This window comes from Sphingomonas citri, from assembly GCF_019429485.1.
In the GTDB taxonomy this organism is placed as follows: Bacteria; Pseudomonadota; Alphaproteobacteria; order Sphingomonadales; family Sphingomonadaceae; genus Sphingomonas; species Sphingomonas citri.
Window position 1 is genome coordinate 1 of sequence record NZ_JAHXZN010000002.1, and the last position, 56,954, is coordinate 56,954.

Here is a 56,954-nt window from a genome sequence, read left to right on the forward strand (position 1 = left end):
GCCCGACCGACAGCGCGATCGCGGGGATGTTGACCGTCGCGGCCGCCATCAGCGCGGCCGGCGTGGTCTTGTCGCAGCCGATCGTCAGCACCACGCCGTCGAGCGGGTAGCCGTACAGCACCTCGACCAGCCCCAGATAGGCCAGGTTGCGGTCGAGCCCCGCGGTCGGGCGCTTGCCCGTCTCCTGGATCGGATGCACCGGGAACTCCAGCACGATCCCGCCCGCCTCGCGCACGCCCTCGCGCACCCGCTCCGCCAGCACCAGATGGTGGCGGTTGCACGGAGACAGGTCGCTGCCGGTCTGCGCGATGCCGATGATCGGCTTGCCCGAGCGCAGCTCGTCGAGGCTGAGGCCGAAGTTGAGGTAGCGCTCCAGATACAGCGCCGTCATGTCGATGTTCGCAGGATTGTCGAACCACGCCCGGCTGCGCAGCGCCGGCGGTGTAGTGCTCTCAGTCATCGCTCGCTCCGGGTCAGCGTTCATTAAGTCAGACAAATATCATCATCGATCGCGTCGTCAACGCCGTAGCGACGCGAGCGGGATCGACTGGCCGATCAGTCGATAGCCGGCAGCGTTGGGGTGCAGCCCATCGCCGCTGTCGTAGCGTGTCGCGAGATAGGTCGGCCGCGCTGGGTCGCGGAGCAGCTTGTCGAGGTCGATCACGCCGTCGACATGGCCGGGCACGCGCAGCCACGCGTTGATCGCCTGGCGGTCCGCCTCCGACTCGGCGCCGGGATGGTAATAAGCGCTCCCAGCGAACGGCAGGATCGTGGCGGCATGCACCATGATGCCGTGCGCGTGCGCGCGCGCGACGATCTGCGCGAAGGCGCCGGTGACTCCCTCCACTAGCGCGCGATGCTGGTCCGGGCTGGCCGGGGCATCACGGGTGAGCACGCCAATGTCGTTGACGCCCTCGAACAGGATGAGATGGCGCACCCCCGCCTGCCCGAACACGTCACGATCGAGCCGCGCCAGCGCGCTCGGGCCAACACCGTCGAGCAGCACGCGATTGCCACCGATCCCGGCGTTGAGCACCGCGGCCCGTCCGCCGAGCCGGCGCGCGAGCACGTCGGTCCAGCGGGTGTAGCTGTTGGACTTGACGCCATAGCCGTCGGTGATCGAGTCACCGAGGGCGACCACGCCGCCCGGCGCGGCGCAGCGCTCCACCTCAACGCCGGCGAGCAGGTACCAGCGGTCGACGGCACGCGCGCCGGGCAGCTCGACCGCCGCTGCTCGGTCGCCGTGCGTGAGATAAGAGGTCGCACGACTGCCGGGGTGCGCGGTCTGGCCATCGGGCTCGACCGGCAGGTGGAGCGAGACGGCGAGATCATCGAACGCTTGCAGCGGCATGTCGACCGCGTCGCTGACCCATTCCGCACCGGCGGGGACGGTCACCGCGGCGCGACCGGCGAAGCGAAGCGGACGCACGCTCGCCGGGCGCAGCGCTCCTCCCACGGGCGCGGCAGCGAGCGCCACCGTCGCGGCGTCGATAGCCAGTGGCGCACGGCCGAAGGCATTGGAGAAGCGCACGCGAACGCGCTGCCCGGCGAGGCTCGGGCGGACGATCTGACGCAGCGTGGCGTCGCGCAGCGCACCCGGCTCGAGCTGGGCGTCCGTCGCGGGCGACAGCTGCGACGACGACCAGGCCGCCTGCCAGGTGCACGCGCGTGGCGCCGCGACGGCGGGCGCGGCCGCCAGCAGTGCGACGGTCAGCGCGAGCGCGGCGGCACGCTGCGGCGGGCACAGGTGGCGACGATCGGCGACCGGCAATGGCCCTCTCCCCTCCATGTTGTTGGCTTCCAGCACGATGAAAGCACCTGAGATCGCCATATTGTTAGCGCTATCACCGTAGGTTGCGATAGCGGAGCCGTCAAGTAAGTTGCCGCTCGCTGACGTGAAGGTCGAGGAGTCGCCGGGTGCCGGGCCGCCGCCTCCCTCACCCGGGCAGGGTCACCGCGCGATAGCGCGGGTTGAGCCAGTGGAAGACGAGCAGTGCCACCAGATAGGCGACGCCGCACGCGACGAAGAACGGCCCGTAGCTGCCGACCGTGTCGAGCAGCACGCCGAGCGACTTGGACGCGATGAAACCGCCGACTGCGCCGGCGAAACCCCCGAGACCGATCAGCGTGCCCTGGGCGTAGCGCGGGAACAGGTCGCCGGGCAGCGCGAACAGGTTGGTCGAGAAGCCCTGGTGCGCCGCGCAGGCCAACCCGATCGCGAGCACCGCCCACCAGATGCTGCTCGCGTCCGCGGCGAACATCACTGGTAGTGCGAACAGCGCGCAGGCGAACATCGCGCGCTTGCGCGCGCGCCCGGTCTCTACCCCGCGGCGCAGCAGGTGCGACGAATACCAGCCGCCCGCGATGGCCCCGAAATCGGCGAGAATGTAGATCGCCACCAATGGCGGACCGAAGCTCTTCAGATCATAGCCATATTGCTTGTTGAAGAAATCGGGCAGCCAGAACAGGAAGGTCCACCAGACAGGATCGATCAGGAAGCGGCCCGCCATATAGGCCCAGGCCTCGCGGCGACGTAGGACGGTGAGGAAGCCGGCGCGGCCGCTATCCACCGCTGGCTCGGCCTCGATCCAGCCGCGCTCCTCGGCGGAGAGCCGCGGGTGCTCGCCGGGTTTGTGGTAGAAGCGCCACCAGGCGAACAGCCAGACGAGGTTGAACAGGCCAGTGACGAGGAACGCCCAGCGCCAGTCGAGTGCCAGCCCGGCGATCAGGAAGCCGACGAGCAGCGGCGTCACGATCGCGCCCACGTTCGCCCCGGCATTGAAGATGCCGATCGCGAGCGCGCGCTCCTTCTTCGGGAACCACTGCGACGCCGCGGCGAGCGCCGAGGGGTAGGTGCCCGCCTCGCCGAAGGCGAGCGGGATTCGCGCGATGACGAAGCCGGTGGTTGAAGTGACGAGCGTCTGCGCGAAATGGCCGACCGTCCAGCTGCCCATCGCGAGCAGATAGCCCAGCTTGGGGCCGAGCCGATCGATCAGCCAGCCGAACAGCAGGAAGCCGATGCCGTAGAATACCTGAAAATAACCGGTGACGTCGCCGTAGCCGGTGTTGGTCCAGCCGTAGAGCGCGGTCAGCTGCGGCTTGAGCACGCCGAGCACCAGCCGGTCGATGTACGACAGCACCACCGCGGCGAACAGCAGGGCGCAGATCAGCCAGCGCACGCGCCCGCGCGGCCGTGCCACGGCATGCGCCGCGGTCTCGGGCGCCTCCTTGGCGGCCTCGGTGAAGTCGCTCATCTCAGGCCGATCCTCTCATCGCGGCGCCGGCGCATCGTTCCGCGCCTCTCACCAGCTCCACAAAGTGCCGTCTTCCAACCGGTTCACCGGCAGATAGGCACGCTTGTAGTCGTAGCCTGCCGCCAGTTCCTCGTCGATGTCGACGCCCAGCCCCGGCGCGTTGCCGGGGTGCATGCGGCCGTCCTCGAAGCGATAGGCGTGCGGGAACACCGCATCGGTCTCGGCGGTGTGCGGCATATGCTCCTGCACGCCGAAGTTCGGCACCGAGAGGCCGAAATGCAGCGCCGCCGCCATCGTCACCGGCGAGAGGTCGGTCGCGCCGTGGCAGCCGGTGCGCACCTGGTAGAGGTCGGCCAGCGCGGCGATGCGGCGCAGGTGCGTGATGCCGCCGGCGTGGACGACGGTGGCGCGGACATAATCGATCAGTTGCTGCTCGATCAGCGTCTTGCAGTCCCAGATCGAGTTGAACACCTCGCCCACCGCGATCGGCGTGGTGGTGTGCTGGCGGATCAGGCGAAAGCCTTCCTGCTGCTCCGCCGGGGTCGGATCCTCGATCCAGAACGGGCGATAGGGCTCGAGGTCGCGCCCCAGGCGCCCCGCCTCGATCGGGGTGAGCCGGTGGTGAACGTCGTGGAGCAGGTGGATGTCGGGGCCGAGCGCCTCGCGCGCCGCGGCGAACAACTCGGGCACGACGCGAAGGTACTTCTCGGTCGACCATATCGCCTCGCTTGGCAGCGCGGCGTCGGCGGGCTCGTAGCGCTGCCCCGGCTTGGCGACGCCGTAGGTCGAGGCGAGGCCGGGCACGCCGCATTGCAGCCGGATCGCGCGATACCCTTCGTCACGGTGCGCCAGCGCGGTCGCGATCGTATCCTCGATCGTCGTGCCATTGGCGTGGCAGTAGACCAGACAAGCCTCGCGGCTGGCGCCGCCGAGAAGCTGATAGAGCGGCAGGCCGGCGAGCTTGCCTTTGATGTCCCACAGCGCGACGTCGACCGCGGCGATCGCGCTCATCGTCACCGGTCCGCGGCGCCAATAGGCGCCCTTGTAGAGATACTGCCAGATGTCCTCGATCCGGTGCGCGTCGCGCCCAATCAGACAAGGGACGACATGGTCGGCAAGGTAGCTCGCCACCGCCAGCTCGCGGCCGTTGAGCGTGGCGTCGCCGATGCCGGTGGTGCCTTCGTCGCAGTGGAGTTTGAGCGTGACGAAATTTCGTCCAGGCGAGGTGATGATGACGCGTGCGTCGGTGATGATGGGCATGGCGCTCTCTCTCAGGCGATCGCGGCGGAGAGCGGGACGCGACACGTCACGCTCGTCCCTCGATATAGGACATCAACCTCGATCACGCGCATCCCCCTCCGTCCGGTTTCCGCCATCGTCTGATCGCAACGGCTTGCCAAGCTAGCTGGTAGCGATAACATGACTGACGGATCGCGGCTGGTCAATGCTGCGGCGATGGAGAGGCAAATGGCAGCACGCAGAAACATGTTACGGGCGGCCACGATGGCGCTGCTGCTCGCCGGCACGGCGCCGGCGCGGGCGGAGGACGGCTACCGCCTGTGGCTGCGCGCCGACGTGCCCGCTGGACCGATCCCGCGCGTGACGCTGCGCGGCGACGGCGCGACGCTGCGCCTCGCCGCCGCGGAGCTGTCGCACGCTCTACCCGCCGCGATCGGCGGCGTGACGCTCGCGCTCGCGAGCGATCCGCAGGTGACGGCGTTGCGCCTGCCGACCGCGACACTGGGCGACGAGGGCTATCTCGTCCGCCGCGTGCGGCTGGGCCAGCGCGACACGCTGCTGATCACCGGCAACGGCGAGCGCGGGCTGCTCTACGGCAGCTTCGCGCTGCTGCGCCATCTCGCCACGGGGGGCAGCGCCGCGACGGTGGCGCTCGCTTCCGCACCGCGGGTCAAGCTGCGCGTGCTCAACCACTGGGACAATCTCGATGGCAGCGTGGAGCGCGGCTACGCCGGCCAGTCGCTGTGGGACTGGTGGACGCTGCCCGACTTCAAGGACCCGCGCTACACCGATTACGCGCGCGCCAACGCCTCGATCGGGATCAATGGCACCGTCCTCAACAACGTCAACGCCAAGGCGGACAGTCTGACGCCGCGCTATATCGCGAAGGCCGCCGCGCTCGCGGACGTGTTCCGCCCGTGGGGGATCAAGGTCTACCTGTCGGCGCGCTTCTCCGCGCCGATCGAGCTGGGCGGGCTCAAGACCGCCGACCCGCGCGACCCCGCGGTCGCGGCATGGTGGAAGGCCAAGGCCGACGAGATCTACCGCGCCATCCCCGATTTCGGCGGCTTCCTGGTCAAGGCCAACAGCGAGGGACAGCCCGGCCCGCGCGACTATGGCGCGAGCCATGCGGACGGCGCCAACATGCTCGCCGCGGCGGTGCGCCCGCACGGCGGCATCGTGATGTGGCGCGCCTTCGTCTACGCCGACACCGATCCCGAAGACCGCGCCAAACAGGCGTACAGCGAGTTTAAGCCGCTCGACGGGAAATTCGCCGACAACGTGCTGGTGCAGGTGAAGAACGGCGCGATCGACTTCCAGCCGCGCGAGCCGTTCCACCCCCTGTTCGGCGCGATGCCCAAGACTCCGCTGCTGATCGAGTTCCAGATCACCAAGGAGTATCTCGGCTTCGCCACCCACCTGGCCTATCTCGGCCCGCTCTTCACCGAGACGCTCGACGCGCGCACCGGGCGCGGCGCCGAGACCGTCGCCGACGTGGTCGACGGCATCGCCGAGCAGCACGCGCTGAGCGGCATGGCCGGAGTGGCCAATATCGGGCGCGATCGCGACTGGTCGGGCTCGACCTTCAACCAGGCCAATTGGTACGCTTTCGGCCGGCTCGCCTGGGATCCAACGCTCGACGCCGCCGCGCTCGCGCGCGAGTGGGCGCGGCAGACGTTCGGGACGGATCCGCGCGTGGTCGAGCCCGTCGTCGGCATGATGATGGCGTCGCGCGAGGCGGTGGTGGACTATACCGGCGCGCTCGGGCTCGCGCACGTGATGGCGACCGGGCACCATTACGGCCCGGGCCCCTGGGTCAGCGACCTCAAGCGTCCCGAGTGGAACCCGGTCTATTATCATCGCGCCGACAAGCAGGGGATCGGCTTCGACCGCACGCGCTCGGGCAGCGACGCGGTGGCGCAATATGCCCCCGACGTGGCGAAGCGGCTCGCCGATCCCGCCGCCACGCCCGAGCGCGAGCTGCTGTGGTTCCACCATGTCGCGTGGGACCGGCGGATGTCCTCGGGCAAGACGCTATGGGACGAGCTGGTCGCGCACTATGACCGCGGCGTCGCCGCCGTCGGCACGATGCGCGCCACCTGGGAGCGGTTGCGCCCGCTGGTCGACGCGGAGCGCTGGGGCAAGACCGCGACCTATCTCGCGGTGCAGGAGCGCGAGTCGCGCTGGTGGCGCGACGCGAGCTTGGCCTATTGGATGTCAGTCAACGGCCGCGCGCTGCCCGCCGGCGCGACGCCGCCCGAGCACGACCTCGCCTGGTACAAGGCACAGCAATTCCCGTACGCCCCCGGTCACCCGGAATGACGCCCCTTGCGGCGGTCGCGTTCGCCGCCGTAACGTCGCTCGCGAAAGGATTTTCATGAAGGAAAGCCGCGGCTCGCGACGTCAGCGCAACGCCCCCACGATCAGCGACGTCGCGCGCCACGCGGGCGTGTCGCCGATGACGGTGAGCCGGGTAATCAACGCCGAGAGCAATGTGCGGGCCGAGACGCGCCGCCGCGTGCAGGAGGCGATCGCCACGCTCCATTATGCGCCCTCCGCCGCGGCGCGGACGCTGGCGGGCGGCGAGGAATTCCGCCTCGGCGTGCTCCACACCAACAGCAGCTTGTTCTATTTCAGCGAGTTCCTCGTCGGCTGCCTCGACCAGGGCAGCCGCCAGAATTGCACGATGGTGATCGAGAAGTGCGAGGAAGGTACTGAACTCGCGGCAATCGAGCACCTGCTGCGCGGGCGTGTCGACGGCGTGCTGCTGCCGCCCCCGCTCGGCGACTCCGCCACCGCCTTGGAAGCGCTGCGCGCGCGCGACGTGCCGGTGGTGGCGGTCTCGACCGGGCGCGCGCCCGAGTGGGCGCTGTCGGTGAGCATCGACGATCGCAAGGCGGCCTATGAGATGACGCGCCACCTCGGCGCGCTCGGCCACCGCCGCATCGGCTTCATCACCGGCGCGGCCAATCAGACCGCGAGCGCCGAGCGGCTCGCCGGCTACCGCGACGCGCTCGCCGACATGGCGCTGGCGGCGGACGAGGAACTGGTGGCGGAGGGCTGGTTCACCTACCGCTCCGGGCTCGACGCCGCCGAACAGTTGCTCGAGCTCGCCGAGGCGCCGAGCGCGGTGTTCGCGGCCAACGACGACATGGCCGCGGCCACGGTCGCGATCGCGCATCGCCGCGGGCTCGACGTGCCGGGGGATCTCACCGTCGTGGGGTTCGACGACTCGGCGCTGGCGACGACGATCTGGCCCGAGCTGACGACGATCCGCCAGCCGGTCAGCGCGATGGCGCGCACCGCGGTGGACCTGCTCGCGCGCGAGATCCGCGCGCGCAAGACGAGCGACGCCGGGCTCGACCACCCGCACCTGCTGGCAGACTATCAGCTGGTCCGCCGTCAGTCCGACGCGGCGCCACGCCGTCGCCCCAATGCGGCGCCGCGGCGTGTTCAGGCGGGGGCGGTTTAGCTACCGTCGCTTCGCGCGCCTCCCTTCCGCTACCGTTCGTGCTGAGGAGGCGCTGAGCTCGTCGGCGTGCCGTCTCGAAGCACCCGGCGAAACGTCCGCGGCAACGCTTCGAGACGAGGCTTCGACAAGCTCAGCCTCTCCTCAGCGCCAACGGGCAGCAGGAACGCACGGCGATTGACGAGACAGCAGCATGAGAGCGGCCGGCCGCCCTGAAGGCGGCCGGCCGCTCTCCCACCGACCCATGCCCCGCCCGCGAACGGGCGGGGCCGCGTGTCTCACCCCACCATGTCCTCGAGCTCGCGCCCGCGCGTCTCGTGCACCATCGCGCGCACGAAGAAGAACGAGATCGCCGCGAAGATGGCGTAGCCGGTATAGGTCACCGCCAAGCCGGGCGAGACCGCCAGCGCCGGGAAGCTTACCGAGATCGCGGCATTGGCGATCCATTGCGCGAAGCCCGACACCGCCAGGCCCGAGCCGCGGATCTGGTTGGGGAACATCTCGCCCAGCATCACCCACATCACCGGGCCCCAGCTGGCGTTGAAGAAGATCACGTAGAGATTGGCCGCCACCAGCGCGATCACGCCGTTGTTGCCGGGCAGGCTCACCGCGCCCGCCGCGTCCGTCACCGCAGTCGAGAAGGCCCAGGCGACCACCGCCAGCGTCACCGCCATCCCGGCCGAGCCGACCAGCAGCAGCGGCTTGCGCCCGATCTTGTCGACGGTGAAGATCGTGAACAGGCACGCGCCGATCGACAGCACGCCCGAGAGGATGTTGGTCTGCAGCGCGTAGTCCTCGGAGAAGCCGACTGCTTCCCACAGGGTCGCGCCGTAGTAGAACACCACGTTGATGCCGACGAGCTGCTGGAACACCGCCAGCCCGATGCCCGCCCAGACGATCGGGCGGATCTTGCCCGAGCCGCGATCGATCAGGTCGGAGAGCTTGGGGCGGTGATGGTCGCCCGCGAGGCTGGCGCGGATCTCGCCGACCTTGCGATCCGCCTCGGCGCGGCCGAACAGCCGGGTGAGCACCGCGTGCGCGCGATCCTCATGCCCCTTGGCGACGAGGTAGCGCGGGCTCTCCGGAATGATCAGCAGCGCGAGCAGATAGACCAAAGCCGGGATCGCCTGGAGCCAGAACATCCAGCGCCACGCCGCGAAGCCGAACCAGAAATTCGCGGTCGACCCGCCGGCGTAGCGCGCGAGCGCGAAATTCGCGACGAACGCGCCGGTGAGGCCGGTGATGATCATCACCTGCTGCACGCTTGACAGCCGGCCGCGCACCGCGGCGGGGGTCACCTCGGAGATATAGACGGGCGAGATCACGCTCGCCGCGCCGACGCCCAGGCCACCGATGATGCGGGCGAAGATGAAGATCGCCGAGCTCGACGCCGCGCCGGCGAGCAGCGCGCTGAACAGGAACAGCGCCGCCGACAGCATCATCACGCTGCGCCGCCCGATCCGATCCGCCAGGCGCCCCGCGCTGAACGCGCCGATCGACGAGCCGATCAGGATCGCGCCGACGTTGACGCCGATCCCCAGCTTGCCGAGATCGAAGGCGGCCTCCAGCCCCTTCTGCGTGCCGTTGATCACGCCCGAGTCATAGCCGAACATGAAGCCGCCGATCGTCGCCACCGCGACGATGGCGGCGATAAAGCCCATGTTGACGCGCCCCGCGTCACCCTCACTGAAAGCCGTTGCCATCCTCACCCGCTCCCACTCGTGTCTTTTAGATTATGATGCCGCCTCGACCGTCGCGAAGCCGGCGACCCCCGGCTCGAACGCGAACAGGTCGCCCGCGAGCGGCTGGTCGGCGAGCGCCGCCGCGTCGAGCCCCTTGCGCGCCGTCGTGGCGTATGCGGTGCGCAGCCCCTCGCCGCCGAACGCGATCTTGGTCACGTTCGCTACCGGGAAGCGGACCGTCGTCATCAGCGCGCCCGTCGCATCGTAGCGGCGCACACCCCAGCCACCGAATAGACCGACCCAGAGGCAACCCTCGGCGTCGAGCACCGAGCCATCGGGATAGCCCGCACCGTCCTCGATCGTGACATGGCGCTCGGGCGTGCCCAGCGTGCCATCATCGCGCACCGGCACGCGCCAGATCGTCTTACCCAGCGTGTCGGTATGGTATAGCGTCGCCGCGTCGGTGCTGATCGCGGGTCCGTTGGTGATCACCACGGGCGCGAGCCCGCTGTCGAGGCACTCCTCGCCGGCGAAGCGGTAGAGCCGGCCGGTCGCGGCGACCTCGTCGTCGTCCATCGATCCGAACCAGAGCCGGCCGCGCGAGTCGACGGCGGCATCGTTGAGCCGGTTGCCGGGCAGGTGCGGCTCGGGCGCGTGCAGCGGCGCGAAGGTGCCGGTGACGGGATCGAAGCGGTGCAGGCCGGTCTTCACGCCCGCGATCAGGTCGCCGCGCGCGCTCGGCAGCACCCAGCCGACCTGGTCGGGTGCGATCCAGCGCTCGTGCGCGCCGGTGGCGGGATCGAAGCGGTGGACCTGATGCTGCTTGATGTCGACGAACCACAGAGCGTCGCGCGCCCACACCGGCCCCTCGCCCAGAGTCGCGCCGACCCGCAGGACCGACCGCGGCACCATCTCAGCGCCAGCCCGCGTCGACGAAGTAATCGTGCCCGGTGCACATCCGCGCGTCGTCCGAGGCGAGGAACAGCGCCAGCGCGGCGACGTCGGCGGGTTGGATCCGGCCGTCGAGGCACTGCGCCGCGACGATCTCGGCCTCGCCCTCGGGCGTGTACCATTGCTCCTGGCGCGGCGTCTGGACATTGCCGGGCACGATCGTGGTGACGCGGATGTTGTCGCGGCCGAGATCGCGCGCCATGCTCCGCGTCATTCCCTCGATGGCGGCCTTGGCGGTCTGGTAGAGCACCAGGTCGGGCAAACCGAGATGCCAGCTGATCGAGCCGAAGTTGACGATCGCGCCCCCGCCCGCGCGCTTCATGTGCGGCACCGCCGCCTGCGCGACGAAGAAGAGGTGGCGCAGGTTCACCGCCATCCGCTCGTCCCAATAGGCCGGGGTCACCTCGGCGATGGTGTGGCGATCGTCGTTGGCGGCGTTGTTGATCAGCACGTCCAGCCCGCCCAGCGCGGCCGCGATCTCGTCCACCATCGCGGGCAGCGCGGCGACGTCGGTGAGGTCGCAGCCACGGAACAGCGGTGCCCCTTCCAGCTTCGCGGCGAGCGCCTCGCCCGCGGCGGCGTTGACGTCGACGAACGCCACCTTGGCGCCTTGGCGCGCGAACGCCTCGACCAGCCCGGCGCCGATCCCGGTGGCACCGCCGGTCACCAATATTCTCTTGCCGCGCAGCGACGGATAGACCGCGCGCTCGCTCACGCCGACGTTCCCAGCAGGCCGCGCGCGGCGAGATTGCGGATCAAACCGCCGATGCCGAGCTCCCACGGCGCCGCCTCCTTCGAGGTTACCACGCGGTTGGTCAGCCGGCCGAGCCGCTCGCTCTCGATCGTCACGCGGTCGCCGACCTTGTGGGTGAAGCCGCGGCCGGGCTCGTCGCGGTCCTGCACCGGCGCGAACAACGTTCCCAGGAACAGCACGAAACCGTCGGGATATTGATGCTCGGACAGCGTCTGGCGCACCAGGTCGAGCGGGTCGCGGCTGATCTCGGCCATGTTGCTCTTGCCGTCGAGCACATAGCCGTCCTCGCCCTCGATCCGCAGCCGCACCTCGGCGCCGCGCACGTCGTCGATCGTGAAGCTGTCGTCGAACAGCCGCACCAGCGGCCCGAGCGAGCACGAGGCGTTATTGTCCTTGGCCTTGCCGAGCAGCAGCGCCGAGCGGCCCTCGAAGTCGCGCAGGTTGACGTCGTTGCCGAGCGTCGCGCCGATGGCGGTTCCGCGGCTGTCGACCAGCAGCGCGACCTCGGGCTCGGGATTGTTCCAGCTCGAGTCGGAGCGGATGCCGATCTCGGCGTCGGGGCCGACGGTGGCCAACACCGGCGCCTTGGTGAACACCTCCGCGTCGGGACCGATCGCGACCTCGAGGTACTGCGACCACAGCCCGTCCTCGATCAGCGCCGCCTTGAGCGCCGCGGCCTCAGCCGTGCCGGGCACGACCGAGCGGATCGAGCCGCCGACGCGCGACTCCAGCCGGCCGCGGATCTCGGCCGCGGCGGACCAGTCACCGCGCGCGCGCTCCTCGATAACGCGCTCGATCGCTGACACCGCGAACGTGACGCCGCAAGCCTTGACGCATTGGAGATCGACCGGGCTGAGCAGCGCGAGCCCGGCGGTGTCGAGCGCCCCAAGCGAGCGGCCGCCCGCGCCCGACAGGTCACCCGCCTCGACCAGCATCGCGAGGGTCGGCGCGACCGCGGACATGTCGAACGCCTCGCCGCGCACGACGAGCAGCGGGATCGGGCCCTCCTCGGTCGCCGCGCGGCCGATGAAGCGGCCTTCCTTCCAGTCGTGCGGCAGACCCGACGCCGTCGCGTCCTGTTCGAGCGCCATCACCTCTCCCCCACTCACCGGCTATCCTTGATAGCGCTACCAACACGGTTGCGAGGGAAGTGTCAAGACGGTGCCCACGCGCCCCGACGGGGCCCCGCGGTGCGGGTGTCGAGGCTAGCCGATCATCCCCGCATATGCGGCCGAGCGCAAGACCGATTCCAGCCGCTCGGGGCGGCCGAGCAGATAACCCTGCACCTGGGGAAAGCCCCAGCGTCGCAGCAGCGCGAGCTGCTCCTCGGTCTCGACCCCCTCAGCCGCCACGGGCACGCCGAGGCTCTCGCCCAGCGCGGCGATGCTGCGCACGATCGAGGCCGACGGCGCATGGTCGAGCATCGCCGAGACGAAGCTGCGGTCGACCTTGAGCTTGTCGAAGCGGAAGTCGCGCAGGTTGCCGAGCGACGAATAGCCCGTCCCGAAATCGTCCATGACGATGCGCGCCCCGCGGTCCTGCAGCGCGCGAAGTGCGCCGAGCACGTCGTCTCGGCGGTGGCCGAGCAGCGTCGCGCTCTCGGTCACCTCGAACTCGAGCCGCTCGGGCGCGAGCCCATGGCGTTCCGCGAGCGCGAGCAGGTCGGCGGCGAGGTCGGCCTGGCGGAACTGCACCGGCGACAGGTTGAGCGCGACGATCGCGTGGTCTGGCCAGCCGCGCGCCGCCGCCATCGCCTGGTCCGCGACCCAGAGGCCAAGCGAGTCGATCCGCCCACTCGATTCGGCGAGGGGGATGAATTGGTCGGGGCGGATGTCGCCAAGCTCGGGATGGCGCCAGCGCAGCAAGGCCTCATAGCCGATCACTCGCAGCGTCCGCGCGTCGGCCATCGGCTGGTACACCAGCGACATCTCGCCGCGCTCCACCGCGCCTTCGAGATCGCGGGACAGACGCCAGCGCAGCCGCGTCTCCTCCTTGAGCGCCTCGTCGAAGAAGCGCGCGGTGTGCCGCCCCTCCGACTTGGCTCGGTACATCGCCATGTCGGCGAGGTTGTACAGTTCCTCGCGCGCCTGCTCCGCGCCCGATAACGCGACGCCGACGCTCATCTGCACCGGCACCTCGTCGCCCGCCGTCGCATCGCAGGCGCGGAAGATCCGCATCAGCAGCGCCTCGGCGGCGCGCGGTTGATCGGGCGCGACCTGGATGATCGCGAACTCGTCGCCGCCGAGACGCGCCACCATGTCGTCCGCGCGGACGCAGCCGCTCAGCAGCTGCGCGGCGTGGTTGAGCGCACGATCGCCGCCGGCATGGCCGAACCGGTCGTTCACCGACTTGAAGTCGTCGAGATCGATCGCGAACACCGCGACACGCTGACCGGTACGCGTCACGCGCGCGAGGTCCTGCGCCAACCGCTCCTCGAAGAGCAGCCGGTTGGGTAGAGCGGTCAGCATGTCGTGGTGCGCGAGGAACTCGATCCGCTTCTCGGCGCGGCGGCGCTGCTCCACCGCGTCGCGATACTCTCCCAGCCCGCGCGCGAGGTCGCCGATCTCGTCGGCGCGGTCGCGCCCCTCGACCCGCACCTCACCATCGACCGTGCCGAACTGGCGCAGCTGGTCGGCGATGGCGACGATCGGGCGCAACACCTGGCGCCGCAGCCACAGGAAGGAGGCGAGCAGCAGCAGCAGCACGCCGAGCACGCCGAAGACGATGCGCGAGATGCTGGCGTAGAGCTCGCGCGAGCTGCGCGCCACCGCGGCGTCGATGCGGTCGACGAGCCGGCGCCGCGCCTCGGCGCGCTCGCGTTCCAGCACGCGCAGGGCGGCGAGGAACTGCGGCATGTCGCGCGTGATCCGCCGCGGCTCGGCGCGCGCGTCGGCGATCAGCTCACCCGCGAGCCGCGCGAAGTCAGTGGCCGCCGCGTCGCGCGCGGACGCCGCTCCGTAGCTCGCGCGGAAGGCGGCGAGCGCCTGCTCCACGCGCAGCCATTGCGGCGAAGTGATCGGGCGCGGCTGCTCGGCGGCACGGGTCACCTCGCCGATCGCGAGCCGCAGCTGCTGCTGCGCGCGGTCCTGCGCGTCCTCGACGCGGAGGCGCTCGCTCAGCCGCCGCACCGACTGGTTGGCGTGGCGCACGTCGCCCGCGACCATCCAGCCGGCGGCGAGCAGCAGCAGCACCACCGCCACGACGGTTCCGAACGCGGCAATCACACGGGTCGAGATCGAGGTCGGCAGCACAGCTCCTCCGGGGACGAGCGTATTATACGGCAAGGCTTACTCAATGATGAGCGGCGCCGATCGCTTGCTTACCCCGTCCTGCCCCGGCACACACGCGGTGCATAGGGAGAAGCTATTGATGAACAGGCGTGATTTCATCGGCGCTGCGACCGCTGGTGCGGCCGTCGCGGCGTTGCCCGCGGTGGCCACGACTCGGGCCGGCGGGGATGCCGCGCTGCGCACGACGCTCGACCGCTTCTTCTACGCGCGGCTCGACGAGAGCCCCGAGCAGGCGACCCGGCTGGGGCTCGACAGCGGCGCGCGGGCCGGGCTGAAGCGCCGGCTCGACGATGGCTCGACCACTGGCCAGGCGCGCGCGCTGGCCCGTGCGCGGCAGGAACTTGCCGAGCTCCAGCGCTTCGATCGCGCCGCGCTGTCGCCCGCGGCGCAGCTCGACCTCGACGTCGTCACCTATCAACTCAGCCGCGCGATCGGCGGCAGCGAGCGCTTCCGCTACGGCGCGACGATGGGCCGGTTCGCGCCCTATATCCTGAGCCAGCTCACCGGCGCCTATCGCGACGTGCCGGACTTCCTGGAGTCGCAACACCGCGTCCGCGACGGCGCCGAAGCCGACGCCTATCTGGCGCGGGTCGAGGCGCTCGCCGGCGCGATCGAGGACGACACCGCGCGTCAGCGCGCCGATGCTGCGCGCGGCGTGTTCGCGCCCGACTATATCCTCGACACGACGCTCAAGCAGCTCGCCGCCTTCCGCGACCAGCCGCCCGAGCAGACCGTCGCGGTGGTCGCGTTCGCCGCCAAGCTCGCCGCGGCGGGCCTGCCGGGCGAGCGCTCCGCGCGGGCGCGCGCGCTGGTGGCGGAGAAGGTGTTCCCCGCGCTCGACCGCCAGCGCGCGCTCGTCACCGAATTGCGCGCGCGTGCCACGCACGACGCAGGCTGCTGGCGCCTGCCTGACGGCGACGCTTATTATGCCGCCGCTGCCGAGGCCGCGACCACGGTGCCGATGTCGGGCGACGAGATCCACCGCCTCGGCCTCGCCCAGGTGGCGGAGATCTCCGGCCGCATCGATACGATCCTGAAGGCACAGGGCATGGCGCAGGGTACGGTCGGCGAGCGGCTGGTCGCGCTCAACAAGCGCCCCGACCAGCTCTTCCCCAACACCGATCCCGGGCGCGAGGCGCTGCTGGCGCAGCTCACCCGCCAGATCGCGGCGATGCAGAAGCGGCTGCCCGAGGCGTTCGCCTCCCTGCCCAAGGCACCGGTCGAGGTGCGACGCGTGCCCGCCTCGATCCAGGCCGGCGCGCCTGGCGGCTATTACGAGAACGCCTCGCTCGACGGCTCCCGACCCGCGATCTACTATATCAACCTGCGCGACACGTTCGACCGGCCCAAGTTCGGGCTGGCCACGCTGACGCATCACGAGGCGGTGCCGGGGCACCACCTCCAGGTAATGCTCGCGCTGGAGAGCGAGGACATCCCGCTGATCCGACGCCGCGGCTTCTTCTCGGGCTATTCGGAGGGGTGGGCGCTCTACGCCGAGCAGCTCGCCGACGAGATGGGGATGTACGAGGGCGACCCGCTCGGTCAGGTCGGCTACCTCCAGTCGCTGCTGTTCCGCGCCACGCGGCTGGTGGTGGACAGCGGCATGCACGCCAAACGCTGGAGCCGCGAGCAGGCGACCGACTATCTGATCGCCACCACCGGGATCGCGCGCGGGCGCAGCCAGGGCGAGATCGACCGCTACACCGTCTGGCCCGGCCAGGCGTGCAGCTACAAGATCGGCCATACCGTCTGGACCCGGCTGCGCGACGAGGCGAAGGCCAAGCCGGGCTTCGACCTCAAGCGCTTCCACGAGGTGCTGCGGCTCGGCGCCATGCCGCTGACGGTGCTCGAGCGCGTGGTGCGCGAGCGCTCGGTCTAGGCTCGCCCCGCCTCACTTGCCGTCATCCTGAGCTCGTCTCAGGATCCACCGGGCCGCGAAGTCAGGAGCGGCGGCTACAGCGCACGGTGGATACTGAGACGAGCTAGGGTGACGCCGCGTGTGAGCGTGCGGCGCCTGCTCTCACGCCGCTCCCGCCGCTGTCACGCGGCCGCTGCGCTCGAGCTTGCCCCAGCCGACCAGCCAGCCGCCGATCGCCGCCGCGATCGCGCGCAGCACCACCCAATACATGATCTGCCGGTACACCAACCGTTGCGCCACCAGCAGATGCGCGGGGTAGCGCGCGCGATGGCCGTCGAGGCGATAGGCGATCCCGCCGCACAGCACGTCGATCGCGGTGAACGCGAGCCAGTAGACACCCATGCGCGCGACATCGCCGCTGGTCTGCGCCCAGCCGTGCTGCGCCACGCGCAGCGCGGTACCACCGATCGAGACGAGCAGCGCCAGGTCGATCAGCGGCGAGATCGCGGCGAAGGCGATCTGGAACAACCACGCCTGCGGGAGACCCACCAGCGCCAGCCCCGACGGCTTGCGCGTGCGCAGCACCGCGCGGTGCTTCCACAGGCATTGCAGCGTGCCGAACGCCCAGCGGAAGCGCTGCTTGGCGAGCGCGCGGAAGCTCTCGGGCGCCTCGGTCCAGGCGATCGCGCTGGGGTCGTAGGTGACTCGCCAGCCGGCACGCTGGATCGCGATGGTGAGGTCCTGGTCCTCCGCCAGCGTGTCCTCGGGATAGCCGCCGACCGCGTCGAGCGCGGCGCGCCGCCACGCGCCGACCGCGCCGGGCACCACCGTCATCGCGTCGAAGCCGGCGAGCGCGCGCCGCTCGAGGTTCTGCGCGGTGATATATTCCACCGCCTGCCAGCGGGTGACGAGGTTGACTCGGTTGCCGACACGGGCGTCGCCCGCGACCGCGCCGATCCGCTCGTCGGCGAACCAGCGCGCGAGGCGGCGGATCGTCGCTGGCTCGAACTGCGTGTCGGCGTCGAGCGCGATCACCACCCCGCCGGTCGCTGACAGCAGCGCGCGGTTGAGCGCCGCCGCCTTGCCGCCGTTGACCAGGGTGAGCAGGCGCACGCGCGGGTCATTCGCGAAAGCGGCCTGGACGACCGCGCTGGTGCGGTCCTTCGAACCGTCGTCGGCGACGATCACCTCGAGTTGTGGATAGTCGCTCGCCAGCACGCGCTGGATCGACGAGACGATCACGCGCTCCTCGTTGTAGGCGGGGATCACGACCGAGACGCTGGGCGCGAACACCGGCGGCTCGGGCCGCTTGCGCCGCGCCTGTACCCAGGCGAGCCCGGCCATCAGCACCGCGCGCGCGATGCCGAGCGAGATCGCGAGATAGAACAGCCAGGCCAGCGCCCCGGCCAGCGCGGCGAGCACGACGAACACCGCCACGTCGGTCCGCACCGCCCAGAGGTCACCCTCCGCCACGGGCGGCATCGCCTGCGCCGCGCTGGCGCCGACCAGCTGCGACGCGGTGACGAAGGTATAGCCCTCGCCGCGCAGCTGCCGGATGATGCGCGGCAGCGCCGCCACGGTCTCGGACCGGTCACCGCCGCCGTCGTGGAGCAGGATGACGTTGCCCGACTTCTCGGGTGTGGCCGAGTGGACTTGGTCGAGCACCTGCTGGACGATCGCGTCCTCACCCGGCCGCTGCCAGTCGTTCGGGTCGACGTGGAGGCCGACGACCGTATAGCCCGCCTGCTGCGCCTGGAGTGCGGGCTCGAGCTCGTCGGTCGTGGTCGGCTCGGCGTCGCCGAAATAAGGCGCGCGGAACAGCGTCATCGAGCGGCCGGTATAGGCCTGCACCAGCCGCTGCGTGGCGTTGAGCTCGAGCGCGGTCTCGCGTGGGCCCAGCCGCGCCATGTTCGGGTGCGTGTAGCTGTGATTGCCGATCTCGTCCCCGTCGCGCACGATGCGGTTGAGCAGCGCGGGATGCTGCAGCGCGTTGCCGCCGATGACGAAGAAGGTCGCGGGCACGCGCGCCGCCTCGAGCACGTCGAGGATGCGCGGCGTCCAGGTCGCGTCGGGGCCGTCGTCGAAGGTCAACGCCAGCTTCTTCGGGTCGGCCGCGCCGGCGCGGCGGACGACATAGGGGGTAGGCAGCGAGTCGTAGCGCTCGCGCCGGATCAATCCCTGCGGGTCGGCCCAGAGCGTGCGCTGCCCCGGCGTCGGCGTCGCGGTGATGCGGAGGATCTCGCCCGATCCCTCGATGTCGGTGTTGAGCAGCGAGGAGGGGCGGCGCAGGTCGGGGCGGCCGCCGGTACGCATCGCGACGAGATCGGCCCAGAAGCCCTGGTCCTCGCTGCCCAGCCGCCATAGCGCGACACCGCCGATGTTGAGCTGGCGCAGCACCTGCATCTCGTTCCAGCTGGTCGCGGCGTCGAGCATCCAGATCGTGTGGCGCTGACCGTCCTCGTCATAGGCGAAATTGGCGTTGCCGCTGGCGGAATCGAAGCTGATCGGCGCCTCGCTGTCGTGCGCGGCCAGCCACGCCTCCTCGATCGACAGCGCGTCGGTCGAGTCGCCGTGCCAGTCATAGGCGTAGCTGCCGAGCGCGACGACCAGCTTGTCCGCGGGCACGACCCGGCGCGCCGCCTCGACCTCGCGGATGAACCAGTCCTGCGCCGCGATCGGGCCGGGCGTGCCGCCCTCCCAATGCTGGTCATAGGCCATCAGGATGACCTTTTCGGTCGCCTGCGCGATCGCGGCGAGCGGCCAGCTGTCGTCCTCCGCGGGGACGGTCACCGCGAGCGTGGTCCCCTTGGGCAGGGCGGCGTGGAGGCTGCGCAGGAAGGCGACATAGGGGCGCATGGCCGTCTCGGGCAGCGACTCGAAGTCCATCACCAGGCCGCCGGCGTGCCGCTGCGCGACATAGGCCGCGAGCCGCTGCGCCAGCGCGGCCCGTGCGCTCGGATCGGCGAGCAGCGCGGCGCTGCCCTTGCCGTCCCACTGCTCCTCGCCGAGATTCTGCACCATCGGCAGCACCTTGGGTGCGTGCGGCAGCGCCGCCAGGCTGCGCTCGAAGGCGCCGTCGCGCTCGACCGTGACGCGATGCTGCGGCCCCGCGACGCTGACCAGCGCCGGCACGACCCAGTCGAGCGCCGCGGCGTTGCGGCGGAAGGAGGCGAGGCTGTCGTCGTTGCCCGGCACGTAGAAGGCGATGCTGAGCGGCGCGTTGTCCGCGCTCTTCGCCGCCGCGTGGCGGTGCGGCAGCCAGGCGGCGAGCCCGTGGCGGCGCTGCTCGCCGCGCGCCGCGGCGGCGTGCGCGCGCGGCAGCGGCAGGCGCAGGTCGACCCCGCGCGGGACCGCCACCAGCGTGGTGGCGAAGGCGATGGCCGCCGCGATCACCGCGATCAGCAGGGTCGCGATCACGCGCTTGGAGCGGCGGCTGCGGCGACCGGTGGGATCGAAGAAGACGGGGGCGGACATGGGCTGACCTTGCATGGACGCGCGACGCGCGGGAACGATCGTCCCCTACCCCGCCGCGGATAATCACCGCGTGGGCCGAGGCTTACAAGTTCGTCATGATCCAGTCTGGCAGGGTCGCTCACCCGCCCGCTGGTCGCAAGCTAGCCTAACACACCCGAGCGGTACCAGCGCCGGATCGCGGGCAATCGAGTCAACTCGCAGCCGCAGCGCCGGCAGCTCGTGTGTGCGGCGCCGTTGGCGTCGATCGTCACGCGACGATTCGGCAGGTGCCGGCCGGCGCGGCACTCCGCCGGCATCGGCTCGTCCCCCGCCGCGGCGTGCGCGCCACCGCTCGCCCCCAGTCCGGCGGGTCTCACGACGACGCCAGGTTGAGCAGGGCGTCGACCGGACGCGGCGGCGTCACCTGGAAGCGCGCCATCATCCCGCCCGCACGCGGCGCCGCCGTTGTCGCCGCGGCGGACGGCTTGCCGACCAGCAGCGAGAGGTCGCGCAGCGCCTTGATCATCGCCAGTCCGCGCGGCGCGGCGATGTAGCGCGGTTCCCACTCCGGCGCGAACTTCTCCTTGTAGGTACGCAGTCCGCGAAAGCCGTAGAAGCGCTCGCCGTGGTGGAAGATCAGCGCCGCCGCGCGCGCCCAGGCGGGGGCGAGCCGCCGCCCCGCGATGCCCGAGAGCGGCGCGATGCCGAGCGAGAAGCGGCGGAAGCCGCGCTCGCGCGCCCAATCGATCAGGTGGACGAACAGGAAGTCCATCGTCCCGGCAGGCATGTCGTCGCGATGGCGCATCAGGTCGACCGAGGCCTCGTTGCGCCCCTCGGTGAGCCACAGGTTGGCGAAGGCGACGACCCGGCCCTCGACGCAGACCAGCGCCATGTCGAAGTGACCGAGATAGTCGCGATCGAAACGGCCGAGGCTGAAGCCCTTCTCATTGTGCCCCTTGGCGCGCATCCACTCGTCCGAGATGGCGGCGAGCTCGTCAATGATCACCGGCACCGCGGCGGCGGGGACGATGCGGAACTCGGCGCCTTTACGCGCGGCGGCGCGCTCCGCCTTGCGGACGGAGCGCAGACGCGGCACGTCGAGCACGAACGACGTCAGGTCGACGATCGCTTCCTCGCCGTACTTCACGATCTGCAACCCCATGCCGATCGCGAGATCGAGCACCAGCCCGGTGACCTGATAGAGCAGAAGCCGGCCCTGCGCACGGTCGGCGAGGTCGCGGATCCGCCATAGCAGCTCGCCCCACGTTTCGGCCGGGCCGATCGGGTCACCCATGATGATCCAGCTGGTGCCGCGCACCTGGTACATTAGCATCGCGCGGCCATCCTCGGAGAGCAGGAAGCGCTTGTCGCCGGTCAGCGCCAACATCGCGTCGGTACGTTCGGCGTTGGCGAGCACGCGCGCCACCGCGGCGGGATCGGCGGGAACGTCGGGCACGCTACGCGCCGGCCCGAGCAGCCGCCACATGGCCACGGCAGCGAGCATCACCGCGACCGCCAGGGTCGCACGCAGGAAACGCGGCGCGTCACCGTGCAGCGCGAAATGCCACCATAGATCGTCGTCGTACGGCACGTGCCGGTAGGCGATCAGACCGACCCACGCGGCGACTCCGACGGCGACGGCCACCGCGATCAGCCACGCGCTCGACAGCGGCGCCTGCGTCAGCGCGGTACGACGGTAGAAGGCACCGCGAGTCCACTGCAGCAGCGCGGCGAGCGCGAGGCACACCGCGGCTTCCTCATAATCGATGCCCTTCGCCAGCGAGAAAGCGGCACCGGCGAGCAGCAGCGCGCGCGTGGCGACGAAGGCGCCGTCGAGCCGACGGTACAGGCCGGGCGCGAGCAGCAGCAGCCCGGTACCGACGAGGCTCGCGGCGACGTGGCTCGCCTCGATGAAGGGTAAAGGCAACAGCGCGTGGAGCGCGCCGATACGCGGCGCCAGCGCGGGCAGCGAACCAGAGAGCAGCAGCATCGCGCCGCCGGCGAAGCTGGCCGCGGCGAGCACCAGCGGCGCCACCTCGCTCGCCAGCGCGCTCGAGTCGCGCAGCAGTCGCGGCAGGCCGTGCTGGCGGCGGCCCTCGTGCCACGCCAGCAGCGCCACGCCGAGGGCGAGCGGCAGCACATAATAGACCAGGCGATAGGCGATCAGCGCCGCCACCAGTGCGGCGCGGTCACCCGGCACCACCGCCAGCACCACCGCCTCGAACACACCGATCCCGCCGGGAACGTGAGTCACCAGCGCGACGACGATGCCTAGCGCATAGGCCAGCACGAAGGCGGGGAGCAGCGCGACCGGCGCGTGCGGGATCAGCACGAACAGCGCCGCCGCGGCCGCCGCGGTGTCGACCAGCGCGATGGCGATCTGCGCCACCGCCTGCGACGCGCTCGGCAGCGGCAGCGTGAAGCGCCACACGCGCAGCGGCCCGTGCGCCACGCCGCAGGCGGCTACCAGCGCGACCACTCCGACGAGCACCGCGGCGCCGATCGCTTGTGCCATGGCGGCGCTCAGCGTCACGTCCGCGAGCGCGATCGGGCCGTCGCGCAGCGTCAGCGCGGCCCCCGCCACGGTGATGACGCCGAGCCAGAAGGTCGCGCTGGCGATGCCGACGACGCGCGCGACATCGGGTCCGTCGAGGCCGGCGGCGGTATAGACGCGGTAGCGCGCCGACCCTCCCGTGAGCAGCGCGAGCCCGAGATTGTGCGACAGCGTGTAGCTGGTGAACGACCCCAGCGCGGCGACGCGCCAGGGCAGTGGCCGACCGATAACGCGCAGCGCCATCGCGTCGTAGAGCGTCAGCGCCAGATAGCTGAGCGCGGTGAAGCCCAGCGCCAGCGCGATCTGCGTACCCGACAGGCCGTGGATCGCCGCGCGAACGTCGGCGAGGTGAATCTCGCGGGTCAACCGCTCGACCGCGGCGAAGCCGAGACCGAGCAATAGGGCCACCGCCGCCACGGTGGCGGGGGTGCGATAGCGTTCGAGACGGGCGCGAAGCTCAGGCATGCGGCGGCTGCGCGACGCGGTGCCACAGCTGCGAGCGGCACACGAGACCGTGGAGAATGCACCCCTTCACACGCAGCCCGTCGCTGCCGACCGGCTCGATCTTCGAGTAGAAGCGCCGGCCCATGTCGGGCACGAAGACGGTGCCGACCCAGCCACCCGACGTCGGCCGGTAGTTCTCGAGCAGCTGGGTGCCGATCAGCCCGGTGACGCCGCCTTCGCGAGCGTCGGCCTGCGCCTCGGCGCTGGCCCAGACAATCCAGCCGCACAGCCGGTCGCCGCAAGCGCCCGTTCGCACCGCCACCGATCCATAGGGATTGAGCCACGTTCCCAGCGGGCTCGCCGTCGGGGCGGCCGACGCCCCGACCGGGAGCGCGAACGCCGTCGCCACCGCGATCGCCGTCGCCATCATCCCGCGCATGCTTCTCACGTGTTCAATCCCCTGCTCTGTTTGAGCGACCGTGTAGGACGGCGCGCATTGCGAGAGGCTCGTCGTCGACTGAATTATCGGTAATGTGGCGCTCAGCGGCCCTGCTGGACGGCCTGCCACAGCGCCGCGCACAGCCGATCCGGGTCATGGTTGAGGTAATGGTCGCCGGGCAGCGTCACGACGCGCACGTTGCGCTGGCGCCATCGCGGACACAGGCTGTTGGCCTCGGTCGCCCCGTGGACGCAGAGCACGGGCGCCCAGTCGACGCTGCGCGCGCTCGGCAAGGCGGCGCGATCGGGCGGGCCATCGAACAGCCCGCCCGGGCTGGCGCGGAACAGCAAGGTGTCGCCCGGCACCGCGAAGATCAGCTGCGGCACACGCGCGCGCAGCGGCAGCGGCAACAGGCTCGCGCCATATTGCAGCATGTCGGCGCCGAACGACTGGCCCACCAGCAGCACGCGCTGCGCGCCCGGCAGCGCGAGCGCGCGACGGGTCGCCTCCGCCACCAGCGCGGCCGCCTCGGCGGGGCTGCGCCCCTCACGAAAGGCGGTGAGCGAGTTGATCTCGAACACGGGGATACCGTGCGCGGCCAGCATCCGGCCGATGTGCGGCGTCATGCCCGCGTCGAAGCCGGAATCGCCCGAGAACAGCACCGCCACCATGCCGCGCTGCGCCGGCGAAGGCTTCGCCGCCGCCGGCACCAGCCGGTACATCGAGGGGCTGTAGTAACCGAGCGCGCCGAGATAGCCGAGCACCACCAGCCCCAATGCGGCGAGCAGCGCGAGCGCCACACCGAGTGGGTTACGGCGGCGCGGCGACACGGGAAAGTCGGTCATGGCTCAGGCACTCAGCGCGTAGGTGATGACGAAGCAGGCCGCGGTGAGCAGCAGCATGGCGAGGATGAAACAGGCATCGGCGAGCTGCTCCATCAGGTGCAGCCGGCGATGCGAGGCGCCGCGCAGCGCGACATAGGACGTCAGCGTCGCGACCAGGAACAGCAGCGAGTCGATCGCGAGCAGGTCGTCCGCCACGCCGGCGCGACGGCCGCTCGCCACTCCGAGGTGGAGCAGGCCGATGCCGGTGAGGCAGACACCCACCATCGCCGAGGCGATCGGGCAGATCAGCCGGCAGATGCGCTCGTCCAGTGCGGCGCGCGGGGTAAGCGGCGACTCCATCAGCCCCGCCCTGCCCGCCGCCGCCTGCCAGCGCTCTGACAAAAACATTATCGATTCGTCATCTTACGCTCATCGCTCGAACAGCCGTACGCTGGCACAACAGGCTCGACGCCCCGCGCCGTGGCGTCAGCGGAGACCGTCGCGCATGGCCAGCCACCCCGTTCACGCTTTCGCCGCGCGCCTGCTCGGCAAATCCCCCGCGGCGCTGGACGCGGAGGAGCGCCGCGTTCTCACCAAGATCGAGGAGCGGCTGCCGATCGCGCGCGACGCGGGCGACGTCGACGACGAGACCGCGACGCTCGGCGACCGGCTCGCCGATCGAGTCGCCGCGGTGGGCGGCTCCTGGGGCTTCATCCTTGCCTTCACGCTGCTGCTGGTCAGCTGGATGCTGCTCAACAGCGGCGTGCTGCCACGGCTCGGCCACGCCTTCGACCCGTATCCCTACATCTTCCTCAACCTGATGCTGTCGACGCTCGCCGCGATCCAGGCGCCCGTGATCATGATGAGCCAGAACCGCCAGGCGGCGAAGGATCGGCTCGCCGCGCGGCTCGACTATGAGGTCAATCTGCGCGCCGAGCTGGAGATCCTGCGGCTCCACGACATGATCGAGCACGCCGTCTCTGCGCGGCTGGACGAGTTGCTCGAGCGCCGGCCCGCGGCATCATGACCGGGCTTCAGCCGCTCGACCGCGCGGTGCTCGCCTCCGCGCTGCTCGCGGCGCTCGGCTCGGCGCTGGCGCTGCGCGGCGTCCACCAGCTTCATCACGCGCGCGGCGACTCGGTCGGTGCCACCTTCGTCGCCACCGCGCCCACGCGCGGCGTACTGCCGATGGTGACCAGCCTGCGCGCGGGCGGCCCCGCGGAGCGCGCCGGGCTGCTCGTCGGCGATCTCGTCGAGCGGATCGACGGCCGTGCCCCCGCGACGCTTGCGGAGGTACAGCGCGAGATGGCAACACACCCGCTGGTGAAGCTGGTGGTGCGGCGCGGCGCGCGCGACCTGCCGATCGAGGTCCGCGGGCAGTGAGAGGAACAGCGTGTCGCAGAAGATCCTGCTGATCGAGGACGATGCCGCCACCGCCGATTTCGTCGCCAAGGGGCTGAGCGAAGAGGGCTTCGTGGTCGATCGCGCCGATAATGGTCGCGACGGCCTGTTCCACGCCACCGACGGCAGCTACGATTGCGTCGTGCTCGATCGCATGTTGCCCGGCATCGACGGCATGGCGGTGCTCGCGGCGATGCGCGGCGCCGGCATCGAGACGCCGGTGATCGTGCTCTCCGCGCTCGGCTCACCGGAGGATCGGGTGAAGGGGCTGACGAACGGCTCCGACGACTATCTGGTCAAGCCGTTCGCCTTCGCCGAACTGCTCGCGCGCATCCGGCTGCTGGTCCGCCGCGGCCGCAGCGCGCCAGCGGTGGAGACGGTGTTGCGCTGCGACGATCTCGAGGTCGATCTGCTCGCCCGCCGCGTCAAGCGTGCCGGCAAGACGATCGAGTTGCAACCGCGCGAGTTCCGGCTGCTCGAATTCATGCTGCGCCACGCCGAGCAGGTGGTCACGCGCACGATGCTGCTCGAGGGCGTGTGGGACTATCACTTCGATCCCGGCACCAACGTGATCGACGTGCATCTCAGCCGGCTGCGCAAGAAGGTCGACGAGGGCTTCGCGCGACCTCTGCTCCACACCGTGCGCGGCTCGGGCTACCGGCTCGGCGTGAACCCCTAAGATGTGCGGGCGCTGAGGTGCACTGGCGCTCGACCACCGCGCGCTTCGCCGCGCTGGTCTTCCTGCTGCAAGTGGCCGCGGCGGCGACGCTGCTGCTGACGCTGCGCGCGATCGTGCGCGGCCAGGTGTACGATCGCGCGCTCGCCACCGAGGAGGTGTTGCGCCAGGACCTGCTCGCGATCCAGAGCGACACGGGTACCGCCGCGCTGGCGCGCGCGATCGAGCTGCGCGGCGCGCGTCCCGCCCGCGCGGGCGCGGTGGTGCTGCTCGCGGACGCGGCGGGCAACCGACTCGCCGGAAATCTCTCCGCCTGGCCGCCCAACATTCTCCCCGACGACGGCACCATCGCCGTGGAGCTCTACCGCCGCCGCCACGACGCGCCCGAGGCGATGCTGGTGCGCGCGACCCGGCTGCCTGGCGGCGCGCGGCTGCTCACGGGTAGCGTGGTGGAGGGTGAGCGCCGCACGGTGCGCCTGCTCGAGGCGGCGATGCTGGTGGCCTTGTCGCTCGCGATCGCCTTTGCCGCGCTCGCCGCCTGGCTGGCGGCGCGGATGATCGTCACCCGCCTCGACGACACGGTGGCGACGCTGCGCGCCGTGCGCGGCGGTGATCTGTCGCGCCGCGTCGCCGATGATCGCAGCGGGGACGCCTTCGCGCTGCTCGCCGACGCGGTGAACGCCACGCTGGACCGGCTCGACTCGCTGGTCAGCGAGCTCACGATCGCCACCGACACACTCGCGCACGATTTGAAGTCGCCGCTCACCCGGCTGCGCTCGGCGCTGGAACGCGCCGCCGCGCAGGTGAGCGAGCCCGCCGCGCAGGAGGCGGTCGATCGCGCACTCGGCGAGGGCGAGCGCGTGCTCGCGCTGGTCGAGACCGCGCTGCGCATCACGCGCGCCGAGGCGGGCATCGGGCGCGAGTCGTTCGCGCCGGTCGACGTCGCCAACGAGCTGGAGCAGCTCGCCGAGATCTACGGGCCGCTGGCGGAGGACGCCGATCGTGTGATCCGGGTGGTCGCGCCGGAGCCTCTGACGCTGCCGTTGCACCGCGAGCTGATCGCGCAGGCGCTCGGCAACCTGATCGACAATGCGCTGAAATATGGCGCCGGCACGATCACGCTGTCGCTCACGGTCACGTCGCATGCCGCTACCGTGAGCGTCGCCGACGAAGGTACCGGCATCGCGCCCGAGCATCGCGCCGTCGCCCTGAGCCGCTTCGGCCGGGTCGATGAGGCGCGTGGCGGCAATGGTGCCGGGCTGGGGCTCTCGCTGGTCGCCGCGGTGGCGCGGCTGCACGGCGGCAGCGTCACGCTCGACGACGCCGCGCCGGGACTGGTGGTGGCGCTGGAGCTGCCGCTACGGTCGTGAAGATGAGCGCGGCGGATTCAAGAGCATAGAGAGTGGAGGGTCGCTCGACGTCGCCCCGCTCACCGTCGCCCCGGCGGACGCAGGGGCCCGGTTGAGAGGACCGTTGTGACTGAGACGCTACGTCACCCAACTGGACCCCAGCCTTCGCCGGGGTGGCGGCGGGACGCGTTCTGGATGTGGGACGGGCGAAATCTATCCCTGCCCCGCGGTGATCTTGGCGATCTCGCGCGCGACCATCTGCTCGACCAGTCGCGGCAAGTTGTGATCGAGCCAGTCGCTCAGCATCGGGCGCAGCATGTCCCGCACCAGCCCCTCGAGCGTCCCGTCGCTATCGGGCTCCGGTTTTACTACCAACCGCGACAGCGCGCCGAGGGCGCCCCGGGTCGCCTCTACCGTCGCCGGCGATACCGCCGGCTCGGGCGCGGCGGCAGCCCCGGCCGGCGTCGATGCGGGGCTCGCCAGGGGCGGCGGCGCGAAGCTCGGCTCGGCCTGGGTGAAGCTCGGCCCCGGTTGCTCCGGCACGCGCTGCTCGGCCGCTCGCTGCTCCGGGAAGCGGGCGGGTTCCGGCGCGGGCGTCGGCGCGGCGAGCGAGTCGTTGAGCTCGAGGACATGGTCGCGATCGTGGCCGCCGAGCGGGCGTGGCGCCGGGCGGCGCGTCGGCTGGGTCTCGCCTTCCTTGATCACCCGCTTGATCGAGGCGAGGATGTCCTCCATCGAGGGCTCGGCGTTCAGATCCGCCATCACTTGGTCCCCACAGCGTGTTTTCCCGCGCTAGATCAAGGGCGCGGCCGGTCCACACCTGTCGTCAACGCGGGTGATCTGTCAACATTGCTCTCGAGCAGAGGATCCAGCTCGCGGGTGACCTTGGCGTCCTGCGCACCGATCGCGGCGGTGCTGGCGGCGACCGGCTCGGCCGCGCGGGTGCGCGCGAAATCGTTGAAGCGCCCGCGCGTCGCGCGATAGTTGACCGTCGGATCGTACAGCGCGCCGCCGTCGAGCCCGAGATCCTCCGCCTCGGCATGGCCCATCGCCGCGAGCAGCGAGAAGCCCGCGACATAGGCGTCGCGTCGAGCACTGACGAGCGTCACCTGGCTGTTGAGCAGCTCCTGCTCGGCGTTGAGGATGTCGAGGATGGTGCGCGTGCCGACGCTGTTCTCGGCGCGCACGCCCTCGAGGCTGAGCTTGTTGGCGTTGACCGCCGCCTCGGCCGAGGCGATCACCTCGAGCGAAGAGCGCCACACCGCATAGGCCGAGCGTGCCTGCGCCACCACCTGGCGCTCGGCGCCAGTAGCCTGCTCGATCGCCTGGCCGCGCAGCTCCTGCGCCTGTCGCAACTGCGCCGCGACGCGTCCACCCTGGAAGATCGGTAGGTTGATCGAGGCGCCGATGGCGGTGGCGGTGCCGGTCTGGCCGACGCCGAGCCCCGCGGCGTTGCCGCGCCCGAGCGTGCCGAGATAGTTGAAGTAATTCTGCCCGAGCGTGGCGCCGAGTTGCGGCAGGCGCCCCGCGCGCGCGACCTTGACGTCATAGTCGGTTGCCTCGCGCACCTTGCGCGCGGCGAGCAGGTTGGGATTGTCCTGCAGCGCGATCTCGACGGCGGCATCGGCGCTGTCCGGCAGCTTGGGCAGCGCGGGCGGCTGCTCGAGCGTGCCCGGGGGCGCGCCGACCAGCCGGACGTAGTTCTCGCGGCTCGAGATCAGCGTCGCCTGCGCGGACTGGAGCTGCGCCCGCGCGAGGCTGAGCCGCGCCTGCGACTGCGCCACGTCGGTGCGGGTGAGATCACCCACCTCGAAGCGGTCGCGGCTGGCGCGCAGGTTGGTCTCCAGCACGCGCACGTTCTGCGCGTTGAGCGCGACGATCGCCTCGTCGCGGATCACGTTGTTGTAGGCGCCGACCACGTCGGTGAAGGTGCTCGCCTCGACGCCGCGCAGGTTGGCCAGCCCCGCTTCGACCCGCGTCTCGGCGGCGCGGACGCCGTATTTCACCCGTCCGCCCTGGTAGATCGGCAGCGTCACCCCGGCCGAGGCGCTCAGCTGGCGCTCGGGCGTGGTGAAGCTGTTGCCGCCGCGCAGCAGATTCTCGTTGATCCCGGTCGAGGTCGAGAGCACCGGCCGTCCGCCGGCGCGCGCGATCGGCACGTTCTCGTCGTTGGCGCGCTGCGCCGCGCGCTGCGCGGTCAGCGTCGGGTTGTTCTGATAGGCCTTGGCCAGCGCGTCGCGCAGCGTCTCGGCGGAGAGCGGCGTGCTCGCCAGCGCGAGCAGCGGGAGCAGCGGCAGCGAACGTCGGCGCAAGCGGATACCTCGATCAGAAGGTGAAGCCGCGCGGTTTGGCGAAACCGGGCAGGCGGACGGAGTCGATGTCGGCGAAGGGCGTCAGCGCGGTCGCGGCGCCGCGGTGCGCGCCGGCGGCGAGGCGGAACACGCCGCGCTCGATCAGGCCGGTCACGATCCTGCCGCCGTCGGCGACCTGGGTGAGCAGGGTCGAGGGCAGCTCCTCGACCGCGCCGTCGACCAGCAGCACGTCATAGGGCGCGCCCGCGGCATGGCCCTGCGCGAGCGGCGCCTCGACGAGCGTGACGTTGCGCTCGTCCGCGAGCGCGGCGCGCGCGTGCACGGCGAGGTCGGGCGACTCTTCCACCGCGACGACGTCCGCGACGATCCGCGCCAGCACCGCCGCGGTATAGCCCGCCGCCGCCCCGATCAGCAGCACGCGGTCGCTCGGGCGCAGCCGCGCCTCGACCAGCAACCGCGCGGTGGCGAGCGGCGTGTTGAGCGCGCGCCCCTGCCCCAGCGCGATCGCGGTGTCGCGATAGGCCATCGCGGTCGATGCGGCAGGGACGAAGCGCTCGCGCGGCACGTCCGCCATCGCCGCCACCACGCGCGGATCGGTCACCGCGACGGTGCGCAGCTGGCTCGCCACCATCGCCTGGCGCATCGCGGTGAAGTCGTCGTCACGGAGGGTGGCTGCGGCGGTCATCGGACGTTCCTGTGACATAGCTGTTTTAGTAATGCAACACACGTTGCGCGTGGCGGGTTTGTATCGCGCGGCGGCGGCTTCGCCAATCACTTTGCCGCGCGGCGGCGCTTGACAGCCGGCGCCGCTGCCCGCAGATGCGCGCCTCCACGGCATCGAGGCGCGATGGCGGAGTGGTGACGCAGAGGACTGCAAATCCTTGCACCCGGGTTCGATTCCCGGTCGCGCCTCCAGCGCTTTTCCTTTGTTTTTTAATGGGTAAAGCGCCTTCTGGATCATCGCCGGGTTGGGCGTTCTCAGCCTGTCGGTGTAGCTCTGGTGTAGCCTGATCGCCAAAGGCCTTGTCGAGGTTGCCGATGGCTTGATCGATGTGCGCTCCGTGGACGTGAACGTATCGCAGCACCATCGCCAACGTCTTGTGAGCGCTAATTCGTTGGATCGTTGGCAGATCAACCCCTGCCCGCACCAGCTTAGTAATCGCCGTGCGCCTCATCGTATGAGGGGTTACCTGATCGAGGTTAAGGCCAGCCGCAGCGACCGCCCTCGCAAACGGCCGCGCCATGTTGGTCCGATGACCCGCCTTCGACCGGTTAGGTACAAGAGAGGGAAAAACCCATTCCGACTTGCCAGCCTCCGCAATCCGGTGAGCGCGCAGGGCATCCGCTAGCGCCCTCGTTATAGGCTGCTCGCGGTCCCCGGCCTTAGCGTGGGGAATGTAGATGCGGCGACTATCCAAGTCGATTTCATCGAACCGCACTGCCAAAATTTCACGATGCCGCATGGCGGTGTTCAATCCGAAAAGCACGAAGAGCCATAGCTGAGGATCAATGTCGGCACCTGCGCACTTAAGCAGCGTGGCGGACTCCTGTTCGGTCAAGGCCGTGAAAGATTTCTGCTTTTCTCTCACCATCGGCACCGCCGGCACCTGATCGGATCGAATCCACTGCCATTTCACGGCACTACGCAGAAGGTGGGACACTGTCGCCATTTCGCGATTAATCGTCGCCGGGCTTGCGCCTTGGCCGGCACGCTCAACCCTAAAGCGTCTAAGGGCTTGTTCGCTGATCGCATTAAGCCGGCTCTTCCCGAAGTACGGAACAAGGTACTGCTTTAGCTGCCGGCGCTTGATCGCTATGTTTTTTCCGCCGCCTTCTACTAGCATGATAAGGTACCTGCCAGCCGCTTGCTCAAACGATAGGGGGGTCTTTCGGGCCCGTGGCAGGTCCAAGCGGCCTTCGCGCGCCCTCGTCCTGATGGTTGCGATGAAATCTTCCGCCTTAGTTCGGGTCACGCCCTCGCTCGCAAGGCCGAGCGCGCGATGAACACGGGCACCGTCCACCATGACGTTGACGCTCCACCGAATGTCTCCGGCCTTGGTCCCCTCCGCGATGATGCCATGCTCCGCCAGCTTCTCGCCAGCGCCAAGCGCCTTCACATTCGCAGCAGTCAGTTTGGTGAAACGGGAAGGCAACTACTAACTCCCACAAGAGTGAAACCAAGGTCACCGGGCAACTGTAATAATGACGAGAGTTATATCTACTAGCCTTTGCCCGTTCAACCCATCGCCGCTAACTATCGAATCGCGCCCGGCAATTCCGCTGGCCGCGATATCTATGGAGCTTCAATGCCCAACGTCAACATACCCGGCGCCAAGTTTCTTCCTACGCCCGAAGGTCGCCTGAACCGTGCGGCAGCAGCCGCTTATCTCGGGTTCTCGGCACGCACGCTAGCGAACTGGCAGCTTTCAGGCTTCGGGCCGCGTAGCCACAAAGTCGGCGGTCGACGCTTTTACTGGATGACTGACCTTGTTGCGTTTGTGGAAGACGGAGGTTCTTGCTAATGAGCGGCTACAAAACTCCAAGCGGCAACTCGTTCATCGCTAAAATCTTCAAAGGTCGGAAAATCTGCGAAGATGGTGGGCCAGTCCGACGGGCAATCTCGAACATCGAACGGCAAAGCTCGCTGGCGCGAGCATTCGCGGAAGCGACACGACAGGGTTGGACCGTCACTCAGATCGGTTCGCATTGGCACTTCTCGCGCGACTACCTCACGCCCAAACTGGTCGTGGGCGTTGACGCGGAGCGAAAGCCCGCACTTGCCCCGTAGAGCCGCGTAGGCGGCAAGAGGGCAGCATAGCCCCTCCGGTCCGCCCCCTCCTGGCGAACGCACCCTACGCCGCTCTGTGGGCATCCTAGGGCATGTGAGCCTACTCATACGCGCGCGTGATTTGCTCCAACGATCCTTTTGGAGCGTCGCTAAGGGTATCGACACACAGGGAAGGAGAGCGCCCGCTTCGGCTCTCCATGTTAAACACAGCGCCTTTCTTAAGCCGCGTACCCTGCAATTAACGTCGCATTCAACCTAAAGCCTAAATTTAACTAAATATAGCTTAACAACGGAAACAGGTGAGCAACGTACTAGGGATTGCCCTTTGCTAGCTCGCTGTTAAATCTCACCGCGTTCCGAGCAGATGAGGGCGACCTCTTTGCCTTCCGGGACATCGGGGCCTGACACCGCTCCGCTTACCGCCTCATCATCAATTTCGGCTTGGGCTGCGCCAGAACCGGAGCAGTTTTGATGCGCGGAAGATAATCAGAATTAATTAGATAACCCGATTTAACTCGATGTATCTTTACCACCTGATCATCAAATCAAAAATGTAGTCACTTTCCATATAGATATAGAGAGTAGCCTACATGAATAGATATAAATATAGGATCGATTTCATGAAATATATAGGCGATGTATACTACCTCTCGAATGATGAAGAGGCTGAACGATTATTTCCCACCCCTCCTATTCCAATATCTCTTAAACTATCCCCGGATGAAAAAATAGAGCGAGCGTTCTCGCTCCTAGAAGGAAAGATGAGAGAGGGGCTGCAAGGTGGGTTAGCCCCCGCCATCTATATAATGAGTGCGGATTGCGGAACCGGAAAGAACCGCTCGCTACAGAACGTGCTACGCGAATGGAAAAATACTAACTTCTCCGGTGGCGGCGCAATTGTTTTCGTATCTACATTAGCCGAGATTGATGCTAACGTTACCGGCTCTGGCTTAGATCGCGCGGACTATGCTGTGCTAACGTCGGATGCTAAGTACAAGACGTATGGAGCCGGTCGTGGAGCGGCCGCTGAAGTTCCGGTTCTTTTCGTATCTCAGGCGAAGGTGCGGAAGGCCATGCTCGCAGCGGGCAGCTTCGCGGCGGCGGCAGAACTACACTACAAGGGGCGGGTACGCTCTCTCCGTGTTTGGGATGAAGGGTTCGCCGCCGCCGAAGGCGCTGCCTTCGATATGGTGGACCTAATGGCCTTGCCTAGCGCCTTCAAAAACCTGCCCAAGGCAGACCGTAGCGTGCTGTACGCCCTTGCGCGTGTATGTGCTGATCCGGTCGTCGGTTTAGGTCTCGAAATCCCCTTATCGATCGCCGACACCGCAGATCGCGTGTTGAAGAGCAACCTCAAAGCCGCAGAGACACCTAAGCGAACGCTAGAAGCGCTAGCCAAGCTAGCCGGTTCGACAGCCTACCTACGCGGCTCAGAGGACGCCGGATGGAGCTTGCTCGGCGCTGGACGCTCGATGCCAGCCGATATCGCCCCCCTCTTCGTTCTTGATGCGTCAGCGCGCCTGACAGATCGCTACAGCCAGCTACCGGCCCACGGCTTTAAGGTCGTCGATCTGGACCCGGCGCTTCTGAGCTACGGAAAAGTGACGGTTCACTGGTGGGATCGTGCCGCTGGAAAGACGGTGCTGCACAACGCTACGGAGCGGAGCATCATCTTCAAAGCCATAGCGGACTTGGCTAACTCCAAGGAGGCAGAGCCGTTCCTGATCGTCATGGCAAAGGAGCATTGCTCCGTCGGAACGGATGATCGTGTCGGGTTACACAAGGAGCTTGAAGGCTTAATCGTGAAACCGGAGCGTGTGAGGGTGGCAAGCTGGGGTCGCCATATCGGCACTAACGAATTCCGAGACATAGCCAACGTCATCATCGTATCGAGCTATAACTATGGCGACACCGGCTATGATGCCTTGGCGCTCGCCGCCAGCGGCCGCAAGGACGGCGTAGTTAGCATTGAAGAACGACGGCGGCAGGAAGCCGGAGCGTTCATGCACAACGTCTACCAAGCCGTATGTCGAGGAAGCGCCCGCTTGCGCGACGGTGCAGTGAGTGGCGCAGCAGACGTGTACCTGATTATGAATGAATCTGACCGGCGGCGCGAGCAGGTGACCGAAGCCTTTCCGGACTGTACCATCAAGGCTTGGACGCCATGTCCTCCCAAGCAGGAAAAGAAGCACGATCTGGTGCTTAGAGTAGTGAGCGAGGTTTTGTCTACGCGGCCCTCAGTAACCTTCAAGGAGGTGACAGCTATCTGCGGAGGGAGTGGTCGATCGTTCCTAACTAAGATCGTGCAGACAGAACGATTCGAAGCCGCGCTCGCTAGCCAAAGCATCCACCGCGTGAAGAATAGGTTCTTGCGGATTACGCCGCTGGCTATCGCTGCGTAGCTGTGAGCCTTGAGGAAATTCGGCAGGTCGGCTGTGAACGCATCGGTAGCGAGCTACATTCGAGTGTCTAGGACTTCGGGTCTGACCCGGCAACCTATCAACCGCCAGCCTTAGCTCAGGAAGCCAGCAGCGCGCCAGCAGAGCAGCGCGTGCGGCTTAGGCGTAGACGCCACCAAAAGCGCCGCAATCGCGCTGTACGGGGCTGCGCGGGCAAATTCGGGCATATGAAGTTTCGGGGAGCCGCCTCTCGGTGGAAGGGCGGCTCCTTTAAGCGTTCTCAGGCGAAGCGAACTGCGGTCTTAACCGCTTGCCGCTTACGTAGTGAGTAGCCGACCACTCCAAACCCAAGAACCATCATCACCCACGTAGCTGGCTCGGGAACCGGCACGGTCACTCTGAATGTAGATGCATACAGGTGCTGTTCAGTTCTAGAGCAAGCTGCTTCACCAGATCGACAATCTAAAAGGTCATCGAAAATCAGTCGATCGTACGAAAGATTGCTACCGATGAGCGCCCCCGATAGATCGCTGGTTATCGATCCAGACACCTGAGTATAGCTTGGATAAACGTTCGGCGCGTTTGATCTGTAATAGTTTACTGGTGTCCCTCTTTCGGCTAGGTTCACCACCGTTCGGAATGAAATCGGAACATTCCGATCGATGTTGGAGATAATCGAGCAAGGCGTAACGGCAGCTCGGTCGCAAAAAACAAAACTCGTTGTCGTTCCAAACCCCGTTGCTTCGATATCCACCGTTATATAGATTGGAGCGGCCAACGCTGAAACTGGGAGCATCAACGTGGCAACGCTGGCTGTAAGTGCAATAGCCACAGCCTTCTTCATTTTGACACCCCTTCTACCAACAAAGGTTTATTATAACTTAGGCAATCGTGTGCGCTTTCGATCAAATTTGACGAACGACCACTCGGCGCCGCATCGAGTACCCAACGGCGGAAAATCCTAGGATCATCGTTAGCCATGTAGCCGGCTCGGGAACACCGCTATTTGTAGCTATAGTGAAGGACGACGACGAAAGCATCTTCAAATCGCAAGAACCGGCGCTGCACGGCTGATATAGAAATCGAACGTCTCGCCCGTAAAGGCTCGTTCCACGGCGCTCAATTGTAAATGAGAACTGTCCGGCAGCATTATACCGGCCTGAGCTAAAAATGTTGACTCCCTCTTCGATATACTCGCCAAAAAGCGGCGACCTAATTTCTTCGATGATTGGTCGCTGTACAGCGCACGTTGGGCCTTGCGCTTGCGTGCAATACGGAAATATGAAGCCGGTCCCGAGCGCGCTTATGCGAAACTCGAAAAATGATGACGCGTCCGCATTTGCAGGAGCCGCAACGGCGGCAACTGCCATAGCGAGGCTAAGTACCTGAACCTTCATTCTTTCCTCCCGTTTATGTGCTGAGTTCGCACGCGAACGGGTGGTTAACAAGGCGTGTACTAACGCCTTTTTGCTCCACAATGGGCCTAGCTGCTGCGCTAGTAAGCGGACCTTGGCAGCAGTATCCGAGGCGGCGCTAGGGTTTGATGCTCAGCAGCTAGTATTTAACTGACCGTAGGATCGCTCCTACGACCCGGTGGTGACTTTATATCAGACGTGCCGCAGAATAGTTTTGCGACGCATTGAATATCCGATAGCGGCGAAGCCGAGGATCATAGTGAGCCATGTAGCGGGCTCGGGAACCGCGCCGGCAGCGCCCCCTGCTACCCTGTAAGTTCCCGACCCACTAAGGCGCGCTCCGCCGGAAAAGCAGCCGAAGCTAAATGACATCGTCGTAGGTCCGGTGATCGTTACGCCGCCTGATCCTGCACAGCTTGAAGTGGCTGAGCCGGACGAAAACTGAACCGGATTGAACGGCGGAATACCAATGAACCGATCGCCATTGGCGTAAACCGTTGAGAAGGCGGAGTCGTTCGGAGTGTCGATAGTTAGCTGATCGCCGATCACTATCACGCTAATGCGATCGAAGGCAGACATATGACCTTCGTATGCAACTTCGGGATCAAACCGCACTTGGCCGGAGAAGCTCTCGCCGACGTAGCTGCGAGCCGGATCAAACGGCACCGATCCGGTCTGTGACGTGATCGCACCAGAAAACTCGAATAGCGTAGTGACGGCGCTGGCTGGTGAAGCGGTCACAGCGGCGCCGACAAGAGCGACCCCGCTCAACATTCTCTTGTTCATAAACCCCTCCCGTAGACCGATTTTCAGTCGCACGGTTCAGGATTGTCAACAAGCCGTTCATGGGAGCGTTTGATCCACAACGGGCCAGAGCGCGGCGCGATCGGACGATGGCCTATGCCAGTGGCAATGCTAATTGCCCGTCAGGAACAACGACCTGCGGCTTCTCCAACCGATCCACGATCCGGTTAGCCAATGCTAGCGCAGCTTCTTCCCGAAGGCGTGGTGAAGGAGCGGCTATGCCGACGCGCACCCAGCCGGGCGCAATGAGAACGGCAGATGCGAGGGCTTGAGGCGATGGCGTGTCCATAGCCCTATGTTCCTTTTTTGATCTGGTTCGTCTAGTCCTGTCGCGACCCTCACCCTTTGCAGCTAACCGCAGCGCGCACGCGCACGAAAGGTTGCCATCTGCATATAGCTGGACGGACGTAACCCATGTACCGTCACGTCGGTCGCACTCAAAAAGAGGGATGACGCGCAGATGAGAACGGAAGCACACTACGAGCGTTTAGCAGACACCTGCCGCGCTATAATTGCCTCTCCTAAGGTGGTGCAATTTGTGGTCGGCATCACAACGAACCCGACCGCTCGCCGACAAAGCTATAGGCAGTGGGTGCAGAAGCATAGCCTTGGTCCGGGGAGCCTTGACGGATTTGTCATCCTCGATTGGGGTTACAACCAGGAGGACATACGCGCCGTTGAGGAATACCTGTTCAACGCTCTAGTAAATCATGACAACTACGGGGTTATTGATATGAGCTACAAACCCTCTATTTATCGCAGGGGTCCTAACGCGGACAATCAATCCATATACATCGCATGGTGGTCACCGTATCTTGTCGTCTCCGATGAGTTTACGACGGACCATGAAGAGTGAGACGCGGGTTAAGCCGCCCGCTTCTCGACCTCTGGATGGCAGCACGCGACACATTATACCGCGCCGCCAGGACGCCCAAGGAAGCGCCCTCCGCACGCGCAGCTATGATTTCCATCTGCTGGTCGCTGGTAAGCGCTGACGGCATTTCTAGGGCCTTTGGTCGCACCCTACGCAGTTGCACTACCCCCAAGATTAGGCGCATGAGGTCACTTTCGGCCAGAGCACCCGGAATCTTTCCATGCGTGAGCATGAAACCACCTAAGGATTCCGCCTAACTATCTAGTCTCAAGCTTTATGCCGAATCCTTTTGCCTAAACGCGTCGGTTTCTGGGAAGGATACGCCTTTCCCTTTTTATGCCACCAAATCTGGACGACATTTGGTTCCGTGCGGACCATCAGCATATCACCTTCTACTCCGTTTACGGCAAGTGGAGTACTCGCTACCTCGAACGCACCGTCTTCTGAGCCGTAAGTAATAAGGTCCGCATCAACCTTATGCCTCCCTACTATCGGCTGTGCGTCGACAACAAGGTGGCCGACTTCTGCTCGGCAATGATGTTCGTCTACCACATATGCGCCTGATATTCGAATGATTACTCGAACAGGGTATTTCTTTCCAACCCAAGCTTCTGGCGCATCTGGTTTGGGAACATCATTTTCTAAGATCGAGAGAATATCATTCTTAGTGATTTCATTGCCGGTACGATCATAGATCGTAAATTTTCCACTCGGCAAAGCCGTCGTGCAAAAAACCGCCAATTTCGGCCTACCCCAATTCATATAATATTTAACAAAGATTATCTGCTTAGACCAGTCAAAAACGAGAGCGTCGGACAATCTAAGTAGCAAAACGTTGTTCAGCTTGGCTCGGTCGCGTGCCGCCCTGGTGTACCCTGACCTTGATACGAATACGGGATTATGCACCCCTGAGTTTCTGCACTTCTCGGTGAAATCTCTGATGTGAGCAACTCCAACCGGCTTATTAAGATTTTTGCACTCGATAGAGGTTAAAATTGGCTTGTGATGGTTCGGAAATCTGAGGACAACATCATGCTCGGTCAGGGCGCCCGTTCCCAGATCGGGCAGAAACTCGGGCGACGTAATAACGACCCTTTGATCTGGCGAAAGAATTCGTTCTATCGCAGCCACCAGATTTTGCAGGAAGTCACCTTTTTCTTTATTTGACTTGAATTCCTTAGAACGGCTCGACATTAGCGCGGCCCTCTTTAATGCGAAACTAGACTGTTCCGTATAGGCGAAGTCAACCTTCACAGTAGCGTCTAATCGTTGAAGCGGACAGGTCGAACTGCGCTACTAAATCCCGTTAACCTTGCTGCCTGTGCGCATTAGGTCGCTAACGGATTGAGCAGCCCACTTTCCCCCACGCGCAGTGATGATCCCGCGAGCGTTAAGCTCCCCAGCTATCGCTCTCAGGCTCGTATGCCCATCAGCCTTAATCGCTTGGATGATAGGGGCAACGTCCTTGGCGAACGCCTGAGCCTTGAGCTTGATCGCCGCTGCCGCAGCGCCGTTACCCCGCTCTGATCCAAACGCCCTAGCTCCCATCGGATTCCCCAGCTTGGTACCGCGAGCCTTGGCTGCGGCAAGGGCTTCCTTGGTGCGCTTGCTAATGGCCTTTCGCTCGGCCTGAGCCATCGCGGCCATGATATGGATGGTAAGCTCGTTTGCCTCCGGCATATCGGCGGCAACGAACTTAGTACCGGCATCCTGTAGCTGGGCGAGGAAGGCGAGATTGCGGCTGAGCCGGTCAAGCTTGGCGATCACCAACGTGGCGCCTGTCACCTTTGCATGGTGTAGCGCCTTGGCTAGCTCGGGCCGATCGTCTCGCTTGCCGCTTTCTACCTCCACGTACTCGCCGAGCGGCCGGCAGCCCCGCGACGAACAGAAGGCGTCGATAGCGGAACGCTGAGCGTCAAGACCCAAGCCGCTGCGGCCCTGCTTGGCTGTCGATACGCGATAGTAGGTGATCGTCCGCATGGCTGTACCCCGTCTGGCGATCCCTCCTGGCCCTTCTGTCCAGATTCGTCAAACGGTCGTTTGCGCGTTCTGGACATGATTACATGCTAGCAGGTGGAGCGAGATAATGCCGGTGTGGCGCCGTTCACGACGCGCGTCGCCAGCAACGAGCTGAAAGCTCGAACATGCAAACCAAGCGCTCAGCCACGACGCCCTGACCTTGGTTCGGCCGCTCAGGCGACGCCTTCTGACCGCTGCTTTCCACGAATGATGAGCATCTGTGACTCCTCGGCCGACCCGCGCAAACAGGTCGACTGCGTATCAGACCGATCGTTCGGAGAAAAAATGGGCAGAGTGAGCGGAGGGGCGCCGATACTAGCCTGTGTGTACCTCATCGCGACAATAGTAGCCGGGATTTCGGCGGCGAGCACCTGGAAGGTACCCGTAAGGCCTTGTGAGCCATTCTCTAGCGTTAGACGCCCCTACGCTCAGCGCTCATATATCAGTATTCTCTAGAAGCACGCAACTGCCTTCTGGCCAACGTGTGGTGAAGGCGTGCACCGGTCCAGTCCGTGAAACCAATGAAGCGGGTAAGTTGCGCGATCACATGATCACTGATTGGCGGCAAGTGCGCACTCATGCGATGCATTGAAAGAGCTTCGTTGACTAGACGTATTTTACTGCTTACCGCTACGTCCGGAGAACTAACATAGTCGCAGAAGAGCAAGTAAGTTTCCGTGTCAACACGCAAATTATCGATATTATCATGTATGAAATTACGAACCTTAGCATTTAGAGCATGCAATTCAACGGCAAAAAATTCACTGTCTTTTAAGTAGCAGAACTTTAAAGCTACGTAGTCAAAGTACGCGGTTTTATGGTGAGCAAGCCGACTTAAGGCAAGGCGAACGATACTACTTCGTACAAATCTTTTGCCGAACGCGTGAGCGCCAAGTAGGAGCAAATTGGATAATTCTAATGAACCGACAAGACCGCGACCTACGGCCGAATCTGTCAGTTTCAATAATTCTTCGAAGACATAGCTATTCAACCAATCAGATTGCTCAGACTCATCGATTGCCGTTGCTCGTCTAAGTTCATTGACAATAACTGCCAAATTAAACCCCGATCTAACTCGGAAATCTAGAGAAACTACATAAAAAACCATTTCAAATAACGAGGCGGTGATACGCGAAGCACAATCTTTCTCGTCATCCGAACGCGATCGGTTTAACAGTCTCAAGCCATCCCGTATAATTCGACGAAATTTCCACAAGAACCATCCACTGACATTGTGAAATCCAACATCGGGGGAATGCAGAATGATACGGCAGTTCCTTAGTTTCTCTCGAATGTGATCAGAAACTGACCGCTCGCAGGGAAGTTCGGCAGCTTCCAAGTAAGATCGGACCAATCCTCCAACATCATCAACGACACTTGCGACCGCATGTTTCATTCTTGTGATAGGCGTGACAAAAGGACGATTGCTAATGCGGCTTTTTTCGATATTCAGGTAAAGCTTGTATGCACCGAGACTCTTGACCAAGATGTTCTGAATCGCTTCAAGCGTTTGGTCAGAGTGGGCAAAAATACTATAATCATCAACGTAACGGCGAATGGCGTAATCAGCCGTGGTAAGCTCAAGTTCTTGCGAGATTGCGTCCTTCACGTCCCTATCAACCTGTTGAAGAATGATTTCCGCGAATATGCGGCTAATCTCAGGACCAACAATAATCCCATTTGTTTCTTTGTAGTTCGAAAATTGCATTGTTTCATCGAACATGGATTCGAATGAGAAGCTCCTGATATTTTGCTTAGTTAGAGCCTTCCCCTTAACGGCCCATGAGACTGAATGCGTATATATGTTATAAAAGCACTTCGAAATATCTAAAAACAGCAAGCGAGAGAATCTCTTTTCTAATTCTATAAACTCGTCAGAGTCCATGAACTTAGCAAGAAGATTGTAGCGTCGTAGCCGGAAGAACGATGTCATACGCGAGAAGTCAGGTAAACCATCTTCAAGCAGATCATGTGGAAGCCCGTCCCGGTATATTTCACTTTGATCCAAAGGCTTGTTAGCAAATAGTGAAACAATTTCAGCGGGGCGCCGTAGCGAGAATTCACTTTTATCGCATGCGCTAATCATCGTCTCGGCGTAGTCATCGAAGAGCCGAGCCATGCGCAATTGTGCTATTGGATGGGGTATGGAAAGCGTGAGATTCTTTCCTCTCTCCTTCAAAACATCATAGTTCAACGGGATTGTGTAAGCGCCTGGGGTTCGAATGATACCGAGCACCTCGGAGACCGCTGGATCGCACCGAAGCGGGAGAGTGCTCGAAAAGAAAACATCATTTGTAAATGTAAGGGGAACCTCAAAAGGCAGCACATCTGCGACGAGCCCCCTCATACGCAGCAAACGCGGTCTAAATTTAGACATTTTTCCAAATACTCTTAATTTCTTCGACCTGTGAGCTTGTAACAGCTACGTTAAATGCTCGTAAGTGTCCCTGCGTAAACGAAAGCGTTCGTAAGTTTTCCAGCCTTGCGCCAGCTAGTCGACTTGTGAGGTGTCGACCAAGAGGATACCTATTTCCTAAAATCGAGTTTCTATAAAACCAGTCCAACTTTTTAAGCTCGGGCATTGCTGATGCTTCGAAATCTCGACCAAAGTAAACGCCACTTAACTTATAGTTATAAAAGATTCCCGACCGAACCGTAGACGATCCAGTTGACACCAGCGGTCTTCGCTTCACAAATCGATAATTCCCCGTCAGGAACTGAAATCTGCGAAGTAGAAGAAAGTAGTTATCGTCAATAAGAAAGGCCCTTGATGCCAAAATTAGCCGAGTCTTGATCCGATTTATTTTTTTCTCGGCAATGCCGACATGTACCTGACGCGGCTCGCCTTTCTTGGTTGCTTGCTGGACTCGGAACCAGTAGCCTAGGTATTCAAGCTCCGCAAAATCATCTCGACCGCCCTCAGTGTTTGCGATGGTCAGGTCGCTACGCTTCCTTGGATGCAACCGCATCGGCGTTGGAAGCAACCCCTCAACGGCGTCGGAAACCCCAGCCTTCTCAGTGCATAGAAGGATCATGTCATCAACAAAGCGGTGGTATCTGTATACCCCCGGAACGGCTCGTACAGCAGCATCGAACGACTGCAATGCGAGTTCCGCTAGAGTCGCACTTAGCCCAAGGCCACGCGGCAGGCCTACAGGCCCCGAGCAATGAAGCTCAAAAAACTTTTCCAGCAACCTTCGTGCTTTTGCCGGCAAAGCTGTCGTGTACAACAAGCTTTCAATCAGAGGCTCTGTAGGTATATTCTCGTAAAAACTGCTAATATCTCTACGTATCACATGTATAGGAGTGGAGTCACTAAAGGCCTGAATAAGCCCCTTCGTGATATTTTCTCTCGTCTGTAGACCAACGTCAAATCGTCGTCGTATGTATGTTGACAAGGCTCTGATTACTAAAACTGTAGAGTAGCTTGAGTATGACACAGCGGGCTTGCATTTATGCTCAAAGGAGTTGAAATCATCTAATATTTCAGGATGATCGAAGCTGCGTGTCGCTTCTTCTATATACGCGTCAATAGGCAACGAGAAATCAACGCCGTAGTCGGCGCCATCGGTGGACCTAACCTCTGATCGCAGACCCCGAGGACTGAATGCCACTTTCTGAATGCTACACCCCCCGCACTCGATCGAACAGCAGAACCCGCAGTAAAGGCGAATGCGAGCGCCGTAGCAAGTAACTGTGTGGCGTTAACCCGAAACGGAGCTATCTTCCGGGCGAATCATCCCCGAAATCGATCGAACCAAGGCGTCACTTGAACACAGACGACAGCCACTTCTCCAAAATCGCGTTGCAACCCTGTAGGCGACGTTCCGCCATGACGTATGTCGCTTCGAAAATGGGAGCTTGGACGAACCCGCGCCAGCCGGGTGTGGCCGCTTGCCAGACGGTGGAAGCGTGGGGCTTAAGGTGGGCGACGCTCTCGACGATAAGCTCCACTGAGCTTCCCTACCTCACGCATCGCGGTGGCTACGGCGTGTCGGTGCAGCCTGTGTAGTTCCTGTGCAATCAGTTCGGGAAAACGCGGGTAAATGCGGGTATCTTCACCCACCCCGATCAGGTCCTTTTTACCCCTAACCTCCTGTAATCAGGTCGATCCATGACGGTTCGGGATGATTGCGCTCAACGACTGCAAATCCTTGCACCCGGGTTCGATTCCCGGTCGCGCCTCCAGATGCAGCGGCTCACACCCGGCCCACCGGCACGATATATCGCTCGCCCCCCGCGGTGAGCCCCACCTCCACCGCCACCCCATAGGTCGCCGCGATCGCCTCGGGCGTCAGCACCGCGGCGGCGTCGCCCGCCGCCATCACGCGACCGGCGCGCAGCAGCACCACCGAGTCCGCCAGCCGTGCCGCGAGGTTGAGGTCGTGCACCACCAGCACCACGCCAGCGCCCGCCGTCGCGACCGCGCGCAGCCGGGCGCCGACGTCGAGCTGGTGCGCCGGGTCGAGGCTGGCGAGCGGCTCGTCGGCAAGCAGCCACTCGGGCTCGCCCGCCAGGACGCGGGCCAGCAGCGCGCGCGCGCGCTCGCCGCCGGAGAGCTGCTCGACCGGACGCGCCGCCAGGCCCGTCATCGCCGTCGCCTCCAGCGCCCGCTCCACCGCCGCACGGTCCGCCGCGTCCGCCCCGCCACGCCCGCGCCACGGCAGCCGGCCGAGCGCCACCAGCGCGCGCACGTCAACGTCCCAGTGCACGTCCGCCTGCTGCGGCAGGAAGCCGATGCGGCGCGCGCGCTCGCGCGCGTTCAGCGCCGCTACGTCTACGCCGTCCAGCGTCGCCGACCCCGAGTCGGGGCGACGCAGCGCGGCGAGGCAGGCGAGCAGGCTGCTCTTGCCCGCGCCATTGGGCCCGAGCAGCGCGGTGACGCGCCCAGGCGCGAGCGTGAGCGTCACCGCCTCGAGCACGCGCCGCCCGCCGAGCGACAGCGTCAGCGCCTCGGTCGCCAGCGCGCTCATGCCAGCCGCCGGCGCAGCCGCAGCAGCAGGTAGAGGAAGAAGGGCGCGCCGAGCAGCGACATGGCGATGCCGAGCCGCAGCTCGCTCGCGCTCGGCACCAACCGCACCAGCGTGTCCGCCACGGTCACCAGCAGCGCGCCCGCGAGCGCGCTCGGCCACAACGTCGCGCCGGGGCGGTGGCGCGCGAGCGGGCGGACGAGATGCGGCACCATCAGCCCGACGAAGCCGATCACCCCCGCGGTCGCCACCGTAGCGCCGACGGTGAGCGCGACGCCGAGCACGATCGCGCGCTGCAGCCGCCGCGGCTCGACCCCGAGCGAGCGCGCCGCGGTCTCGCCCAGCGTGAGCGCGTCGAGCGCGGGCGCGGTGCGCGCCAGCACCGCGATGCCGAGCGCGACCAGCGGCAGCGCGAGCCACACGTCGTTCCAGCTGCGGTCGGTCAGCGCGCCCATCAGCCAGGTGACGATCTCGGAAGCGACGAACGGCGTCGGCGCCAGGCTGATCGCGAGCGCCGTGAGCGCGCCGGCGAGGCTGGTCAGCACCATGCCGGCGAGCGTGAACACCACCAGGCTGGCCGAGCGCCCCGCGATCAGCGCGAGCAGCGCCATCGTCGCCGCCGCCCCCGCCAGCGCGAAGAGCGGCACCAGCCAGGCCTGCGCGGCATAGCCGAAGAAGAGCGCGCAGACCGCACCCAGCGCCGCGCCCGAGGAGACGCCGAACAGTCCGGGGTCGGCCAGCGGGTTGCGCAGATAGCCCTGCATCGCCGCGCCCGCGACCCCCAGCGCCGCGCCGACGATCAGCGCGAGGATCGTGCGCGGCAGTCGCAGCTCGACGATGATGATCGAGCGCGGGTCGGCGCTGGTCCAGGCGTCGAGCGGCACCCACACCTTGCCCGCGGCGAGCGAGCCCGCCGCGGCGAGCAGCAGCGCAAGCATCAGCCATAGCGTCGCGCGGCTCATCGCCCCTCCCCGAACCGCGCGCGCGCGGTGCGCAGCAATGCCATCGCCTCGACGATCGTCGGTCCGCCGCAGTTCATCAAGCGCGCCGGGAAGGGGACGGTGGTGAGCCGCGGCGCGAGGCGGCGGAGCGCGGGATGGTGCTCGGCGCGCTCACCCCCGCCCTCCGCCGCGGCGACCGAGAAGAGCGCACGCGGCGGAGCGGCGATGAGATGCTCGAGTGGCAGCACGTCCCAGCGCGCCAGCCCGTAGCCGGCGCTGGCGTTGCGGAAGCCCGCGCGGGTCAGCAGGTCGTCGGGCAGCGTCCCCGCGCCGGGCACCAGTCCGCCCGCGCCGAAGATCAGCGCGGGCACCGGCATCAGCCGCACCTGCCGCGCCGCCGCCTCGATCCGCGCCGCGAGCGCCACGCCCCGCGCCGGGTGACCGACGCGCGCGGCGAGGTCGCGCACCTGGGCGACGCTCTCCTCCACCGTCGTGGGCACCGCGAACTGCGCGAGCGGCACGCGCAGCCGCTTCAGCGCGGCCACCGTCGCGGGGGCGACATGGCCGCCGGCGACGACGAGGTCGGGGCGCAGCGCCACCACCTCCTCCGCGGTACCGGCGTTCGCTGGGTAGCGCCGCGCCAGCGCGAGCGGGATGGAGCTGGAGCGCGCGTCCTGCGAGTAAGCGCTGATCGAGGCGATCTGCGCGGGGTCGGCGACTCGTACTAGCACCGCGTCGAGGCACGGGTTGATCGACACGATGCGCGGCTCGCGCGGCGTCGCGGCACAGACCAGCGCCGGGGCCGCGAGCAGCAGCAGGAGAGCGCGTGCGCCCATCTCAGTAGCGCAGCCGCACCCCGCCGTAGGCGGCGCGCCCGGGATTGCCATAGTCCACCGCCACGAGGTAGCGCTGATCGAAGGCATTCTCGAGCCGCGCATACAGCTCGATGTTGTCGCTCAGCGGCAGCGCGGCGCGCAGGTCGGCGAGGACATAGCCGTCGAGCCGCACCTGGCCGACGTCGTAGCTGTCGCCAACCGCGGTGAGCGTCACCCCGGTGGAGAGGCCGAACGGCCAGTGATAATCGGCGTTGACGGTGGTGCTGTCGCGCGGGCGGCGCAGCAGCGGCAGGCCGAAGCTCGCACCCGGCGAGCGGTTCTCGCCGTCGAGATAGGTATAGGCGGCGACGACCGTCAGCGCCTCGACCGGGCGCAGCGTGAGCGCGAACTCCAGCCCCTGCGCGCGGGTGCGCGCGACATTGTCGTAGATGCCGAACGGCCGCGTGTCACAGATCGGCCCGTCCACCGCCGGGCTGCACGCGCGCGTGTTGATCAGGTCGCGCGAGACGCGGCGGAACCACGTCGCGCTCGCCTCAAGCGCGCCGTCGAGCGCGCGCTGGGTCACCCCCGCGTCCCAGCCCTCGGATCGCTCGGGACGCAGGTTGGGATTGCCGGTGCTGCCGTTGAGCTGAAACAGGGTCGGCGCCTTGAAGCCCTGCGACCAGCTGCCGCGTAGCAAAGTGGCGCCGTCGTTGGGCGTCCAGGCCAGGCTCGCCGCGCCGACGGTGGCGCCGCCGAAGCGGTCATGGTCGTCGTGGCGCACGCCGCCGGTCGCGGTCACCCCGGCGAGCGGGGTGAGCGCGAGCTGGCCGTAGACGCTGAACAGCCGCGCGCGCCCGCGATCGGTGCTGCCGTAGCCGCGCGTGTAAAGCCGCGAGATCTCGCGCTCGGCACCGAACGTCGCGCGCGCGACCGCACCGAGATCGGCGACGCCCTGGTAGTCGAGGCGATAGTTCTGCCCCTGCGAGCGGTAGGTCTCGCGCGGCGTCAGCGCACGGTCGTAGCTGGTCCGCGCGATGTCGGTCCGCGCATAGCCCAGCCGGTTGCGCAGCGCGCCGTCGAACAGCGCGACGTTGACGCCGCCATAACCGACCCACTGCTCGGCATCGCTGTATTCGCGCGTGTCGTTGAAGGTGTAGTTCGGCGCCGGGAAGCCGTCGAACTCGGTGCGGCCGTTGGCATAGAAGCCGCGCAGGTCGACGGAGACGTTGCTCGCCAGCGTCGCGGTCACGCTGGCGTTGCCGCCATAGTGGCGGAAGCCGTCGCGCTCGCTGCCGCGCGCGTAGGACGAGATGCCGTCGGTGGTGTAATAGCCGCCGCCCAGGCTCGCCGCGATCGCGCCGGCACGTCCCGAGACGTTGGCAAAGGCCTGGCCGGTGCCCATCGCCCCACCCTCGGCACGTGCGTTGACGCTCAAACGGTCCGTCGGCTGGCGCGTGATCATGTTGACCACGCCGCCGATCGCCTGGCTGCCCCACAGCACCGAGGAGGCGCCGCGCAGCACCTCGACCCGCGCGATATTGCCGACCAGCAGCTCGCCGAAGTTGAAGCCGCCGCCGGGCGCCGAGGGATCGTTGATCTTCACGCCGTCGATCAGCGCCGCGGTCTGGTCGCTCTCGGCGCCGCGGATGAACACCGAGGTGACACCGCCGACGCCGCCGGTGCGCGCCACGGCGATGCCGGGGGTCTGGCGCAGCAGGTCCGCGAGTACGACCGTCTGGCGCCGCTCGATCGTCGCGGTGTCGAGCACGGTCACCGCCTGCGCCACGGTGTCCGCCGGCGTGGCGGCGCGCGCGGCGGTGACGATCACGTCGTCGCCCGCGCGAGTCGCCTGTTCCAGCGCCTCGGTCGATTGCGCGCTCTGCGCGTGCGCCGCCGGCGCGAGCAGCAGCACTGGCAGCGCGATCGCGATGCGGCGATAGGATATGGTCACGTCTTCCCCCACACGGTCGCGGGCGGACGCGCGGCCCCGTGCCGCGGCGCTGCCACCCGATCGTCGTCACGCGAGGACAAGACCTCGATCGCCCGGCACACCCCGTCCGCGCGAAGGACAACCGCGACGGGCAGGTCTCCTGGCTCCCGGGTCAGCGCCCCGGCTCCGGCCTTCCCGGACCGAGGGTCCAGTGGCACGCGCGGGAGAGGGCTCGCCGGTCACAGTTGCGGGGGCAGCGCCGGATCGCCACCAAGCTACCGGCTTCCCTCTTACTTCCCCTCCCGGGGAACCTGTCGCGCCGGCGCCCCTAGGCCAGCGCGTCGCCGCGGGCAAGCGACTCGCGCAGCACGGCGAGCAGCGGCACGTCGACCGGCGGCATCGGCAGCCCGGCGAGCGCGGCGGGCAAGTCCCAGCGCAGCGCCGCCGCGGCGAGTGGGCGCGGCTCGCCCGACCAGGCGCGCGCGACGTAGAGCAGCATCACCAGCGGGCGCGCGCCGGCCGCGGCATCGGCGGCGAAGGACAGCGGCGTGAGCGCCGCGGGCGACACCGCGATGGCGAGCTCCTCGGCGAGCTCGCGGACCAGCGCGTCAACGGGCGCCTCGTCCGGCTCGACCTTGCCGCCCGGGAACTCCCACAACCCGCCGTGGCGTTTGTCGGCCGGACGCTGCTGCATCAGGCAGCGTCCGGCCGGGTCGATCAGCGCCGCGGCGACCACCAGCATCGTCATCGAACCGATCCTTAACCATGCCTGGGCTACGATCGCGTCATGGCACGCCCTCGCACCCGACGCCCGTTCTTCTCGCGACTCAGCCGCGACGGCCGCGGCGCGACCGCGGTGGAATATGCCCTCATCCTCGCCGCGATTGCGCTGACGATCGCCGCGGGGCTCGGCCGCGTGTCCACCGCACTGAGCGACGTTCTCACCACCGTGTCGACCAACCTTCTCGTCGGTCGCTGAGAAGATCCCAACTAACCTGCGTAAATTTCTGAAATCGTCGGAACAGGCTTAAGTCTTTCTCAACCGTGCCGCAGCTACACCGGACATCGCTGGAGCCCCAGAGGCTCATCGGCCGGGTAACTGAAGCCAATTTGTCTCGGAGATCGACATGCAGAAGATTCGCGCTTTCCTGAAGAACAACAAGGCCGCCACCGCGATCGAGTACGGCCTGATCGCCGCGCTGGTCGCCGTCGCCGCCATCGGTGCGATGAAGGGCCTGGGCAACCAGCTGCAGAACACCTTCAACACCACTTCGAGCCGGATGGCCAACGCGTAATCCGCTGGTCCGTTCACGTATGAAGGGCGGCTGGACCTCGGTCCCGCCGCCTTTTTTCTTGTTGAGTTCACGGGCGCCCTGATCCTGTTGTTGCGTCAACCCTCAAGTCGGTAATCCGCACAGCATCAGACTGGCGTCATCCTGAACTCGTTTCAGGATCCACCGCCCCGCGACCGCCTCGTGCGTGCTGTACGCGGCACCGTGGATCCTGAAACAAGTTCAGGATGACGGAGCAGGTTGCAGGCGGAGCTTCCTCCTCCGCCAAAGCGCCCTCGCTTCAGCTCAGCCGGCCCATGCGCAGGAATTTGTCGCGCCGGTCCTGGCGCAGCGCCTCCGGCGTCAGCGGCGACAGCTCACCGAGCGCGCGCTCGATCGAATCACCCAACGCGCGAATCGCGCCCGCCGGGTCGCGATGCGCGCCGCCGAGCGGCTCGGGGACGATCGAGTCGATCACGCCGAGACCCTTGAGATCCTGCGCGGTCACCTTCATCGCCTCGGCGGCGTCGGGGGCGCGGTCGGCGGTGCGCCACAGGATCGACGCGCACCCTTCCGGCGAGATCACCGAATAGACCGCATGCTCGAACATCAACACGCGGTTACCGCTGGCGAGCGCGATCGCGCCGCCCGAGCCGCCCTCGCCGACGATCGACGCGACCAGCGGCACGCCGAGTGCGAGACACGCCCCGGTCGAGCGCGCGATCGCCTCGGCCTGGCCGCGCTCCTCCGCCTGGATGCCCGGGAAGGCCCCCGAGGTATCGACCAGCGTAACCACCGGCAGCCCGAAGCGATCGGCCAGTTCCATCAGCCGGATCGCCTTTCGGTAGCCCTCGGGCTTGCCCATGCCGAAATTGTGCTTGAGCCGGCTGGCGGTGTCGTCGCCTTTCTCATGGCCCAGCACCATCACGCGCTGGCCGCGGAACGTGGCGAAGCCGCCGAGGATCGCCTGATCGTCGCCGAAGGCGCGATCTCCCGCCAGCGGGAGGAACTCGTCGAACAGCCCGGCGACGTAATGGCGGAAGTGCGGGCGCTCGGGATGGCGCGCCACCTGGGTCTTCTGCCACGGCGTCAGCTTGGCGAACGTGTCCTTCAGCTGCTTGTCGGACTTGGCCTGGAGCTTGGCGATCTCCGCGGAGATGTCGATCGCGCCCGCGTCACCGGTGTCGCGCAGCTCGTCGATGCGCGCCTGCAGCTCGGCGATGGGCTTCTCGAAGTCGAGGAAACTAGGCATCGGCCGCAGCTAGTCGCGGTGACGCAACGCGTCAACGAGCGGGTGCCGCTCGTTGACCAGCTCGACCAGGCGGCTGCTGTCGACATGCGTGTAGATCTCGGTGGTGGCGATGTCGGCATGGCCCAGCATCGACTGCAACGCACGCAGGTCGGCGCCCCCCTCGAGCAGGTGAGTCGCGAAGGCGTGGCGCAGCACGTGCGGGCTGATCCGATCGGGCGGGATCCCCGCCTCGGCAGCGAGCGTGCGCACCAGCTGGAACAGCCGCACGCGCGAGAGGTGGGTCGCCCCCGAGGGGAAGAGGAAGGGGCGATCGCTCGCGACATGCACGCGCCACGCTGCCACCGCCGCGCGCGCGCGATCGGACAGCGGCACCAGCCGCTCCTTGCCGCCCTTGCCGCGCAGGATCAGGAACGGGCGATCCGGGTGGATCGCGTTGCGCGGCAGCGACACCAGCTCGCTCGCGCGCAGCCCCGAGCCGTAGAGCAGCTCGATCAGCGCGGCCAGCCGCAGATCGGTCGGTATCACGGGATCGCGCGCGAGCCGCTCGGCGATCGCGGCGAACAGCCGGTCGACGTCGGCGTGGCTCAGCGTGCGCGGCAGCGCGCGGCGCGTGGCCGGGCGCGGCAGCGCCGGCGAGGGATCGTCGTGGCGCGCGCCCTCCTCGGCGAGAAAGGCGAAGAAGCGTCGCAGCGCCGAGGCTTTGCGCGCCACGCTGGCGCTGGCGAGCGCGATCCAGCCGTCGGCGAGCCGGCCCAGCGCGGCGGCGTCGGCGCGTGCCAGCCCGCCGTCGAGCGCCTCGGACGCCAACGCGAGATCGCGGCGATAGGCGGCGAGCGTGTTCGCCGCCGCACCGGCCTGCGCCGCCAGCATCTCGAGGAAGCGCTCGATCGCCTGCCGGTCCTCGCCCGAGGCCCCCGCCCCGGTCGTGAGCCCGCGCGCGCGCATCAGAGCCGCGCGATCGCCTCGGCCGCGATCATCCGCGCCTCGCCATCGAGCCCGACCGCGCGCAGCGCCGCGACGACTCGGTAGAGCGACGCCGCCGGCACCGCCTCCCAGCCGCGCGCCTGCAGACCGACCGCGGCGAGCAGCAGCACGGTACCCTGCTGGCGCGCCGCCACCGCCTGGTCGAGCGCGCGCGTCCAGCTGTCGGCCCGCGTGACCGGCACGCCGAAGCGCTCGCCCTCGTCCGTCAGGTCGGCGACGGGCACGTCGCCCAGGCCGGCGAGCGCGGCGAAGAACAGCTGCTTCTTGCGCTCGGCATTGGCGCCACTCGGGACATAATCTCGCGGGTTGGTGCCGCGCGCGCCGCCGTCGGGGTCGGCGAGCAGCAGCATCGCCCAGGCGTCGCTGCCGGCGCGCACATGGCCGCGCCAGCGCTGCGCGGTGCGGTCCAGCCCCGCGCTCAACATCGAGGCGACGAGCCGGTCGGCCTGCTCCACCTCGCCCGCGGGCAGCAACCGCGCCGCGGCGCGAGCGGTCAGGATCAGTCGGCCGTAGCGCGCCGCCGGCGTCTCGGCCGCATCCCACAGCCGCGCCATCGCGCCCAGGCGGGTGTCGAGGCTGTCGCCGACATAGGCGTCGCGCAGGTCGTTGGCGGTGCGCGCCAGTGGCGCGGGCACGTCGTCGCCGTCGGCCAGCGCCGAGTAGAGATCGACCAGCGCCGCGGACGACAGCGCGCCCAGCGCCGCCGCCCGGTCGGCAACCGCGGCGCGCTCGGCGAGCGGGATCGCCGGCGCGAGCGCGCGCCACGCGGTCACCTGCGGCCCGACCGTGTCGTAGAGTTCGGCGGGCACCGCGACGCCGGTGGCAGTGGCGAGGCCGAAGCGCCACGCGGTGAGCTGGGTCACCGGCGCCCACTCGATCGTGATCGCTTGACGGCTGTCGAGCCCCGCCCCCATCACCTTCTGCGCGAGCTGGAGATCGATGCCGCTGGCAACTCGGCGGCGGCGGATGTCGGCGAGCAGCGGCTGCGTCTTGCCGGTGCCGGTCAGGCCGGCGCACATCGCGCGCGCGACGATCCAGCCGCGCTCGCTTTCCCCCGCCCCCGGCGCCAGCGCGCACAGCGCGGCGGGGTCCGCGGTGGCGAGCGCGGCCTGCATCCACACCTGGCGCAGCTTGGGGGTGACACGGTCGAGATCAACCGACTGCGCCACAGCGCGCGCGGTGACCGACTCGCCCATGCGCAGCAGCAGCCACGCGCGCTCGGCGGCGAAGTCGGCGCCGTTGACGTGCGCGGGCGTGACCAGTTCCGCGGCGAGCAGCCGGCGCAGCGCGATCTGGAGCCAACGCGACGGCAGCGGCGCCGACAGCCGCCGCATCAGCCGCTCGAGGTAGCGGCCGTCGGCGCCGGCGAAGGCGTCGGCGGCGAAACTGTCGCTGGGGCCGAGCTGCGCGAGCGACCGCCGCGCGAAGGCGGGCATCTCGTAGCGCGGCGCCACCGGCGTGGGCGTCGCGCCCGGCGTCGGCATCGCCAGCGGCGGGAGCGGCGGCAACGGGCCGGCCGGTGTCGTCGCGGTGACACGAGGCGCGGTCGCGGGCGCCGCGCCCGGCGCGACCGGCGCAGCGGTGCCTGACGACGGTGCGGGGGACGGCGTCGGCGTCGGCGCGTTCTCGCCGAAACCGGGCGGCAACAGTGATTCGGGGCTCTGCTGCGCCGCCGCGGCGGCACCGATCGCGAGCGCCGCGGCGCCCGCGACGAGCGCGCGCCTAGTTCGCGAGGTTGCCAAGCTCGACCGCCTTCTCGACCCGCGTCGTCGGCTGCTCGGTCGCGCGCCCGGCGAGGAAGAACAGGGCGCCGAGCACGATCACCAGCAACACCACCACCGAGACGATCAACCGAGACATGGATACCCCATCGCGCACGCGCCCAACCGCCCCGGGAGAAGCGCGCGGCGCGCACGCTGTTGCCGGGGCATGAAGGCGCTGTATAGCCCTGCCGACGATGTTGCAAAGCCCGCCTGCCCCGCGCGAACGAGGAGCCGCCTGGATCGGCCAGCCGATCGTGCTGGTCGGACTGATGGGCGCGGGCAAGTCCACGGTCGGGCGCCGGCTGGCGACGCGGCTCGGCCTGCCCTTCGTCGACGCCGACACCGAGATCGAGTCCGCCGCGGGCATGTCGATCAGCGACATCTTCGCGCAGTTCGGCGAGGCTTATTTCCGCGACGGCGAGCGCCGCGTGATCCAGCGCCTGATCGACGGCCGCCCCAAGGTGATCGCGACGGGGGGCGGCGCCTTCGTCAACGATGAGACGCGCGCGCTGATCCTGTCCGAGGCGCTGGCGATCTGGCTCGACGCGCCGGTGGAGGTGCTGGCCGAGCGCGTGCGCCGCCGCGACACCCGCCCGCTGCTGCGCGGACGCGACCCGGCGGCGGTGCTGCGCGACCTCGCCGCCGTCCGCAACCCGCTCTACGCGCTGGCGCATCTTCGCGTCGCCAGCGCCAACGCCCCGCACGAGACGACCGTGCGCGCGATCCTGGAGGCCCTGGGCAGATGAGTAACGAGCAGACCGGCAAGCAGTCTGGCCGGGGCGCCACCGTCCCCGTCCGGCTGGGCGAGCGCAGCTATGACGTGGTGATCGAGCCCGGGCTGCTGACCCACGCCGGCGAGTGGCTCGCGCCGCTGGCGGGCCGGCGCCCGCTGGTGATCGTGGCCGACGTCAACGTCGCCGACCATCTCGCCGCGCTGGGCGGCGCGCTGGACTCGGTCGGGGTCGGGCATCGCTCGATCGTGCTCCCCGCGGGCGAGGCGTCGAAGAGCTGGGCCACGCTCGAGAGACTCACCGACCAGCTGCTCGCGCTCGGGGTCGAGCGCGGCGACCATGTCGTGGCGCTCGGCGGCGGGGTGATCGGCGACCTGGTCGGCTTCGCCAGCGCGATCCTCAAGCGCGGCTGCCGCTTCGTCCAGATCCCGACGACGCTGCTGGCGCAGGTCGATTCGTCGGTCGGCGGCAAGACCGGGATCAACGCGCGCGCGGGCAAGAACCTGATCGGCGCCTTCCACCAGCCGCGCCTCGTACTGATCGACCCCGACGTGCTCGACACGCTGCCCACACGACAGGTGCGCGCCGGCTATGCCGAGGTGGTCAAATACGGGCTGATCGACGACGCCGACTTCTTCGCCTGGTGCGAGCGTCACGGCGCCGCGCTGCTCGCCGGCGACCCGGCCGCGCGCACCCACGCCATCGCGCACGCGGTCGCCGCCAAGGCGCGGATCGTCGCCGAGGACGAGCACGAGACCAACGGCCGCCGCGCCTTGCTCAACCTCGGCCATACCTTCGGCCACGCGCTGGAAGCCGAGGCGGGTTTCTCCGACCGGCTGCTCCACGGCGAAGCGGTCGCGGCGGGGTGCGCGCTCGCCTTCGCGTTCTCGGCCGCGACCGGGCGCTGCTCCGCCGCCGACGCCGAGCGCGTGGCGGCGCATTGGCGTGACAGCGGCCTGCCCGACGGGCTTGCCGCGGCGGGCATCGACGCGCCCGCCGAGCGGCTGGTCGAGCATATGCGCCACGACAAGAAGATGGAGGCGGGCACCCTGCCCTTCCTGCTCACGCGCGGCATCGGCCAGACCTATCTCGATCGTGGCGTGGCGCTCGGCGAGGTGGAGGCGTTCCTCGCCGCGCAGCCGCGCGCCGCGGCGAGCGCTTCCGTGACTGCGACCGACTGAGCGGAACGGGGCCGCCGCGGGGCGGTTAACGTGGCTTAGTTTCCCCAAGGAGCGAGCCAATGCCCTACGTCAAGACGCGCGACGGCACCGACCTCTATGTGAAGGACTGGGGCGAGGGCCGCCCTGTGGTGCTGATCCACGGCTGGCCGCTCTCGTCGGACAGCTGGGACCCGCAGATGAAGGCGCTGGCAGACGCCGGCTTCCGCGCGATCGCCTATGATCGCCGCGGCTTCGGCCGCTCGGGCCAGCCGTGGGGTGGCTACGATTATAACACGCTCACCGACGATCTGAACGACGTGCTCGAGGCCGCGGGCGCGACGCAGGACGTGACGCTGGTCGGCTTCTCGATGGGCGGCGGCGAGGTGGCGCGCTACCAGTCACGCTACGAGGGCAAGGGCGTGATCTCGGCGGCGCTGATCGGCTCGGTCGTGCCCTATATGCTCAAGACCGACGACAATCCCGACGGCGTGCCCGAGGACACGCTGCAGGGGATCGCCGACGGCATCCTGAAGGACCGACCGAACTTCTTCCGCACCTTCTTCAAGGACTTCTTCGGCGTCGGCTATGTCACCAGCCCGGTCAGCGAGGCGACGCTCGACTGGGCGTGGCGGCTGGCGATGCAGGCGGGACTGCAGCCGACGCTGAGATGCGCGGAGAGCTTCGGCCACACCGACTTCCGCCCCGACCTCCCCGCCTTCCGCCTGCCGACGTTGGTGCTGCACGGCACCGGCGACAAGACGGTGCCCATCGACGCGAGCGCCCGGCAGGCGGCACGCGGTATCCAGGGCGCGCAGCTGGTGGAATATGACGGCGCGCCGCACGGCCTATTCGCGACCGAGGGCGAACGCCTGACGCGCGACCTGCT

At 67.2% G+C, this 56,954-nt stretch carries 48 protein-coding genes, 1 tRNA gene, 2 pseudogenes and 1 riboswitch (1 of these 52 running past the window's edge); of the genes and pseudogenes, 16 read left to right on the forward strand and 35 right to left on the reverse strand.

The window, feature by feature from the left end; all coding sequences use genetic code 11:
• The 4 genes from KZ820_RS08170 to manD form a co-directional block, all read right to left on the reverse strand.
• Positions 1-460: dihydroxy-acid dehydratase domain-containing protein (locus KZ820_RS08170; protein WP_219748178.1), on the reverse strand; the 460-nt coding region annotated here is incomplete at its 3' end.
• A 57-nt stretch (positions 461-517) separates the two neighbouring features.
• Positions 518-1,831, reverse strand: coding sequence for an SGNH/GDSL hydrolase family protein (locus tag KZ820_RS08175; protein WP_258047970.1), 1,314 nt, complete (start codon positions 1,829-1,831; stop codon positions 518-520).
• A 106-nt stretch (positions 1,832-1,937) separates the two neighbouring features.
• Positions 1,938-3,254 carry an MFS transporter gene (locus tag KZ820_RS08180; RefSeq protein WP_219748179.1) on the reverse strand — a complete coding sequence of 439 codons (1,317 nt, stop codon included), beginning with the start codon at positions 3,252-3,254 and terminating at the stop codon, positions 1,938-1,940.
• 48 nt (positions 3,255-3,302) lie between these two features.
• A complete protein-coding gene (gene manD, locus KZ820_RS08185) occupies positions 3,303-4,514 on the reverse strand; it encodes a D-mannonate dehydratase ManD (protein WP_219748180.1) in 1,212 nt (403 codons plus the stop codon).
• Positions 4,515-4,721: 207 nt separating this feature from the next.
• Between manD and KZ820_RS08190 the strand changes: the two genes are divergently transcribed.
• Both KZ820_RS08190 and KZ820_RS08195 read left to right on the forward strand, forming a co-directional pair.
• On the forward strand, positions 4,722-6,815 hold the full coding sequence (locus tag KZ820_RS08190; RefSeq protein WP_219748181.1) for an alpha-glucuronidase family glycosyl hydrolase: 2,094 nt from the start codon (positions 4,722-4,724) through the stop codon (positions 6,813-6,815).
• A 55-nt stretch (positions 6,816-6,870) separates the two neighbouring features.
• Positions 6,871-7,965 carry a LacI family DNA-binding transcriptional regulator gene (locus KZ820_RS08195; protein ID WP_219748182.1) on the forward strand — a complete coding sequence of 365 codons (1,095 nt, stop codon included), beginning with the start codon at positions 6,871-6,873 and terminating at the stop codon, positions 7,963-7,965.
• A gap of 275 nt (positions 7,966-8,240) precedes the next feature.
• Here the strand turns inward: KZ820_RS08195 and KZ820_RS08200 are convergent, their stop codons facing one another.
• The 5 genes from KZ820_RS08200 to KZ820_RS08220 all read right to left on the reverse strand — a co-directional run bounded on the left by KZ820_RS08200 (position 8,241) and on the right by KZ820_RS08220 (position 14,600).
• Positions 8,241-9,665: a sugar porter family MFS transporter gene (locus KZ820_RS08200; protein ID WP_219748183.1), complete on the reverse strand. Its 1,425-nt coding sequence runs from the start codon at positions 9,663-9,665 to the stop codon at positions 8,241-8,243.
• 30 nt (positions 9,666-9,695) lie between these two features.
• Positions 9,696-10,556 (reverse strand): SMP-30/gluconolactonase/LRE family protein, encoded by an 861-nt coding sequence (locus KZ820_RS08205; RefSeq protein WP_219748184.1) that lies wholly within the window; start codon positions 10,554-10,556, stop codon positions 9,696-9,698.
• A 1-nt stretch (position 10,557) separates the two neighbouring features.
• A complete protein-coding gene (gene xylB, locus KZ820_RS08210) occupies positions 10,558-11,310 on the reverse strand; it encodes a D-xylose 1-dehydrogenase (RefSeq protein WP_219748185.1) in 753 nt (250 codons plus the stop codon).
• Entirely contained in the window at positions 11,307-12,440 is a 1,134-nt protein-coding gene (locus KZ820_RS08215; protein ID WP_219748186.1) for a fumarylacetoacetate hydrolase family protein, read from the reverse strand. The genes xylB and KZ820_RS08215 overlap by 4 nt, the downstream gene beginning before the upstream one ends.
• A 114-nt stretch (positions 12,441-12,554) precedes the next feature.
• The gene (locus tag KZ820_RS08220) at positions 12,555-14,600 is read right to left on the reverse strand and encodes a putative bifunctional diguanylate cyclase/phosphodiesterase (protein WP_219748187.1); all 2,046 of its coding nucleotides are present in this window, start codon (positions 14,598-14,600) and stop codon (positions 12,555-12,557) included.
• A gap of 118 nt (positions 14,601-14,718) precedes the next feature.
• Between KZ820_RS08220 and KZ820_RS08225 the strand changes: the two genes are divergently transcribed.
• The gene (locus KZ820_RS08225) at positions 14,719-16,518 is read left to right on the forward strand and encodes a DUF885 domain-containing protein (protein WP_219748188.1); all 1,800 of its coding nucleotides are present in this window, start codon (positions 14,719-14,721) and stop codon (positions 16,516-16,518) included.
• Positions 16,519-16,659: 141 nt separating this feature from the next.
• Here KZ820_RS08225 and KZ820_RS08230 read toward each other — a convergent pair whose 3' ends face one another.
• From KZ820_RS08230 to KZ820_RS08250, 5 genes are all read right to left on the reverse strand, one after another.
• The gene (locus KZ820_RS08230; protein ID WP_219748189.1) at positions 16,660-19,971 is read right to left on the reverse strand and encodes a trifunctional glycoside hydrolase family 18/polysaccharide deacetylase/glycosyltransferase family 2 protein; all 3,312 of its coding nucleotides are present in this window, start codon (positions 19,969-19,971) and stop codon (positions 16,660-16,662) included.
• A 352-nt stretch (positions 19,972-20,323) separates the two neighbouring features.
• Positions 20,324-22,969 (reverse strand): bifunctional lysylphosphatidylglycerol flippase/synthetase MprF, encoded by a 2,646-nt coding sequence (gene mprF / locus KZ820_RS08235; RefSeq protein ID WP_219748190.1) that lies wholly within the window; start codon positions 22,967-22,969, stop codon positions 20,324-20,326.
• A complete protein-coding gene (locus KZ820_RS08240) occupies positions 22,962-23,387 on the reverse strand; it encodes a DUF2147 domain-containing protein (RefSeq protein WP_258048026.1) in 426 nt (141 codons plus the stop codon). The genes mprF and KZ820_RS08240 overlap by 8 nt, the downstream gene beginning before the upstream one ends.
• Before the next feature lie 101 nt (positions 23,388-23,488).
• Positions 23,489-24,232, reverse strand: a complete 744-nt coding sequence (locus KZ820_RS08245; RefSeq protein ID WP_219748191.1) for an AcvB/VirJ family lysyl-phosphatidylglycerol hydrolase — start codon at positions 24,230-24,232, stop codon at positions 23,489-23,491.
• A 3-nt stretch (positions 24,233-24,235) separates the two neighbouring features.
• Positions 24,236-24,619, reverse strand: a complete 384-nt coding sequence (locus tag KZ820_RS08250; protein ID WP_258047971.1) for a hypothetical protein — start codon at positions 24,617-24,619, stop codon at positions 24,236-24,238.
• 97 nt (positions 24,620-24,716) lie between these two features.
• Between KZ820_RS08250 and KZ820_RS08255 the strand changes: the two genes are divergently transcribed.
• The 4 genes from KZ820_RS08255 to KZ820_RS08270 are packed head-to-tail and all read left to right on the forward strand — an operon-like array spanning position 24,717 to position 27,658.
• Positions 24,717-25,238 carry a DUF1003 domain-containing protein gene (locus KZ820_RS08255; RefSeq protein WP_219748192.1) on the forward strand — a complete coding sequence of 174 codons (522 nt, stop codon included), beginning with the start codon at positions 24,717-24,719 and terminating at the stop codon, positions 25,236-25,238.
• Positions 25,235-25,594, forward strand: a complete 360-nt coding sequence (locus KZ820_RS08260; protein WP_219748193.1) for a PDZ domain-containing protein — start codon at positions 25,235-25,237, stop codon at positions 25,592-25,594. Before KZ820_RS08255 ends, KZ820_RS08260 begins: the two co-directional genes overlap by 4 nt.
• Positions 25,595-25,604: 10 nt before the next feature.
• On the forward strand, positions 25,605-26,291 hold the full coding sequence (locus tag KZ820_RS08265) for a winged helix-turn-helix domain-containing protein (protein ID WP_219748194.1): 687 nt from the start codon (positions 25,605-25,607) through the stop codon (positions 26,289-26,291).
• A 17-nt stretch (positions 26,292-26,308) separates the two neighbouring features.
• On the forward strand, positions 26,309-27,658 hold the full coding sequence (locus KZ820_RS08270) for a HAMP domain-containing sensor histidine kinase (protein ID WP_219748195.1): 1,350 nt from the start codon (positions 26,309-26,311) through the stop codon (positions 27,656-27,658).
• Between the two features lie 192 nt (positions 27,659-27,850).
• On the opposite strand, the gene KZ820_RS08275 is transcribed toward KZ820_RS08270, so the two are convergent.
• From KZ820_RS08275 to KZ820_RS08285, 3 genes are read right to left on the reverse strand one after another with little or no spacing between them, the layout of a single operon-like run.
• Positions 27,851-28,399: a DUF2497 domain-containing protein gene (locus tag KZ820_RS08275; protein WP_219748196.1), complete on the reverse strand. Its 549-nt coding sequence runs from the start codon at positions 28,397-28,399 to the stop codon at positions 27,851-27,853.
• Between the two features lie 35 nt (positions 28,400-28,434).
• A complete protein-coding gene (locus tag KZ820_RS08280; protein WP_258047972.1) occupies positions 28,435-29,949 on the reverse strand; it encodes a TolC family outer membrane protein in 1,515 nt (504 codons plus the stop codon).
• Between the two features lie 13 nt (positions 29,950-29,962).
• Positions 29,963-30,634, reverse strand: coding sequence for a protein-L-isoaspartate O-methyltransferase family protein (locus KZ820_RS08285; RefSeq protein WP_219748197.1), 672 nt, complete (start codon positions 30,632-30,634; stop codon positions 29,963-29,965).
• Between the two features lie 156 nt (positions 30,635-30,790).
• Here KZ820_RS08285 and KZ820_RS08290 point away from each other — a divergent pair.
• Positions 30,791-30,864, forward strand: a tRNA-Cys gene (locus KZ820_RS08290).
• 158 nt (positions 30,865-31,022) lie between these two features.
• On the opposite strand, the pseudogene KZ820_RS22295 reads toward KZ820_RS08290, so the two are convergent.
• Positions 31,023-31,973: pseudogene (locus tag KZ820_RS22295) on the reverse strand (tyrosine-type recombinase/integrase); the annotation flags it as partial.
• Between the two features lie 497 nt (positions 31,974-32,470).
• Here KZ820_RS22295 and KZ820_RS08300 point away from each other — a divergent pair.
• Both KZ820_RS08300 and KZ820_RS08305 read left to right on the forward strand, forming a co-directional pair.
• On the forward strand, positions 32,471-32,737 hold the full coding sequence (locus KZ820_RS08300; RefSeq protein WP_219748198.1) for a hypothetical protein: 267 nt from the start codon (positions 32,471-32,473) through the stop codon (positions 32,735-32,737).
• 620 nt (positions 32,738-33,357) lie between these two features.
• Positions 33,358-35,139, forward strand: coding sequence for a hypothetical protein (locus KZ820_RS08305; RefSeq protein ID WP_219748199.1), 1,782 nt, complete (start codon positions 33,358-33,360; stop codon positions 35,137-35,139).
• A gap of 277 nt (positions 35,140-35,416) precedes the next feature.
• Here the strand turns inward: KZ820_RS08305 and KZ820_RS08310 are convergent, their stop codons facing one another.
• The 4 genes and pseudogenes from KZ820_RS08310 to KZ820_RS22165 form a co-directional block, all read right to left on the reverse strand.
• Positions 35,417-35,980 carry a PEPxxWA-CTERM sorting domain-containing protein gene (locus KZ820_RS08310; RefSeq protein ID WP_219748200.1) on the reverse strand — a complete coding sequence of 188 codons (564 nt, stop codon included), beginning with the start codon at positions 35,978-35,980 and terminating at the stop codon, positions 35,417-35,419.
• A 61-nt stretch (positions 35,981-36,041) separates the two neighbouring features.
• A pseudogene (locus KZ820_RS22300) lies at positions 36,042-36,146 on the reverse strand (PEPxxWA-CTERM sorting domain-containing protein); the annotation flags it as partial.
• A gap of 597 nt (positions 36,147-36,743) precedes the next feature.
• Positions 36,744-37,337: a PEPxxWA-CTERM sorting domain-containing protein gene (locus KZ820_RS08320; RefSeq protein ID WP_219748202.1), complete on the reverse strand. Its 594-nt coding sequence runs from the start codon at positions 37,335-37,337 to the stop codon at positions 36,744-36,746.
• A 112-nt stretch (positions 37,338-37,449) separates the two neighbouring features.
• On the reverse strand, positions 37,450-37,644 hold the full coding sequence (locus KZ820_RS22165; protein WP_308462169.1) for a DUF6771 family protein: 195 nt from the start codon (positions 37,642-37,644) through the stop codon (positions 37,450-37,452).
• 171 nt (positions 37,645-37,815) lie between these two features.
• Here KZ820_RS22165 and KZ820_RS08325 point away from each other — a divergent pair, with 171 nt between their 5' ends.
• Positions 37,816-38,211, forward strand: a complete 396-nt coding sequence (locus tag KZ820_RS08325; protein ID WP_219748203.1) for a hypothetical protein — start codon at positions 37,816-37,818, stop codon at positions 38,209-38,211.
• 285 nt (positions 38,212-38,496) lie between these two features.
• Here KZ820_RS08325 and KZ820_RS08330 read toward each other — a convergent pair whose 3' ends face one another.
• The 9 genes from KZ820_RS08330 to KZ820_RS08370 form a co-directional block, all read right to left on the reverse strand.
• Positions 38,497-39,423 (reverse strand): restriction endonuclease, encoded by a 927-nt coding sequence (locus KZ820_RS08330; RefSeq protein ID WP_219748204.1) that lies wholly within the window; start codon positions 39,421-39,423, stop codon positions 38,497-38,499.
• A 102-nt stretch (positions 39,424-39,525) separates the two neighbouring features.
• Positions 39,526-40,209, reverse strand: coding sequence for a recombinase family protein (locus KZ820_RS08335; RefSeq protein WP_219748205.1), 684 nt, complete (start codon positions 40,207-40,209; stop codon positions 39,526-39,528).
• A gap of 481 nt (positions 40,210-40,690) precedes the next feature.
• Positions 40,691-42,595 carry an antiviral reverse transcriptase Drt3b gene (gene drt3b / locus KZ820_RS08340; RefSeq protein ID WP_219748206.1) on the reverse strand — a complete coding sequence of 635 codons (1,905 nt, stop codon included), beginning with the start codon at positions 42,593-42,595 and terminating at the stop codon, positions 40,691-40,693.
• A 22-nt stretch (positions 42,596-42,617) separates the two neighbouring features.
• Positions 42,618-43,787: an antiviral reverse transcriptase Drt3a gene (gene drt3a, locus KZ820_RS08345; RefSeq protein ID WP_219748207.1), complete on the reverse strand. Its 1,170-nt coding sequence runs from the start codon at positions 43,785-43,787 to the stop codon at positions 42,618-42,620.
• Between the two features lie 660 nt (positions 43,788-44,447).
• Positions 44,448-45,221 carry an ABC transporter ATP-binding protein gene (locus KZ820_RS08350; RefSeq protein WP_219748208.1) on the reverse strand — a complete coding sequence of 258 codons (774 nt, stop codon included), beginning with the start codon at positions 45,219-45,221 and terminating at the stop codon, positions 44,448-44,450.
• Positions 45,218-46,180 (reverse strand): FecCD family ABC transporter permease, encoded by a 963-nt coding sequence (locus KZ820_RS08355; RefSeq protein WP_219748209.1) that lies wholly within the window; start codon positions 46,178-46,180, stop codon positions 45,218-45,220. Before KZ820_RS08355 ends, KZ820_RS08350 begins: the two co-directional genes overlap by 4 nt.
• Positions 46,177-46,995, reverse strand: coding sequence for an ABC transporter substrate-binding protein (locus KZ820_RS08360; protein WP_219748210.1), 819 nt, complete (start codon positions 46,993-46,995; stop codon positions 46,177-46,179). The genes KZ820_RS08355 and KZ820_RS08360 overlap by 4 nt, the downstream gene beginning before the upstream one ends.
• A gap of 1 nt (position 46,996) precedes the next feature.
• Positions 46,997-48,928: a TonB-dependent receptor plug domain-containing protein gene (locus tag KZ820_RS08365; RefSeq protein ID WP_219748211.1), complete on the reverse strand. Its 1,932-nt coding sequence runs from the start codon at positions 48,926-48,928 to the stop codon at positions 46,997-46,999.
• 112 nt (positions 48,929-49,040) lie between these two features.
• A riboswitch (cobalamin riboswitch) is annotated at positions 49,041-49,237 on the reverse strand.
• Entirely contained in the window at positions 49,236-49,649 is a 414-nt protein-coding gene (locus KZ820_RS08370) for a (deoxy)nucleoside triphosphate pyrophosphohydrolase (protein WP_219748543.1), read from the reverse strand. (Overlaps the previous riboswitch by 2 nt.)
• Before the next feature lie 45 nt (positions 49,650-49,694).
• On the opposite strand from KZ820_RS08370, the gene KZ820_RS08375 reads away from it, so the two are divergent.
• Together KZ820_RS08375 and KZ820_RS08380 are read left to right on the forward strand one after the other, a co-directional pair.
• Entirely contained in the window at positions 49,695-49,886 is a 192-nt protein-coding gene (locus tag KZ820_RS08375; RefSeq protein WP_219748212.1) for a Flp family type IVb pilin, read from the forward strand.
• A gap of 148 nt (positions 49,887-50,034) precedes the next feature.
• Positions 50,035-50,202, forward strand: a complete 168-nt coding sequence (locus KZ820_RS08380) for a Flp family type IVb pilin (RefSeq protein WP_219748213.1) — start codon at positions 50,035-50,037, stop codon at positions 50,200-50,202.
• Positions 50,203-50,479: 277 nt separating this feature from the next.
• Here the strand turns inward: KZ820_RS08380 and KZ820_RS08385 are convergent, their stop codons facing one another.
• The 4 genes from KZ820_RS08385 to KZ820_RS08400 are packed head-to-tail and all read right to left on the reverse strand — an operon-like array spanning position 50,480 to position 54,274.
• Positions 50,480-51,430 (reverse strand): acetyl-CoA carboxylase carboxyltransferase subunit alpha, encoded by a 951-nt coding sequence (locus KZ820_RS08385; protein ID WP_219748214.1) that lies wholly within the window; start codon positions 51,428-51,430, stop codon positions 50,480-50,482.
• Between the two features lie 9 nt (positions 51,431-51,439).
• Entirely contained in the window at positions 51,440-52,375 is a 936-nt protein-coding gene (locus KZ820_RS08390; RefSeq protein WP_219748215.1) for a tyrosine recombinase, read from the reverse strand.
• Entirely contained in the window at positions 52,375-54,156 is a 1,782-nt protein-coding gene (locus KZ820_RS08395; RefSeq protein WP_219748216.1) for a hypothetical protein, read from the reverse strand. The genes KZ820_RS08390 and KZ820_RS08395 overlap by 1 nt, the downstream gene beginning before the upstream one ends.
• Positions 54,137-54,274 (reverse strand): hypothetical protein, encoded by a 138-nt coding sequence (locus KZ820_RS08400; protein WP_165926994.1) that lies wholly within the window; start codon positions 54,272-54,274, stop codon positions 54,137-54,139. The genes KZ820_RS08395 and KZ820_RS08400 overlap by 20 nt, the downstream gene beginning before the upstream one ends.
• A 97-nt stretch (positions 54,275-54,371) precedes the next feature.
• On the opposite strand from KZ820_RS08400, the gene KZ820_RS08405 reads away from it, so the two are divergent.
• The 3 genes in view from KZ820_RS08405 to KZ820_RS08415 are tightly spaced (at most 59 nt apart) and all read left to right on the forward strand, a layout consistent with a single transcriptional unit that may run on beyond the window.
• Positions 54,372-54,923, forward strand: a complete 552-nt coding sequence (locus tag KZ820_RS08405; protein ID WP_132907446.1) for a shikimate kinase — start codon at positions 54,372-54,374, stop codon at positions 54,921-54,923.
• The gene (gene aroB / locus KZ820_RS08410) at positions 54,920-56,089 is read left to right on the forward strand and encodes a 3-dehydroquinate synthase (protein WP_219748217.1); all 1,170 of its coding nucleotides are present in this window, start codon (positions 54,920-54,922) and stop codon (positions 56,087-56,089) included. The genes KZ820_RS08405 and aroB overlap by 4 nt, the downstream gene beginning before the upstream one ends.
• Before the next feature lie 59 nt (positions 56,090-56,148).
• Positions 56,149-56,954 carry the 5' portion of an alpha/beta fold hydrolase gene (locus KZ820_RS08415; RefSeq protein WP_219748218.1) on the forward strand. Its footprint extends 19 nt past the window's final position, so 806 of the gene's 825 nt are visible here — the first part of the coding sequence; it begins with the start codon at positions 56,149-56,151; its stop codon lies beyond the right edge, outside the window.

Coding starts and splice junctions, on each gene's coding strand:
- KZ820_RS08175 (WP_258047970.1), bottom strand. CDS start 1,831: ATGGCGATCTCAGGTGCTTTCATCGTGCTGGAAGCCAACAACATGGAG.
- KZ820_RS08180 (WP_219748179.1), bottom strand. CDS start 3,254: ATGAGCGACTTCACCGAGGCCGCCAAGGAGGCGCCCGAGACCGCGGCG.
- manD (WP_219748180.1), bottom strand. CDS start 4,514: ATGCCCATCATCACCGACGCACGCGTCATCATCACCTCGCCTGGACGA.
- KZ820_RS08190 (WP_219748181.1), top strand. CDS start 4,722: ATGGCAGCACGCAGAAACATGTTACGGGCGGCCACGATGGCGCTGCTG.
- KZ820_RS08195 (WP_219748182.1), top strand. CDS start 6,871: ATGAAGGAAAGCCGCGGCTCGCGACGTCAGCGCAACGCCCCCACGATC.
- KZ820_RS08200 (WP_219748183.1), bottom strand. CDS start 9,665: ATGGCAACGGCTTTCAGTGAGGGTGACGCGGGGCGCGTCAACATGGGC.
- KZ820_RS08205 (WP_219748184.1), bottom strand. CDS start 10,556: ATGGTGCCGCGGTCGGTCCTGCGGGTCGGCGCGACTCTGGGCGAGGGG.
- KZ820_RS08215 (WP_219748186.1), bottom strand. CDS start 12,440: ATGGCGCTCGAACAGGACGCGACGGCGTCGGGTCTGCCGCACGACTGG.
- KZ820_RS08225 (WP_219748188.1), top strand. CDS start 14,719: ATGAACAGGCGTGATTTCATCGGCGCTGCGACCGCTGGTGCGGCCGTC.
- KZ820_RS08230 (WP_219748189.1), bottom strand. CDS start 19,971: ATGTCCGCCCCCGTCTTCTTCGATCCCACCGGTCGCCGCAGCCGCCGC.
- mprF (WP_219748190.1), bottom strand. CDS start 22,969: ATGCCTGAGCTTCGCGCCCGTCTCGAACGCTATCGCACCCCCGCCACC.
- KZ820_RS08240 (WP_258048026.1), bottom strand. CDS start 23,387: ATGCGCGGGATGATGGCGACGGCGATCGCGGTGGCGACGGCGTTCGCG.
- KZ820_RS08245 (WP_219748191.1), bottom strand. CDS start 24,232: ATGACCGACTTTCCCGTGTCGCCGCGCCGCCGTAACCCACTCGGTGTG.
- KZ820_RS08250 (WP_258047971.1), bottom strand. CDS start 24,619: ATGTTTTTGTCAGAGCGCTGGCAGGCGGCGGCGGGCAGGGCGGGGCTG.
- KZ820_RS08255 (WP_219748192.1), top strand. CDS start 24,717: ATGGCCAGCCACCCCGTTCACGCTTTCGCCGCGCGCCTGCTCGGCAAA.
- KZ820_RS08260 (WP_219748193.1), top strand. CDS start 25,235: ATGACCGGGCTTCAGCCGCTCGACCGCGCGGTGCTCGCCTCCGCGCTG.
- KZ820_RS08275 (WP_219748196.1), bottom strand. CDS start 28,399: ATGGCGGATCTGAACGCCGAGCCCTCGATGGAGGACATCCTCGCCTCG.
- KZ820_RS08285 (WP_219748197.1), bottom strand. CDS start 30,634: ATGACCGCCGCAGCCACCCTCCGTGACGACGACTTCACCGCGATGCGC.
- KZ820_RS08300 (WP_219748198.1), top strand. CDS start 32,471: ATGAGCGGCTACAAAACTCCAAGCGGCAACTCGTTCATCGCTAAAATC.
- KZ820_RS08305 (WP_219748199.1), top strand. CDS start 33,358: ATGAAATATATAGGCGATGTATACTACCTCTCGAATGATGAAGAGGCT.
- KZ820_RS08310 (WP_219748200.1), bottom strand. CDS start 35,980: ATGAAGAAGGCTGTGGCTATTGCACTTACAGCCAGCGTTGCCACGTTG.
- KZ820_RS08320 (WP_219748202.1), bottom strand. CDS start 37,337: ATGAACAAGAGAATGTTGAGCGGGGTCGCTCTTGTCGGCGCCGCTGTG.
- KZ820_RS22165 (WP_308462169.1), bottom strand. CDS start 37,644: ATGGACACGCCATCGCCTCAAGCCCTCGCATCTGCCGTTCTCATTGCG.
- KZ820_RS08325 (WP_219748203.1), top strand. CDS start 37,816: ATGAGAACGGAAGCACACTACGAGCGTTTAGCAGACACCTGCCGCGCT.
- KZ820_RS08330 (WP_219748204.1), bottom strand. CDS start 39,423: ATGTCGAGCCGTTCTAAGGAATTCAAGTCAAATAAAGAAAAAGGTGAC.
- KZ820_RS08335 (WP_219748205.1), bottom strand. CDS start 40,209: ATGCGGACGATCACCTACTATCGCGTATCGACAGCCAAGCAGGGCCGC.
- drt3b (WP_219748206.1), bottom strand. CDS start 42,595: ATGAGGGGGCTCGTCGCAGATGTGCTGCCTTTTGAGGTTCCCCTTACA.
- KZ820_RS08350 (WP_219748208.1), bottom strand. CDS start 45,221: ATGAGCGCGCTGGCGACCGAGGCGCTGACGCTGTCGCTCGGCGGGCGG.
- KZ820_RS08355 (WP_219748209.1), bottom strand. CDS start 46,180: ATGAGCCGCGCGACGCTATGGCTGATGCTTGCGCTGCTGCTCGCCGCG.
- KZ820_RS08360 (WP_219748210.1), bottom strand. CDS start 46,995: ATGGGCGCACGCGCTCTCCTGCTGCTGCTCGCGGCCCCGGCGCTGGTC.
- KZ820_RS08370 (WP_219748543.1), bottom strand. CDS start 49,649: ATGCTGGTGGTCGCCGCGGCGCTGATCGACCCGGCCGGACGCTGCCTG.
- KZ820_RS08375 (WP_219748212.1), top strand. CDS start 49,695: ATGGCACGCCCTCGCACCCGACGCCCGTTCTTCTCGCGACTCAGCCGC.
- KZ820_RS08380 (WP_219748213.1), top strand. CDS start 50,035: ATGCAGAAGATTCGCGCTTTCCTGAAGAACAACAAGGCCGCCACCGCG.
- KZ820_RS08385 (WP_219748214.1), bottom strand. CDS start 51,430: ATGCCTAGTTTCCTCGACTTCGAGAAGCCCATCGCCGAGCTGCAGGCG.
- KZ820_RS08390 (WP_219748215.1), bottom strand. CDS start 52,375: ATGCGCGCGCGCGGGCTCACGACCGGGGCGGGGGCCTCGGGCGAGGAC.
- KZ820_RS08400 (WP_165926994.1), bottom strand. CDS start 54,274: ATGTCTCGGTTGATCGTCTCGGTGGTGGTGTTGCTGGTGATCGTGCTC.
- KZ820_RS08405 (WP_132907446.1), top strand. CDS start 54,372: ATGTTGCAAAGCCCGCCTGCCCCGCGCGAACGAGGAGCCGCCTGGATC.
- aroB (WP_219748217.1), top strand. CDS start 54,920: ATGAGTAACGAGCAGACCGGCAAGCAGTCTGGCCGGGGCGCCACCGTC.